A 56,452-nucleotide genomic window follows, 5' to 3' on the forward strand; every position below is an offset into this window, starting at 1 on the left:
CACCCCGACCTGCTGCCCACCTCCGACGACCTCGACGAGCCGCTGGACTTCGTGGCCCGTCAGGGGGCGGACGACGAGCTCCGTGCCCTGACCGCGGACGACGCCCAGGACCGGGACGAGCGCCGCGACGACCCCGAGGGCGGCGCCCAGAGCTGAGCGCGACCGCGCTCAGTCCACCGGGTCGTCCCCGGACGGTGGGCTCGCTCCGTCGCCGTGCCCGACCTCGACGCCCTCGAGGAACCCGCGGGCGCGCTCGGCGCGGGGGTAGCGGGCCACGAGCGCCCAGAAGCGCGCGTCGTGGCTGGGCTCGATCAGGTGCGCCAGTTCGTGCACCAGCACGTAGTCGACGACGTACTCGGGCATCCTCCGCAGCCGGCTCGACAGCCGGATGGTGCGGTCGGCCGGGGTGCAGGAACCCCAGCGGCGCTGCTGGTTGTCGACCCAGCGGACGCTCGCGGGCTGTGGCACGCCGTCGAAGTGCGCCTCCGACAGCGCCCGGGCGCGGGCCATCAGCTCGTCGTCCCCGCCCAGGGACCGCCGGCGCCGCTCCTCCCGCGTCTGCAGCTTGGCGACCATCTGGGCCACCCACCGGCGTTCCTCCGCGGGGCTGAAGGCCGCCGGGATGAGGACCACGGTGCGCCCGGACTCGCGGTAGGCGGTCACCGTCCGGCGTCGACGGGCGCTGCGCCGGACCTCCACGTCCTCCGGCAGCACGGTCGCCGACCCGCCGCGGTCCGGCCCCCGCGCGGGGACGGCGCGGGCAGCCCGGGACCCCTCGCGCGGGGCGGCGGCGGGGACGGGGCTGTGCGGGGCGTCGGGGGTCGTTCCGGGCACGGGGGAACCGTAGTTGCCCGGGCCGCCGGTCCGCGCCCACCCCCACACCCGCCCGGTGGTTTGTCGCACGGACGGTGGACACGACGGCGCCCGTACCGGGGACGCGCCCGATCCGCCGCCGTCCACAGCCCCCAGGTTGGTGTTCGCGCAGGTCGGCGTGGACTCCGGTCCGCGCACCGGCGGCCGGCGGCGGCGCCCGTCCCCGGCCTGCGCACAGCGACACGCCCCGGCGTCCCCACGTGCTCCACAGGTCTGTCCACAGGCTGTGGGCCGACGGTGGGGTCGCGTCTCCCCGTCGGCCGGGGGCCGCGCCCGCCGCCGGGTAGCGTTCCGGGGAACGGTGCCCGAGACGGGCGCCGAGAGGTCCGGACGACGAGGAGGCACCGTGGCGGAGAGCTACAACGGCTACTGCGTGAAGTGCAAGGAGAAGCGCGACTTCGACGGCGAGGTCAAGGTCAGCGAGTCCGGCCGCCGCATGGCGCAGGGCACCTGCCCCGTGTGCGGCACCAAGATGAACCGGATCCTCGGCAAGGCCTGAACGCCCCGGCCCCGGACGGCGGCGTCGCGCACTGCGGGCGCCGCCGTCGTCGTCCCCGGCCTGTGGACGACGCCAGCGGGCCGGCCGCCCCGCTGGCACCCTGCCGGCGTGAGTGAGACCGCGCACCCGCTGCTGCCCCCGTCCGTCCCCCTGTTGCGGTCGGCCACCCCCGGCGGCGAGGTCGCGGTCCAGGTCGGCGGGGTCGACACGGCCGACGGCCTGCTCGTCACACCCGGGACCGGCCTCACCGCGCTGCTGCGCGGGCTCGACGGCCGCCGGGCCCAGCGCACCGTGGTGGCCGAGGCCGCCTCCGTCGGGCACGACCCGGCGGCGGTGACCGCCCTGCTCGACGGTCTGCGCGCCACCGGACTGCTGGTCGACCTCGACGCGGCCGACCTCCTCGCCGCCGATGCCGGGCCGGCCGCCACCGCGCGCACGCGTGCGGAACTACCCGCGGCGACCGGGTCGGACCGGACGCCGGCGGGGTCCTCCTGGCAGGCCCGCCGAGCGGCGTCGGTGGTCGTGGAGGGAGCCACCCGCGTGGGCGTGCCGCTCGCCGCCGTCCTGGCCGCCAGTGGCGTGGGACGGGTCAGCGTGCGCGACACCGGCCTGGTCACGGCCGGGGAGGCCGTCGTCGGCGGGTTCGACGCGGCCGATGAGGGCCGCCCCCGCGCCGTCGCGGCGGCCGACGCCGTCCGCCGGGTCAACCCGCTGACCGACCTGCGGGCACCGGCCGGCACGTCCCCCGACCTGGTCGTCCTCACCGCGCCGTGGGCCGCCTCCGACCCGGCCGTCGCCGACCTGCAGGCCCGCGGCGTGCCGCACCTGGTCGCCACGGTCCGCGGGGAGACCGGGGTGGTCGGGCCGCTGGTGGTCCCCGGGGCGAGCAGCTGCCTGCGGTGCGCCGAACTGCACCGCCGGGACCTCGACCCGCGGTGGCCGGTGCTGGCCGCGCAGCTCACCGCGGGCGGCGGAGTCCTGGGCGGCGCCACCGCCACCTGTCTGATGACGGCGGTGGTCACGGCCGTGCAGGTGCTCGCCCACCTCGACGGGCGGGCCGCGCCGGTCACCCTCGGCGCGACGCTGGAGCTGCGTCCGCCCGACCTCCTCCCCCGCACCCGTCACTGGCCGGCCCACCCGGAGTGCGGCTGTCTGCCCGGTGGCTCGCCTCCGGCGGGGGTGACGACGGCGCCCCCGGCAGGGTGACGACGGCGCCTCCGGCGGCGCTGAACCCGCCCCTCGGGGGACAATGGCGGCAGAGTGCGCCCGCGGCCCCACACCGGGGGCGACCGCGACCGCGGCCGAGCAGCGCCAGCGAGGAGGACACGTGACCGAGGGGGCGAGGTCACGCGAGCGCACGGCACCGCCGCTTCCGCGGCCGCCGAGCGCCAGCGAGGAGCCCGGCGGATCCGAGCGGGCGGGGTCCCGCGAGCGCACGGCACCGCCGCTGCCGCGACCGACGAGCGTCTCGGGGGAGGCCGCGTGAGCGAGACCGGCGAGAGCATGCCGAGGGGCTCGGTGGCGCGCACGGCCCGACTGGCCTCGCTGCCGCTCGGCGCGGCCGGCCGCGCGACCCTCGGCATCGGCAAGCGGCTCTCCGGCCGCCCCGCCGATGCCGTCAACGCCGAGCTGCAGCAGCGCACCGCCGAGCAGTTGTTCGCCGTCCTCGGCCAGCTCAAGGGCGGCGCGATGAAGCTGGGGCAGGCGCTCTCGGTCTTCGAGGCCGCCGTCCCCGACGAGGTCGCGGCGCCCTACCGTGAGGCGCTGGTGAAGCTGCAGGAGGAGGCGCCGCCGATGGCGGCGCGGACCGTCCACGCGGTGCTGTCGCAACAGCTCGGGGGCAGGTGGCGGGAGCGCTTCCGCCACTTCGACGACGCCCCCGCGGCCGCCGCCAGCATCGGGCAGGTGCACCGGGCGACCTGGCGGGACGGCCGCGACGTGGCGGTCAAGATCCAGTACCCCGGTGCGGCGACCGCCCTGATGGCCGACCTCAACCAGTTGGCCCGCTTCGCCCGCCTGTTCTCCGCCCTGTTCCCGGGCATGGACGTCAAACCGCTCATCGCCGAGCTCAAGGCCCGTGTGGTCGAGGAGCTCGACTACGGGCTGGAGGCCGACGCCCAGCGGGCCTTCGCCGCCGCGTACGTCGACGACCCGGAGATCGTCGTCCCCCGCGTGGTGGCCAGCGCGCCGAAGGTGATCGTCTCGGAGTGGCTGGAGGGGACGCCGCTGTCGCGGATCATCGTCTCCGGCACGCGGGAACAGCGCGACCGCGCCGGCCACCTCATGGCCGTGCTGCACTTCTCCGGACCGCAGCGGGCCGGCCTCCTGCACGCCGACCCGCACCCCGGCAACTTCCGGCTGCGGGCCGACGGCCGGCTCGGCGTCATCGACTTCGGTGCCACCGCGCGGCTGCCCGACGGGCACCCGGAACCGATCGGCCGGCTGGTGCGCTGGGCCCTCGAGGGCCGGGCGGAGGACGTCCTGGCCGACCTGCGGACCGAGGGCTTCATCCTGCCGGGCGTGGAGGTGGACGCCCAGGGCGTGCTGGACTACCTGCGCCCGCTCCTGGAGCCGGTGGAGTCCTCGCACTTCCACTTCACCCGCGCCTGGATGCAGGAGCAGGCCGCCCGCATCGCCGACCCGCGCAGCGAGGCCAACCGGCTGGGCCGGATGCTGAACCTCCCGCCGGCGTACCTGCTCATCCACCGGGTGACGATCGGGTCGATCGGGGTGCTGTGCCAGCTCGACTCGGCGGGGGACTACCGCGGCGTGGTCGAGGAGTGGCTGCCCGGCTTCACCGGCTGAGGGACGGCCCCCGCACTCACTCGGGACGCCGGGCAGAGGGCCACCTCAGGGGTCGAGACGCGCTTCGAGGTCCCGGACGCGCTCCCGGGCGCAGGAGGGGCACAACGCCGTCAGCGGTCCCGGCTCCCGCGCCGAGGTCGCCCCGGTCGGCCGGAGCGGGGTGCTCATCGCCCAGCCGGTGGCGACGTCGCGCGCACCACCGGTCCGGCCGCAGCCGGCGCAGACCAGGCGTCCGGGGTCCACGCCTCCAGCCTGCCCGGTGGAACGCGGCCTGCACAGAGCTGGCGGCCGGGCCGGACGCACCGGGAGCGTCCGGCCCGGCCGCGGTCGGGCGGAGGCGTCGCACCTCCGCGGCGGTGCCGCCGTCAGCGGACGGCGGCGCTGGCCCGCGCGGCGCGCCGCGTCGCGTACTCGGCGCGACGGGCCCAGCGGCGGGCGGCGCGCAACCGGCGGGCGCGCGCGGCGGTGTCGGCCTCGGCACGCAGTTCGCGCAACCGGTCGACGGCCAGGTCGTACTCGAAGCTGTGCACGGCAGGTCCTCGGATCTCTCGCTGTGACCCGCGGTGGGACGCGGGTCGATGGGTCCTCGTGATCGGATCGGTGCCGGTCGCGCCGCTCATGCGGCGGCGACCTTGCGCGGGCGTCCGCGCGGGCGCTTGCGTGGGATCACCACGCCCCGCTCGAAGATCTCGCCGCCCCAGACGCCCCACGGCTCGCCGCGGTCCAGCGCGCCGGCGAGGCACGCGTCGCGGACCGGGCACTCCGCGCAGAGCGTCTTGGCCTGTTCCAGCTGCGCCGGGCTCTCGGCGAACCACAGGTCCGGGTCGTCCCGGCACGGCAGCGGGCGCCGCACCGGAGCCGGCGCCGCGGGGGCGGCGGGCCGCCGGGGAAGGGAGCCACCGGTCCAGGGGAGCCCGGGTCGGCGGTGGGACGTCGGTCGGGCGATCGTCTGCGGCACTGCCGCTCCTCCTCGTACTCGTCGTCTGCAGCCGGCGGGGGCCCGCCGACCGGAGTCGGGGCCGGGGTGCCGCGGATGAGATGACAGAGGCCGCGGATCCCGGGGGTTTCGGGTTCCGCGGCCTCGAGGAGGACCGGTCGAGCGCTAGCTCAGCGGTCTCCCCGGGGAGTGGATCCCGAGGGTGGTGTCGTCGTCGGTGCGCTCGTCCTGCAGGTAGACGCCGGTGGGGGCCGGGAAGTCATCGGCCCCGCGGGCGGCGTCGCCGCCACGGCCCGTGGGCACGAGGTCGACCTGCGACGCGCCGGGCACAGCGGTGCCCTGGAACGGAGCTCCAGGCGCAGCGATGCGGACGGCGGCGGACAGCGGGAGGGCGCGCAGGCGTGAGGCCGCGGGCAGGCACACCCACGTGGCCGGACGCGCGACGAGGCCGCCCGAGCCGGAGACCCCGGCGGGGGCGCTGAACCACATGGTGCTGATCATCGTGTCCCCTCCTCCCGGGGTCGGAGCCCAGCCTCGCGGCCGGCCTCTGGCTTGGTGCGGCTCGGGGCGGTACCCCGAGCGCGAGAAGGACAGTAGGAGACCGTCGCAGAGACGGTCAACGCAATTGATCCGGCGGTGTCGGCGTGACCCAGGACACCCGTCGGCCGTTGCGCGCGGTGAGGGCTCAGGCGCTGACGGTCGCGAGCACGTCCTCGCCGTAGAGCTCCAGCTTGCGGGCACCGACGCCGGGCAGGGCGGCCAGCTCGCGCAGGGTGGTCGGCCGGCTCTCGGCGATCGCCTGCAGGGTCGCGTCGGTGAAGACGACGTAGGCGGGGACCGACGCGGAGGCCGCTGCCTCGCTGCGCCATGTCCGCAGCCGCTCGAACAGCTCGCCCGCGGCTCCCTCGAGCACCACCTTGGCGCGCTTCTGCTTGCGTGGCGCCGGTGCGGCCGTGGGCGCCGACTCCGGCACCAGACCGGTGAGGAAGCGGCTGCGCGGTCGGGAGCGGCGACCGCCGGGGTTGCGGGTCAGCGACCACGACAGCGTCAGCTGCTCCCGGGCGCGGGTGACCGCCACGTAGAGCAGCCGCCGCTCCTCCTCCACCGCCTCGGGGCGGGACAGCGACTGGGCGATGGGCAGGACGCCGTCGACCAGCCCGACGACGAAGACCACGTCCCACTCCAGGCCCTTCGCGGCGTGCATCGACGCCAGCGTGACGCCCTGCACCGTCGGGGCGTGCTGGGCATCGGCCCGGGCGGCGAGGTGGGCCACGAAGCCGGCGAGGTCGAGCGTGGGGGTCTCGGCCACCAGGTCGACGGCGAGGTCGACGAGTGCGGCCAGTGACTGCCACCGGTCGCGCGCGGCGCCACCGGGCGGCGGGCGGTGCTCGACCCAGCCGGTGGAGGCCAGCACATCGCGCACCGTGGGCACCAGCGCTCCGGGCTCCGAGCCGCCGGCGGCGGCACCGCGCAGCAGCAGCACCGCCTCGCGCACCTCGGGCCGCTCGAAGAACCGCTCACCGCCCTTGAGCACGTACGGGACGCCCGCGTCGGTGAGCGCGTTCTCGTAGACCTCCGACTGGGCGTTGATGCGGAACAGCACCGCGATCTCCGCGGCCGGCGTGCCCGCCTCGATGAACGCCCGGCACGCCTGGGCGACCGCGGCGGCCTCGGTGGGCTCGTCGGCGTGCTCGAAGAACCGTGGCGCCGGACCCTCGGCGCGCTGGCCGAGCAGCCGCAGGCCGGGCAGCCCCTTGCGCCGCGGCGCCTGACCGATCAGCTTGTTGGCCAGCGCCACGACCTGCGGCGTCGACCGGTAGTCGCGCTCGAGCTTGACCACCTCGGCGTCGGGATAGCGGTCGGCGAAGCCCAGCAGGTAGTCGGGGTCGGCGCCGGTGAAGGAGTAGATCGTCTGGTTCGGGTCGCCCACGACGCAGACGCTGGCGCGCCCGCCGAGCCACGCGTCCAGCAGCCGCTGCTGCAGCGGGTTGACGTCCTGGTACTCGTCGACGACGAAGTGCCGGTACTGCGCCCGGACCTCACGGGCGACCTCGCGGTGCTCCTCCAGCGCATAGGCGGTGACGAGCAGGAGGTCCTCGAAGTCGAGCACGCCGTCGCGCTGCTTGGCCGACTCGTACCCCGCGTACACCTGCGCGACGGCGGCCGGCTCGAACGGCGGCTCCCGGCCAGCGGCCTGGGCGCGGACCGGGTAGTCGTCGGGCGTGGCCAGCGTCGTCTTGGCCCACTCGATCTCGCTGGCGAGGTCGCGCAGGCTGGTGCGGTCGGTGGACAGCCGGGAGCGGGAGGCGGCCGAGGCGACCAGCCGCAGCTTGTTCTCGACCAGCCCGGGCATCGGCCCGCCGAGCACCCGGGGCGCGAAGTAGCGCAGCTGCCGCATCGCGGCGGCGTGGAAGGTGCGCGCCTGCACGCCGCCCACCCCGAGCCCGGCCAGGCGGGCCCGCAGCTCCCCCGCCGCCCGGGCGGTGAAGGTCACCGCCAGGACCTGCTCGGGCACGAAGACCCCGGTGTGGACGCCGTAGGCGATGCGGTGCGTGATGGTGCGCGTCTTGCCGGTGCCGGCACCGGCGAGGATGCAGACCGGCCCGGTCACCGCCTGTGCGGCCGCGCGCTGCTCGTCGTCCAGCTGCGCGAGCACGGCCTCGGCACCCTGGACGACGTCGGGCGCTCCGGCGAGCTGCGACATCCGGACTCCTCCCTCGATCCGCCTTCCTCGACGGCGCCCCATCCTCCCAGCCGGCGCCGACGCTGCGGGGAAGCATCCCCAGGGGCGCGGCGTTGGGCCCACTGGTGGCGCGGACCCCGAGCCACGGACCCGATCGACCAGGAGGACCCCTTCGATGAGCGCAGCTCCGGCCGCCGTGACCATGTACACCACCCCGTGGTGCGGCTACTGCGTGCGGCTGAAGAAGATGATGCAGCTCGAGGGGATCGAGTACGCCGAGGTCGACATCGAGCGCGACCCCGCTGCCGCGGAGATCGTCATGAAGGCCAACGGCGGCAACCAGACCGTGCCGACGCTCGTCTTCGCCGACGGCACCGCGCTGACCAACCCCAGCATCGACCAGGTGAAGTCGCAGCTGGCGGAGGTCACCAGCGCCTGACGGCGAGTGATCCCCCCGTGGCGTTGCGCCAGCGGGCATCATCGTCGCCTGAGGGTCGCAACCGTGGCCCTGGACGTCCCGGCCGACCGGCCGGGCCACGCCCCTGGGAGGACGCCGTCGTGAGTTCGAGCGTCGAGCACGCTGCCGCCGCGGCCGCCTGCCCGGACGACGCACTCCCGGCGGAGGAGCTGGCGGTCATGGTCGTCCGCACCGGGCGTGGCTGGTCCGTGCTCTCCCCCGGTCGCGCCGAGGACGTCGCCGACCTCGTCGAGGGCATGTCCCTCGCCGACCTGGTGGCCGAGGAACTGGGCGGGCTCGCGGAGCCCGACCGCACCACCCGGCGGGCCGCGCGTGGCACGACCACGGACGTCGCGGCCGACGCCGATCCGCGCGACGCCCGCCTCGCGGTGCTGGAGCGCACGGTGGCCCAGCTGGAGCACGCCCTGGCTGCCCGGGTGTCCACCGAGCGGGCCATCGGGGTGCTGGCCGAGCGGCACGGCTCGACGCCGCGGCAGGCCTTCGAACTGCTGCGGGGCGACGCCCGCGCCCAGGGGCGACCGGTGGCGGAGCTCGCCCGCGAGGTGCTCGACGCGCTGGCGCCCGCCACCGGCGAGCCCTCCCGGACCCGCCCCGCGGACGGCGGCCGGCTGCCGGCGGAGGGCCGGTCCTGACCCGTCCGGAACCGCTCACCCCGGCAGCGCTGGGCGACCGGCTGGCCGCCCTGCTGGCCGACCTCGACCCGGAGCCCGGCGCCGCCGCGCTGCGGGTGGCCGTGGACGGTCCCGACGTCGCGGCACCGGACGAGCTCGCCCGGGCGGTGGCCGGGCGCCTGCCGGCCCTGGGCCGGCCCGCCGTCGTCGTCCCCGCGGGCGGCTTCCTGCGACCGGCGTCGCTGCGGCTGGAGCACGGCCGGACCGACCCGGATGCCCGGTACACCGACTGGCTGGACGCGGCGGCACTGGCCCGGGAGGTCCTGGGCCCGGTCGGCCCCGGGGGCGACGGTTCCTACCTGCCCGTGCTGTGGGACGTGGAGCGGGACCGCGCCGCCCGGGCCCGCCCCGAGCCGATGCCGCCCGGTGGTGTGCTGCTCGTCCCCGGAGCGCTGCTGCAGGGCCTCGGGCTGGCCTTCGACGTCGTCGTCCACCTGCGGGTGGCGCCGGCCGCCCGGCGGCGGCGCACCCCGGCGGAGCGGGCCTGGGAGCTGCCCGCCTTCGACCGCTACGACGACGAGGTGGACCCGGTCGCCCTCGCCGACGCCGTCGTGCTGGCCGACTCCCCCGACCACCCCGCGCTGGTGCTGCAGGGCCGCTTCAGCTGAGCTCGCCGTCGACCCACCGGTCGATGATGTGCCGGGCGATGGAGACCGCCGGCGGGAGCGCCTGCGGGCCCTCGCCCGAGCGCAGTTCGTCCCGCGTGAACCAGCGGGCCTCCTCGATCTCGGTGGGGTCCAGCCGCAGCGTGGGGTCGCCGACGACGCGGGCGGTGAACCCGAGCATCAGCGACTGCGGGAACGGCCACGGCTGGCTGCCCACGTAACGGATGTCGGTCACCGCGACGCCGACCTCCTCCGCCACCTCGCGGGCCACGGCGCCCTCGGCGGACTCCCCCGGCTCGACGAACCCGGCGAGGATGGAGAACCGGCCGGGCGGCCAGACCGCCTGCCGGCCGAGGATGCACCGGTCGCCACCGTCGTGGACCAGCATGATCACGGCGGGATCGGTGCGCGGGAAGATCTCCGCGCCGGTCTGCGGGTCCCGCTGCACCCAGCCGGCCCGCTCGATCGTCGTCGCGGCGCCCGACAGCGGGCTGAACCGGTTGCGCTCGTGCCACTCCAGGATGCCGATGGCCTCGGCGAGCAGTCCGGCGTCGAGGTCCCCGAGGTCGGCGCCCACCTCGCGCAGGCCGGCCCAGGTGTCGACCGGGCGGCCGCCGACGGTCAGCCGCCGCTCCGCCCGCACCGCGGCGTAGGGCACCCCGTCGGCCTCGCCGAGGTACACCGCCCCCGCGGGCAGCTCGGGCTGCTCTTCCCACAGCAGCCGGGGCCCACCCTCGGCCTCCTGCACGGGCACGGCCCGGCGCTCGTCGACCACCAGCACCCGGACAGAGCGACCGCCGGTGGGGTCGGGCAGCGACCGCGCCAGGTGGCTGCGGTCGTGCGCCGATCGGGACAGCACCGGCACCGGGCCGGCCGGGGACGGCGTGCTCTCCGGCCACGCGACGGCCGCCCGGTCGGCGGGCGGCTCCCCCGCGGGCCGCTCACCCGGCGCCGGGTTGTCGGCAGGTGTGCTGCCGCCGGCAGGGACGCTCACGGGGTCTCCTCGCTGTCACCTGTCGGCCGGCGGCGCGATGCGGCCGTCGTCCGGGTCGGCTCCGTCACGCCCCGGGCTCCGGGACCGCCGCGGCGCTGGCACTGACGTCCACCGGGCCGAGGGTCCGCAGCGGGGTGGCCACCCGCTCGGCGTCGCCCACCACGACCGCGGTCAGCCCCGCCGGCTGGAGGTACCGGTGGGCGGCGGCCTGCACGTCGTCGACGGTGACCTCCGCCAGCGCACGCCCGTGCTCGGTCAGCCAGTTGGGGGGCAGGCCGGCGCCGACGAGCGCCGAGACCGTGCTGGCCAGCCCGGCATGCGTGGCCGTGGACAGCGCCATGGTGCCCAGCACGTAGCGCCGGGCGTCGTCGAGCTCGTCGGCACCGACGGGGGTCAGCGCCATCCGGCCGAGCTCGTACCCGATCTCCAGCATGGCCGGGCCGGTCACCTCGGTGGCGACGTCGGCCTCCACGAGGAACGAGGAGGCGCCGGCCAGGTGGTCGACCGCGCTGCGCGGGCTGTAGCTGTACCCCCGCCGCTCGCGGATGTTCTCGACCAGCCGGGACGAGAAGTACCCGCCGTAGACCATGTTGGCCAGCCGGACGGCGGGCAGGTCGGGGTCGGTGCGGCTGGGCGCGGGACCGCCCAGCCGGATGTTGGACTGCACCGCGCCGGGCCGGTCGACCACCTCGAGGTGACCGGGCGCCAGCTGCGGGGCGGGCGGGGCGGTGACCGCCGTCCCCTCGCCGTTCCAGCCGGCCAGCGCCTCCCCGGCGGCGTCGACGGCCGCGGCGGGGTCCAGGTCACCGACGAGGACCAGCGTGCTGCCGGCGGGCAGCACCCGCTCGCGGTGCAGCTTGCGCAGGGCGGGGCCGCGCACGGCCTCGACCAGTTCGGGGGTCGGCAGCTGCTCGGCGTAGGGGTGGGTGCCGTAGCGGCGGGCGGCCAGCGCGGTGCGTGCGATGACCCCGGGCTGCGAGCGTGCGATGGAGATGCGCTCGGCGACGCGGGCGCGCTCGGCCTCCACCAGCTCGCCGGGGTAGGTCGCGCTGGTGAGCACCTCGGCCAGCACGTCCAGGACGGGGGCCAGGCCCTCCGCCAGCAGGGTGGTGGAGAACAGCAGCCGATCGGGGTCGGTGGAGACCGACAGCTCGCCGCCGTGGGCCTGCATCAGCTGGGCGATGCCGGTCGCGTCGTGGTCGGTGGTGCCGAGCAGGACGGCGCCGGAGAGGACCGCCGTCCGGGCGCCGTGCACGGCTGCGGTCCGGGCCGTCGCGGCGGCGAACGGCACCCGCAGCCGCAGCTCGACCAGCGGGACACCCGGGCGTGGCACGACGACCAGCCGCAGCCCGCTGGGCAGGGTCGTCTCGGTGACGGCCAGCTCCGGCTGGGGCCGGGGCTCGCCCAGCGGGGGCACGAGGCCGAGGTCAGGGGCGCTGGTCACCGTCGTCCTCCTGTCGCGCGCAGCTCGAGGACCGCGGCGGTGCCGGGGTCCAACCCGAGGGCGGCGGACCGCACCTGCTCGGGGGTGACCGCCGACAGCCGGGCGGCAAGCTCCCCGGCCAGCTCGGCGCGGCCGTGGATGAGCTCGGCGGAGGCGAAGGCCAGCGTGCGACCGAGCACCGAGTCGGCCTGGCGCAGCAGCTGGGCCTCCGCGCGGGCCTGCACCCGGGCGAGCTCGTCGGCACCGACGCCGTCGGTGGCGATCCGACCGATCTCCTCGTGCACCGCGGTGAGCACCTTCTCGACGGTGACCGACGCCGGGTGGTGGACCTGCGTGGTGAGCAGGGTGGCGTCGCGGACGTCGAACGGGTCGCCGAACATGCCGACGTAGCTGCTCTGCGCCACGGCCAGCTGGTCGTCGTGCACCAGCCGGCGCTCGAGCCGCGAGGCGTCGCTCTCACTGAGCAGCTCGGCCAGCAGCACCGTGCCGAGGTAGGTGTCGAGGTCGCCGACCGGGTCGGGGACCCGCCAGCCGATCGCGACGGCGGGAGCGGGGGCCAGGCGGTCCTCGACGACGCCGGAGCGCACGGTGGTCGGCGACGGCTCCCCGGTGTTCGGCGTCGACGGCACCTCGCGGGCCTCGATGGGACCGAACCACCGGCGGACCAGGCGCTCGGTCTCCTCGACGTCGAGGTCACCGCCCAGGCACAGGACGGCATTGCCCGGGGCGTAGTAGCGGTGGAAGAAGTCCGTCGCGTCCTCGACGGTGGAGGACTCGAGGTCGACGAAGGAGCCGTAGCCGTCGTGGGTGTTGGCGAAGCTCTCGAACGCGATCTGCGGCAGTTGCAGCCAGGGGAAGGCGCCGTAGGGCCGGTTGAGCACGTTGACCCGGATCTCCTCCTTCACCACGTCGATCTGGTTGCGGAGGTTCTCCTCGGTGATGGCCGGCGCCGCCATGCGGTCGGCCTCGAGGAACAGCGCGCGCTCCAGCGCCTCGGCGGGCAGCGCCTCGTAGTAGTTGGTGTAGTCCTGGTGGGTCGAGCCGTTGAAGGAACCCCCGGCGGCCTGGACCAGGCGGGCGTGTTCCATCTTCGGCACGTTGGCCGAACCCTGGAACATCAGGTGCTCGAAGAGGTGGGCGAATCCGGTGCGGCCCTGGGGCTCGTTGCGCATCCCGACGTCGTAGAAGACGGTCACGGCGACCACCGGCACGCTGCGGTCGGGTGCGAGCACGACCCGCAGCCCGTTCTCCAGTCGGAAACGCTCCACCGGGTGCCGGAGGGTGAGGTCGGCCCCAGCTGCTGTCACGTCCCGACACTAACCGGGATGGGCGACGGGCCGCCGCGCGGTGGACCACCGGGGCGCGAGTCCGGCTCCGCTACGACGCGCCGACCGCCGGAGTCGTCGGCCCGCGGGCCCTCGACGAAGAGGCGCGCCGCCGTCGCAGGTCGCGGAGACCGCGAGGACGCCGAGCCCGACGGCGGCTGCAGAGGCGGTCCAGAGGATGCGGGGTGCGAGAGTCGTGTCATGGCGCAGACCGTCTCGCCGCGCCGGTCGAGCCCACCCCGGAGCACCACCACGGACTGGTGCAGATCCCGGCGGAGCGGTCTCAGAGCACCTCGACGGCGCCGACGAGCCGGTCGATGACGCCGTACAGCTCCGCGTGGGTGTTGGGGATGGAGACGTAGAGCAGTGCCGGTGCGGGGCGTCCGACGTCGACGAGCAGCAGCGCCGCCCGCTCCCCCGTCGCGTCGTAGCCCTCGACGTCCCACTTCAGGTCGAACTCGATGAGGTGGGCCGCCGCGCCGTCGACGGTGCGCGCCTCGTCGCGGAGGATGCGCCGCTCGTTGGGTGCCGGGTAGTAGTTGCCGCGCACGCTGTCGGCGACCTGGGCGACGGTGCCCTGCAGGCTGCCGGGGCCGGCGTAGCCGAACTCCGGTGCCAGCGGCCCGGAGGTGCACTGGGCGATGAACGTGCCGCCGTCGGGCGTGAGGTCCTGGGTCGTGAAGAACTGGCCGGCGACCGACGTGGTCTCCACGACGACGCCGAGGTCGTACTCGTACCAGCCGCCGCCGAGGAACGGGTAGGCGATGCCGGCGGCCTCGTCCACGATCCGCACGGTGCCGGGCGGGAAGGTGGGGCCGGCCGCGACCGGCGGGCCGGAGGTGGCGCCGTCGTCGTCGGAGAGGTCCGACGGGCGACCCACCAGGAACCCGATCAGGACGACCAGCACCACCCCGAGCACCGACAGCCCGACCGCCCAGGCCGCGCGTCCGCCGCCGCGTCCCGGTGACGGGGTGGGCGGCGGGACGACGGAGGGCGCCGGCGCCGGGGCCTGACCCGGGGCTGCCTGGACCTGCACGCCGGGGCCGGCGGGCGTGGTCACGTCCGACCATGCCGCGCCGTTCCACCAGCGCGCCATCCCGGGGGCGCCGTCGGGATCGGGGTACCAGCCCGGGGGCGCGCTCCCCTGCCCTGTTGCCGTCACGGCGCCACCCTAGGTTCCGGCCGCCCCGTCATCGGGGAGGGAACGCCATCGCCGCCAGCTCACGCCAGAGGTGGGCGGCGGCCTCGGCACCGCGGTACAGCATCGGCAGCAGCACCCGCTCGTTCGGCGAGTGGATGCGGTCGGTGGGCAGCCCCGCGCCGAGGAACAGCAGCGGTGCGCCCAGCACGTCGACCAGGTCGGCCTCCGGCCCACTGCCGCCCTCGCGGGTGAACAGCACGTCGGCGGGGTCGCGGTCGAACGCCCGCCCGATCGCGGCGAGCAGGGCGGCCATCGCCGGGGAGTCCAGGTCGCTCGCGCACGGGGAGACGCCGCCGGGCGGGGTGTGCACCTCGGCTTCGATGCCCTCGGGCAGGCGCGCCTCGACCCAGGTGCGCAGCATCGGGCCGACGTCCTCGGGGCGCTGGTCGGCGACCAGCCGGAAGGTCAGCTTGGCGTGCGCCTCGGCCGGGATGATCGTCTTGTGGCCGGGGCCGGTGTAGCCGCCCCACATGCCGTTGACCTCGGCGGTGGGCCGGGCGCCGATCCGCTCGAGGGTGGTGAAACCGGCCTCGCCCGTGGCCGCTCGCGAAGCCGCCGGCCCCGCCAGCCAGGCCTGCTCGTCGAACGGCACCCGGGCCATGAGGTCGCGTTCGCGGTCGGTGAGCGGCCGCACCGCCTCGTAGAAGTCGGGCAGGGTGACCCGGCCCTGCTCGTCGTGCAGGGCGGCGAGCAGCGTGGCCATGGCGTGCAGCGGGTTGGGGACACCACCGCCGAAGGAGCCCGAGTGCAGGTCGACGGCGGGCCCGCGCAGGGTGATCTCGGCGTCGGCCAGCCCGCGCATCGCCACGACGGCGCTGGGGACGTCGGGTGCGGCCATCCCGGTGTCGCTGACCACGACGACGTCGCAGCGCAACCGGTCGGCGTGCTCGCGCAGCAGGTCGGCGAAGTGCGGTGACCCGGACTCCTCCTCGCCCTCGACGAGCAGCTTGACGGTGACCGCGGGGGTGTCGCGGCCGGTCGCGGCCAGGTGGGCGCGCACACCGAGCAGGTGGAAGGCGACGTTGCCCTTGTCGTCGATGGCGCCGCGGGCGTGCAGCTCGGGGCCGTCCGGCGTCTCGACCCGGGTCGGCTCGAACGGGGGATGTACCCACAACCCGACCGGGTCGACCGGCTGGACGTCGTGGTGGCCGTAGACCAGGGCCACCGGGGCGCCCGGGTCGGCGCAGGGCCACTCCGCGAAGACGGCCGGGGCGCCGGGGGTCGGCCAGATCTCCACGGTCGGGAAGCCGGTGCGCCGCAGGGCGTCGGCGAGCCACCCGGCGCTGGCCGCGACGTCGGCGGCGTGCGCGGGGTCCGCGGAGATCGAGGGGATGCGCAGCCAGGCGTCGAGGTCGGCGTGCAGGTCGTCGAGGTGCGCGGTGACGAAGTCGCGTTCGGGGCTGCTCACGGCTCCGAACGCTAACGCCGGGCGCGCCGCGGCTCGTCCCCGGCTAGCGTCGGTGGCATGCCTGGACAGCTGCTGCGGGTGGACGTCGGCGATCTCACCTTCGACGTCCGGGCCGACGGTCCGGACGACGGGCGGCCGGTGCTCCTGCTGCACGGCTTCCCGGAGACGTCGGCGTCCTGGGCGGCGGTCACCCCGCGGCTGACCGAGGCGGGGCTGCGCACCTTCGCCGTCGACCAGCTCGGGTACTCCCCCGGCGCCCGCCCGGCCGAGGTCGGCGCCTACGCGCTGCCGAACCTCGCGCAGGTGACCGCGGACCTGATGACGGCGATCGACGTCCCGCGCGCCGACGTCGTCGGGCACGACTGGGGCGCGAACGTGGCGTGGGCGCTGGCCGCGTGGCACCCCGACCGGGTGCGGTCGCTGACCGCCGTGTCGGTGCCGCACCCGACGGCGTTCACCACGGCCTGGCGGTCGGACCCCGAGCAGCAGGAGCGTTCGGGTTACATCCGGCTGTTCTGGCAGGAGGGCAAGGCCGAGGAGGTGCTGCTGGCCGACGGCGCCCGGCGGCTGCGCCGCATGTTCGGCGACGCCGTCCCCGCCGAGGCGGTCGACGAGTACGTCTCGGTGCTGTCCGCGCCGGGGGCGCTGACCGCCGCGCTCAACTGGTACCGGGCCATGAACTCGAGCACCCCGGTCGACCCGGTGGACGTGCCGACGACGTACGTGTGGAGCGACGGCGACGTGGCCATCGGCCGGACCGCCGCCGACGGCTGCACCGACTGCGTGCGCGGCGACTACCGGTTCGTCGAGCTGGCCGGGGTCAGCCACTGGATCCCCGAGCAGGCCCCGGAGGCGCTGGCGGCCGCGGTCCTGGACCGGGTCGCGTCGAGCTGAGCAGGCTCCTCGGCGTTGATCATGGGGTTGTTGCCGGTGGACACGCCGGCCGCGGCGCGTCCCGCGACCACGTGCCCATGATCGACGACCGGTCGGCCCCGGTCAGCCGGTCACCAGCGCCAGCAGGCCGGGCTCGTCGAGCAGGTCGACCGGGCGGACGGTCACCCCGGCGGCGACGTGGTGGAAGCCCGCGCTGACCCGCTCCACCGGGACGCCGGTCAGCCGGGACCAGCCCAGCCGGTAGGCCGCCAGCTGCACGCCGGCCGCGGCGAGCTCCCCGCCGGAGGGCGGTGGGCCGGTCTTCCAGTCGATGACCTCGAAACCGCCCGCACCGTCGGCGAAGACGGCGTCGATCCGCCCGCGCAGCGTGAGCGGCCCCAGCGGCGTCTCGAACGGCACCTCGACCTCGACCGGCTGCCGGTCGGCCCACTCGCTGGCCAGGAACGCCGCCTGGAGGTCGGCCAGGGCGCTGTCGGGGACGGCGAACTCGTCGCCGGAGCCGGGCAGCTCGTCGAGGTCGAGCAGCCGGGCGGCGCCGAAGCGCTCCTCCAGCCAGGCGTGGAACGCGGTGCCGCGGCGGGCCAGGGGCGCGGGGGCGGCCGGCATCGGCCGGCGCAGCCGGCGGGCGAGCTCACCCGGGTCCCGGCGCAGGGTGACCAGCGCCGACACCGACAGGTGGGACGGCAGCGGGACGTCGACGGTGGGGCGGGACCAGGCCGCGCGCTCGCGCAGCAGGAGGTCGGCGTCGCGCACCCACTGGTCGACCACGGGGTCGGACCGGCCCAGCCGCAGGTCGGGGTCGAGCGGGTGCGCCGCGGACCCGGTGACCAGCTCCGCGGCCGCGGTCAGCGCACGCCGCCGTCCGGGCGAGAGCGGATCGGCCGGCCACACCCCGATCGGCCACTCCGCCAGCGCCGGGTTCTCCGCGCCGTCCTCCGGAGCGGGCGCCCAGGAGACGACGGTGCCCGCACCCTCCTCGCATGCCTCGCGCACGGCGTGCAGCAGGGACGACGGCCCGCAGGGGTTCACCCCGTCGCGCCACCAGCTGCCCGAGCACAGCAGCAGGTGCCGGGCGCGGGTGACCGCGACGTAGCCCAGCCGGATCTCCTCGCCGGTGCCGAACGCCTTCCAGTCCTCGACGTACTGCTCGAGGGCCTGCTTCACGACCGCCTGGTCGCCGGAACCCGGTACGGGCAGCCGCAGCCGGGGCAGCTCGTCCCGGTCGACGGTGCGCAGGTCGACCGGGACCGCGCCGGGGTCCTTGATCCAGGAGTCGCTGGCGCCGGGCTTGGCGGGGAACTGGTCGACGGTCATGCCCGGCACGGCGACGACGTCCCACTCCAGGCCCTTGGCCGAGTGACCGGTGAGCAGCTGCACCGCCTCCGGGTTGACCGCCACCTCCCCCGGTTCCAGGCCACGCTCCCGCTCCTCGGCGTCACGCAGGTACCCGAGGAAGGCCGGCAGCGACGGCAGCTCGGCGAGCTCGGTGAACTCGGCGGCGACACCGTGCAGGGCGTCGAGGTGCGCGCGGGCACCGGCCGGGCTGACCTCCGGGGCGCTGGCCAGCTCGGTCTCCAGGCCCAGGGTGCGGGCCACCTCGTCGACCAGGTCGGGCAGCGACTCCCCCAGCCGGCCGCGCAGGGAGGCCAGCTCGGCGCCGAGCCGCCGCAGCCGGCGGTACCCCTCGGCCGAGTAGGCGTCGGCGTCGCCGAGGTCGTCGAGGGCCTCCACGATGCTGCCGCGCTCCTGCGGCGCCTCGGCCGCGCCCTCCGCACCCTCGCGCGCCGGGCGGCGGGAGTGCACGAGAGCGCGGGCACGGGCCTCCAGGGCGGCGAGGTCGCGGGGGCCGATCCGCCACCGGGCACCGGCCAGCAGCCGCCCCAGGGCGTCACCGGCGGTCGGGTCGACGAGCACGGTCAGGGTGGCGACGACGTCGGAGACCTCGGGCACCTCCAGCAGGCCACCCAGGCCGACGACCTCCACCGGCAGGCCGCGCTCGCGCAGCGCGGCGGCGATGCCGGGCAGCTGCTTGCGGGTTCGGACCAGCACGGCGACGGTCGGCCGCCGGTCGCCGGTGCCGCGGGGACCGACCGGGTCGGTGCCGTGCCAGCAGGCGGCCAGCCGGTCGGCCAGGGCGGCGGTCTCGTCGGCGACGGTCGCGTACAGGCCGACGGTGACCGCGCCGCGGCCGGCGGTGGGTGCCGGCGCGAGGTCGGGCAGCGGGACGTCGGGCGGCGGCAGCATCGCCGAGACCGCATTGGCGACGGCGAGGACCGCCTCGTCGTTGCGCCAGCTGGTCGCGAGCGTGAGCCGCTGCGCCGGCCGGTCGCGGACGCCGGGGAAGGTGCGGGCGAACCGCTCGATGGTGCCCGCTGAGGCACCCCGCCAGCCGTAGATGGACTGGCGGGGGTCGCCGACGGCCAGCACCGGGTGCCCGGTCGCCCGGCCGAACAGCGCCTCCAGCATGCGCAGCTGCCCGACGCTGGTGTCCTGGTACTCGTCGAGCAGCACGACCCGCCAGCGCGCCCGCTCGCGACGGCCGACCTCGGCCGAGGTGACCGCGATGCGGGCGGCGTGGGCGACCTGGTCGGCGTAGTCGATCGAGCCCATCGCCCGCTTGCGCGCCTCGAACGCCTCGACCAGGGGCAGCAGCGCCACGCGGGCCCGCTGGCGGGCCAGCAGCTCCAGGACCGGCGCGTAGGGCCCCTTCTTGCGGGGCGCGTCCGGGTAACCGGCGATCTGCGTCTCCAGCCGGGTGGTCCAGGCCCGCAGCGCGGCGGGGATGACGTCGTGCTCGCCCATCTCCGCGGCGAGGGCGAGGACGTCCTCGATCGTCGTGAGCAACGACAGCGGGACGTCGTCCATGTCGCCGGTGTAGGCGGCCACCACCTGGGCGGCCTGCCCCCAGCACATGGCCGGCCCGAGCACGCCGGCGCCGGGCTCGACGCCGATCCGCAGCCCGTGCTCGGCGACCAGCGCGGCCGCGTACCCGTGGTAGGTGGAGACCGTGGGCTGGGCGATGTCCAGCCGCTCGCGCAGCTCCGGCTCGGTCTCCGGGTGGCGGGCCAGGGCGCCCAGCCGCAGCCGGATCCGCTCGTTCAGCTCGCTGGCCGCCTTGCGCGTGAAGGTCAGCCCGAGCACGGCGTCGGGCTCCACGACCCGGTTGGCCACCAGCCAGGAGACGCGGGCCGCCATGGTCTCGGTCTTGCCCGAGCCCGCTCCGGCGACGACGACCAGTGGCCGGTCGGCCGGGGCGGCCACCACCCGGGCCTGCTCCTCCGACGGCGCGTAGGACAGCCCGCAGCGGGCGGCCACCTCGGCCGGGGTCAGCACCCGCCGGGGTGCGGGCGCGGCCGCCTGCTCCTCGCCGAACAGGTCGTCGAGGCTGAGCTGCTCGGTCACGCGACCTCCTCGCCGACACTCGTCGGTCGCGCTCCCGGCGGTGCTGTGCCCATCGGTGAGCTCGCGAGCTCGCTCACGCGGTCACCTGCCGGCCGCGCTCGTGCAGCGGGCAGGTGCGGCGGGCCGGGCAGCGCTGGCAGTGGGTGCCGGTGCGCACCTCGAAGGCGCCGGCCCCCATGCCCTCCCCCACCGCGGAGATCAGTTCCCCGGCGGCGGTCTGCTCGAGGGGGACGTCGGCGGGCAGCGGCTCCTGGTGCTGCTCCTTGGCCTTCGCGCCGGTGCCCACCTGCAGCAGGGCCGCGCCACCGGGGACGGTGCCGTGCGCGGCGAAGGCCCCGGCGGCGACGGCCACCTGGTAGGCGGCCAGCTGTCCGTGCTCCTCGACGTTCCTCGCCGCCGTCCTGCCGGTCTTGAGGTCGACGACGACCAGCCGCCCCTCGGCGTCGCGCTCCAGCCGGTCGACCTGCCCGCGCAGGCGGGCCCGGCCCACGACGACGTCGAAGTCCTCCTCCGCGGCGACGAGCTCCCGGCGGTTGGCGGCGTGCCAGCGCAGGAACCGCTCCAACATCTGCTGGGCCGTGGCGCGCTGCCGCTGGTCGGACCAGCCGGGCCCGAGGTCGAGCTGGTCCAGTTCGACGGCCAGTGCGTCGGGCGCCTCGGCGGGGGGCAGTCCGTCGGCGACGCGCTGCGCGACGGCGTGCACGGCGGAGCCGACGGTGCGGGTGGCGTCGGGCGAGGCCTCCGCGCCCACCGCGCCGAGCACCCATCGCAACGGGCAGCGCTGGAAGGTCTCGATGGCCGAGGGCCGCACCCGCACGGGGGCCTCCGGCGGCACCAGCGGCGCGTCGTCGGACAGCGGGGCCAGGCCCCACCAGTGCGCCGGGGCGGCTCCCGGCACACCCTCCTCGGCCAGCCGTCGCAGCACCGCCGCCGCCGCCGACCGCCGGCCGGCCGGGGTGTGCGGGTCGGCGACCGCGCGGCGCAGGTCGGCGACGAGCGCGGGAAGGGTCAGCGAGCGCGGGAGTTCGGTGAGCGGCCGCCCCTCGTCGGGCGGCGGGGCGACCAGGTCGAGGAACCGGGAGGCGGTCGCACCGGCGTCGGCGCCGTCGACGGCGCCCTGCACCGCGGTGACCACCAGCCGCCGCCGGGCGCGGGTGCAGGCGACGTAGAACAGCCGCCGCTCCTCGGCCAGGGTGAGGGCGCGCCGGTCGACCGCGGCGCCGTCGATGCCGGCCGCGCGCTCGACCAGGACCTCGGTGCCAAGGAGGGAGCCGCGCTCGCGGAGGTCCGGCCACACGCCCTCCTGCACACCGGCCACGCACACGACGTCCCACTCCAGGCCCTTGGCGGCGTGGGCGGTGAGCAGCCGGACGGTCTCGTCGGTGGCCGCGCGGGCCGCGCCGGTGTCGCCGGGCAGCTCCTGGGCCGCGAGGTGTTCGACGAACGCCCGGACGTCGGCCGACGGCAGCCGGTCGACGAAGCCGGCGGCGGCGTCGAAGAGGGCGACGACGGCGTCGAGGTCACGGTCGGCGACGGCGCCGGTGGCACCGCCCGCGGCGCTGGCCCGCGCCCACCGCCCGGCCAGCCCGCTGCGCTGCCACATGGCCCACAGCACGTCCTCCGCGGAGCCGTCGGCGGCCAGGGCGACCCTCCCGGCGGCCAGGACGCCGGCGACCCGGTGGGCCGGCCGGGCGATGTGCTCCGGAAGCATCTCGAGCAGCAGCTCGTCGAGCAGGGCCATCGCGAGCGGGGTGCCGCGTTCGGCGGCGTCGATGCCCTGCTGGGCCAGCGCGATGCGGACCGCCCGCCGCAACCGGCGCAGGTCGAGCACCGTGGCGCCGCCCAGCGGGGAGGACAGCAGCGCCTCGGCCGCCGGCTCGTCGAGGCCGGCCGGGGTGCCGTCGTCGCCCGGGAGCAGGGCGTCGAGTGCGGAGAGGAAGGGGGCGACCGCCGGCTGGGCGGCCAGCGGCAGGTCGTCGGCGGAGATGGCCGCCGGGACACCGGCGGAGGTCAGCGCGCGGCGCAGCGGCCCGAGCGCGCTCGCCGTCCGGACGACGACGGCCATCTGTGACCACGGCACCCGGTCGAGCAGGTGCGCTCGGCGCAGCACGTCGGCGACGTGAGCGGCCTCCACGGCGGCCGACCCGAAGACGTGTACCTCCGCGGTGCCCTCGTCGACGCCCTCCACCGGCTCGAGGCGGCGGTGCTCCCAGGGCCCCGGCAGGCCGTCGGCGACCCGGCGGCTGACCCGCAGCAGCTCCGCGCCCGACCGGCGGCACACGCCCAGGGAGAGCCGGTCGGCGCGGCGGCCGTCGACGTGCCGGAAGCGCTCGGGGAACTCGACGATGCCGCGCGGCTCGGCGCCGCGGAAGGCGTAGATCGCCTGGTCGGGGTCGCCGACGGCCACGAGGTCCCCGCCGCCGCCGGCGAGCAGCTCCAGCAGCTCCACCTGGGCGGGGTCGGTGTCCTGGTACTCGTCGACGAACAGCCAGCGGGCACGTTCGCGTTCCTGACGCAGCAGCTCGGGGTCGCTGGCGAGCTCCGCGATGGCCTCACGGACCAGCTCGGCGGGGTCGAAGCCGGAGGCGTCACCACGACCGGCGGTGGCGAAGGCGGTGACGGCCTCGTACTGGGCCTGGAACGCGGCGGCGTGCACCCACTCCTCGTGGCCGAGCTCGCGCCCCCAGGCGGCGAGCTGCTCGGGACCCACGCCGCGTTCGGTGGCACGCAGCAGCAGCTCCCGCAGCTCGGAGCGGAACCCGGCGGTGGCCAGCGCGGGGGACAGCGACTCCGGCCAGCGGACCGCGCCCTCTTCCTCGACGTCGCCGCGCAGCAGCTGGGCGACGACGGCATCCTGCTCGGCGGCGGTGAGCAGCCGGGGCGGGGTCTCCCCGCGCAGCAGCGCGGCCCGGCGCAGGACGCCGTAGGCGTAGGAGTGGAAGGTGCGGGCCAGCGGCTCGCGGATGGTGCGGGCCACCCGGGTGGTGATGCGGGTGCGCAGCTCCGCGGCGGCCTTGCGGCTGAAGGTCAGGACGAGGATCTGCTCGGGGTCGACCCCGCGGTCGATCCGAGCGGCGACCGCCTCGACGATCGTGGTCGTCTTGCCGGTGCCGGGGCCGGCGAGCACCAGCAGCGGGCCGCCGGGGTGGTCGACCACCGCCTGCTGCGTCGGGTCCAGCCGGGGCCGTGCCACCGGCACCGGGTCACCCTGCACCAGCCGGTAGACCGGCGCGCCCTCCATCCCCCGTTGTGCCACCCCTCGATGACACCATGCCGCAACGACACGACCGGGTCCGGCCGGCCGACGGGACGTCAGGGCCAGCCGACGGCGGCGAGGTCCACCCGGCCGTCGCGCATCGGGACGCCCTCGGCGGCCAGCAGCTCCAGCTGGCGCACGCGCACCGGCTCCGCGACCGTGCCGTCGGCCCGGACCACGCGGTACCAGGGGACGGCGCCCCCGCCCTGGGACAGGGCCCGCGCCACCCGCCGCGGCCCGACGCCGACCATCCGGCCGATCGCGCCGTAGGTGCTCACCCGACCGGGCGGGATCGCCTCGACGGCGTCGAACACGGCCTCGTCGACGTCGTGCGCGGACGCGCGGCCGCCCGGGGACGACGGTCCTCCGGGCGGCCCCGACACCACGGTCAGCCCTGGTAGGTGCTGTTCTTCTGCCACCAGTCGGTGAGCGCGGCCAGCTCCTCCTGCGTGCTGCCCGGGGCGTACACGACGCCCTCGACACCGTGCTCGTTGTCGGTCCAGGCGATGATGAGGTTGGTGTCGGTGATGGCACAGGCGACCTGACCACCCACGACACCGCCGACGTCCCAGTCCTGGACGCCCTGGGAGGTCAGGCAGGTCTCCTCCTCGGGTAGCGGGGCGAGCCCCAGCCCGGCGACGTCCTGTTCGAAGACCTGGTCGAGCGCGGCGACGTCCTCGTAGGCGTAGAACTCCGCCTGCGCTCCCGGCAGCGAGCTGATGGAGGGGCAGGCAGCCGCCGCGATGTCGCCGTCGCCGGCCAGCGGTGCCTCCTCGCAGCCGGTGAAGTCCGGCGGCAGGATCGCGAGCAGGTCGTTGCCGTTCCCGGACTGCGGCGCGCTCGACGACGGTGCGCTGCTGCTGGTCGAGGGCCGCGAGGAGGAGCTCGACGAGGCGCTGGTGCTCTGGGCGGCCGGCGTCGGCTCGTCGTCGTCCCCGCCGAGGGTGAGGAAGAGGGTGGCGGCGAGGCCCACGACCACGACCACCGCCGCCACGATGCCGATCACCAGGCCGCGCTTGTCCTTGCGCGGCGCCGGCTGGCCCGGCTGCCCGTAGGGGCCGGGCTGGCCGAACTGCCCGGGCTGACCATAGGGGGGCTGGCCGGGCTGCCCGTAGGGGCCGGGCTGCCCGTACGGGCCCGGCTGCCCCGGCTGCCCGTACGGCGGCTGCCCCGGCTGGCCGTACGGCGGCTGGCCCGGCTGCCCCGGCTGGCCGTACGGCGGCTGACCGGGCTGGCCGTACGGCCCCGGCTGACCGGGCTGGCCGGGTTGCGGGCCCTGGGGAGCGCCACCCGGGCCACCCTGGGGCGGCCCCCAGCCGCCGCCCTGACCCTGCGGCTGGCCCCACCCACCCTGACCGGGTGGCTCGGAGCCGGGCGGGCCGTAGGGACCCTGGCCCGAAGGGGGCTGACTCATGTGCGGTACCTCCAGGTGATCGTCTCCGACGCAGCCTAGAGGCGGTTCCGCACGACGTATCCGCGCGACCCGGTGTCGCCGCTCAGCCGCGCCGGCCGTACCGCGCCAGCAGCCGGCTCTGCGGATCGGCGGTGGCCGCGACGTCCAGCGGCGGGTCGATCAGCCCCGGCACGCCGTCCTCCGGGAGCCGGTCGGCGACCACGAGGCCGGCGGTGACCAGCACCGGGTCGAGCTCGGTGTCCCCGCCGGTGGCCCGCGCGAGATCCCAGGAGTGGACCGTCAGGTCGGCGGTCATCTCCTCGATGTAGTGCGCCGCGAGCAGGGGGCCGCGCGCGAGGTGCACCGTGCGCAGGAGCGCGTGGTCCTCGGCGAACGCGGCCAGGGCCGCGTCGGCCGCGCTCTCCCAGCCGGTGAGCGGGTCGGCGCCGAGCAGGTCCTCCGTCGCGTCGGGGAACCGTCCGTCAACGAGGTCGAACGGCTCGCCGGCGAGCAGCGGAGGCGCCCACAGCGCCTCGTCCACCAGGTGGGCCACGAGATCGGCGACCGTCCACCCCGGCAGCGCCGGGTCCTCCCACTGGTCGGGCTTCACCGCGTCGACCCGGTCGGTGAACGACGCCTGCGCCCGCTGGAAGAGCTCGAGCAGTTCGGCGGGAGAGAATTCGGACACGTCGTCAGTAGACGCCACGAGGGCCCGGACCGCCCCCACGGGGAGCGATCCGGGCCCTCATGACGCACTGGAACGGCCCCCGTCCGGGGCCCCGCCCCGAGCTCGCGGAGGCGGGAGGACGGGGTGCCCTCAGTAGGTGGGCAGCGCCTTGTCGATGCGCGTGGCCCACGCCGTCACGCCACCCTGCACGTGGACGGCGTCGGCGAAGCCGGCGTTCTTGATGGCGGCGAGCACCTCGGCCGAGCGGACGCCGGTCTTGCAGTGCAGCACGATCGGCTTGTCCTGCGGCAGCTGCGACAGCGCCCGGCCGGAGAGGATCTCGTCCTTGGGGATCAGCTTCGCGCCCGGGATCGAGACGATCTCGTACTCGTTGGGCTCACGGACGTCGATCAGTTCGAAGTCCTTGCCGGCGTCCATCATGTCCTTGAGCTCGTCGACGGTGATGGTCGAGCCGGCGGCCGCCTCCTGGGCCTCGACGGAGACGACACCGCAGAAGGTCTCGTAGTCGATGAGGCCGGTGATCGGCTCGCCCTCCGGGTCCTTGCGCACCTTGATGGTGCGGAAGGTCATCTCCAGGGCGTCGTAGACCATGAGCCGGCCGAGCAGCGTCTCGCCGATCCCGGTGATGAGCTTGACCGCCTCGGTGGCCTGGATGGCGCCGATGGTCGCGCACAGCACGCCGAGCACGCCGCCCTCGGCGCAGCTGGGGACCATGCCGGGCGGCGGCGGCACCGGGTAGAGGTCGCGGTAGTTCGGGCCGTGCTCGTTCCAGAAGACCGAGACCTGGCCGTCGAAGCGGTAGATCGAGCCCCACACGTACGGCTTGCCCAGCAGCACGCAGGCGTCGTTGACCAGGTAGCGCGTGGCGAAGTTGTCGGTGCCGTCGACGATGAGGTCGTACTGGCTGAAGATCTCCATCACGTTGTCGCTGTCCAGCCGCGTCTCGTGCAGCCGGACGTCGATCAGCGGGTTGATCTCCTTGATGGAGTCCCGGGCGCTCTCGGCCTTGGAGCGGCCCACGTCGGACTGCCCGTGGATGATCTGCCGCTGCAGGTTGGACTCGTCGACGACGTCGAACTCGACGATGCCCAGGGTGCCGACACCGGCCGCGGCCAGGTACATCAGCACGGGCGAGCCGAGGCCACCGGCGCCGACGGCCAGCACCTTGGCGTTCTTCAGCCGCTTCTGTCCGTCCATGCCGACGTCCGGGATGATCAGGTGCCGGCTGTACCGGCGGACCTCGTCGATCGACAGGTCGGCGGCGGGCTCCACCAGGGGTGGCAGGGACACGGGTTGCTCCTCAGTCACTCGACAGCGGCCCCGCGGGGGCCGGCGTTCGTCGGGACAACAGCCTGACACGCGCTGCTAATCCCACCCGGGGGCGCGGTCCGGCGCACCGCGGTGTCAGGGGTGGGGCCAGGCGTTCTTGGTGCAGCCGTCCAGGCCGAGGGTCTGCTGCTGCATGACCGGCGCGGGCCGGCCGGGTCCTGTGCACTGCTGGTGCCCGTTGCCGAGGGCGTGGCCGACCTCGTGGTTGACGACGTACAGCCGGTAGGTGGCCACGTCACCCTGGTAGTCCGGGACGGCGGTCTCCCAGCGGGCGAGGTTGATGACCGCGCGGTCGCCGTAGCGGCAGGAGGTGTAGCCACCGGTGCCCACCCCGGGGCAGTAGGCCTCCATGTTCCCGGGGCTGATGAGGGTCACCTTGAAGTCGAAGGCGCCGGCGGCGGCCTCTCCCGGCCCGACCCGCTGGAAGGACATCCGCCCACCGTTGCCCCACGAACGCGGGTCACCGAGCGTGCTCTCGACGGCGGCCGCGAACTCGGCGCCGTCGATCCCGATGCCGTCCTCCACCTCGACGACGAACCGCTGCAGCGGTCCGGTGCCGTACACCGGGGAGGTCCCGTCGACGACGGTGACCGTGCCCGCGCCCTGCTGGACGAAGCCGGCCGACTCCGGCGGCGCCGACGCGGTCTCGGTGGGGTCGGCGTCGCCCTGGGCCGGCGCCGGCGGCGCGGTGGACTCCGGGCCGCCGGTCGGCCCGGGCGCGGCCGTGGCCGGGGTGTCCGACGCCGCGGTCCCGGCGTCGGTGCGCGCGGTCGTCGTCCCGCCGAGGAACAGGTCGGCCAGCGTGATGACGGTGGCGACGGCGAGGATCGGGATGGCGTAGGCCCGCCAGCCCCAGCGGGTCACGAAGCGGCGCACCCGCCCGTGGGGGTGGCGCGCCGGCGGCCGATCCCCCAGGTCCCGTCCAGGCGGCAGCGGGCGGGCGATCCGGGGCCCGGGGGCGTCGCGGAGCGTCCGGGCCTCCTCGCCCCCACGGGACGACCCGGCATGCTCGGCGCCGCGGGGCGACCGGGGGACGGCGCTCGGGGCGGCGCGCAGGGTGCTGGGCGGCACCCGGGGCAGGCCGCGGTGCGCGGCATCGGTCCCGGGAGGGCGACGCCGGGCCCCGGAGACCGGCGGGTGCGGTCGTGGGCGCCCGCCCGGCCCGCGGCCGGGAGGTGCGTCCGCGGGGCTCACCCGGCCAGGTTCTCACGGCCCGTGGGTACCGCGGCAGACCTCGCCGGGGACGGCGTGTGCCGGACCGACGCGCGCCCGGGACGTCCCGTCAGTCCGCCAGCGGCTCTCGGGCGGAGGTGGCCGCGACGTCCTCCGCCAGGGCAAGGACCGCCCGCGCCGTCGGCTCCGGGGCCTCCATCATCGCCACGTGCCCGACGCCCTCCAGGAGCAGCAGCCGACCGTCGGGGACGGCCGCGGTCAGCCGCGGTGCGAGCGCCGGGTCGACGAGGCGGTCACGGTCGCCCCAGACGACGAGCGTCGGCGGGCGCAGGGAGTGGGCGGCGCGCCACGCGTTGGCCGGGCCCACCCGCAGGTAGGAGGTGATCAGCCCGCGCATGCTGCGGGTCAGCGCGCGCACCGCCCACGGCTGACCGGCGCGTTCCCGCATCTCCTCCAGCGCCTGCTGCAGCCGCGCCCGCGGGATCCGGCGCGGGTCGCCGAAGCACATCTGCACCATGCCCCGCACCTGCTGCTCCGGCGGAACGGCGGCCATCCGGCGGTCGGCGATCGTCGGGACCCCCGGGAGCAGCAGGAGCATCAGGGTCCGGCTGAACGCCGGCGGCACCCGGTAGACCGGCATCGCCGGGGAGATCAGCGTGAGGGAGGCGACCAGGTCGGGCCGGCGGGCGCTGACGACCAGCGCCGCGAGGCCGCCGAGCGAGTTGCCCACGAGGTGCACCGGCCGTCCGGCCGCCTCGCCCGGCTCGGCGACGATCCGCTCGAGCACGTCGACGACGGCGGCCACGTGCCCGCGCATGGAGTAGGAGCCCCGGGCCCGGGGGTGGGACCGGCCGAAGCCGGGGAGGTCGAGCGCCCACCCGTCGAACCGGACGGCGAGCAGCGCGGCCAGGTCCGTCCAGTTGGTCGACGCGCCACCGAGGCCGTGGACGTAGAGGGCCCGTTCCCGCGCCGCGCCGTCCCCGGCGCCGTCGGCCGGGCCGGTCCACGGCGTGCGGCGCACGAAGACCTCACCGCCGCGCACGAGCACCGGCCCCCCGGGCCACGGCGGCGGCACGTCGGCGACGGAGGGCAGCGGTGCGCTGGACATCCGGGCGGTGCGGACGCCGACCGCTGCGGTGGTGGTGTCGGGCGCCTGGGTCACCCGCCGACGGTAGGTCAGCCTGGTCCACGGCGCGCGAGCCGGTGACCCGCCGGTAACATCCGGACGCCATGTCACTGCCCCGGCCTGCCGCCTCGACCGCCCGCCGCTCGTCCCGGCTCCCCCGCGGAGCGCGACGACTGCAGCTGCTGCAGGCCGCGCAGGAGGTGTTCGTCGCCCAGGGTTTCCACGCCGCGGCGATGGACGACATCGCCGACCGGGCCGGCGTCAGCAAGCCCGTGCTCTACCAGCACTTCCCCGGCAAGCGGGAGCTGTACCTGGCCCTGCTCGAGCAGCAGGTCACGGCGCTCACCGAGCGCGTGCGGCAGGCGATGTCCGGCACCGACGACAACCGCACCCGGGTCGACGGCGCGGTCGGCGCCTACTTCGACTTCATCAACGACGAGGGCGCCGCCTTCCGGTTGGTGTTCGAGTCCGACCTGCGCAACGACGACGAGGTCCGGGAGCTGGCCGACCGCGGCCACCACGCCTGCGTCGAGGCGATCGCCGAGGTGATCGAGGCCGACACCGGGCTGGACCGGGAGCGCTCGCTGCTGCTGGCATCGGGGATGACCGGGCTGGCCGAGACCAGCGCCCGGTGGTGGCTGGACCGCAAGGGGACCGTGTCCCGCGACGAGGCGGTGGCGTTGATGACGGCGCTGTCGTGGCGCGGCATCTCCCGCTTCCCGCGGCTCGAGGGCGGGGAGGCACCCGCGCACTGAGTGCGCCGCGTTCGCTGTCGGCGCACCTGCGCCGCAGGTCGGCGGTTCGTCGGCTGCACTAGCGTGGTGGACAGCCCGCAACTCGAGGAGGCATCCCCCCGTGGAAGTCAAGATCGGTGTCCAACACTCCCCCCGGGAGCTGGTCATCGACAGCCCCCAGACCCCCGACGAGATCGCTGCCGAGGTGGCCAGGGCCATGTCCGGCGCCACGAAGGACGGCCTGCTGACGCTGGTCGACGACCGTGGCCGCAGGGTGCTCGTGCCCGTCGACCGCATCGCCTACGTGGAGATCGCCCAGGCCGACCAGCGCCGGGTGGGCTTCATCGCCGGCAGCTGAACCGGCGTTCCCCCAGCGCGTCCGACGGGGCGTCTCCGCACCGCGGAGGCGCCCTGTCGGCATCAGGGGTTCAGCCCGAGGGTCTTCATCCGCTCGGTGTGGGCGGCGGTGATCCGGTCGATGAGCCGGCCCAGCCCGGCGAGGTCCCCGGTGCCCGCCAGGATCAGCCGGGCGAGGTCGTCGCGTTCGGCGATGACCGCCTGGGACTGCGTGATCGCCTCACCCACGAGGCGCCGTCCCCACAGCGCCAGCCGGCCGGCGACGGTGCGGTGCGCGGCGATCGCCGCGCGGACCTCGCGGACGGCGAAGTCGGCGTGACCGGTGTCGGCGAGCACGTCGAGGATGAGCGCCCGGTCCGGATCGGGCAGGAACGTCGCGATCTCGCGGTAGAAGTCCGCGGCCAGCCCGTCCCCGACGTAGGCCTTCACCAGTCCCTCCAGCCAGGTCCGCGGACGGGTGCTCTCGTGGAAGGCGTCCAGCGCCGCGACGAACGGCGTCATCGCCGTGGTCGGGTCGGCCCCCAGCTCGGTGAGACGGGCGGTGAGCCGCCTGTGGTGGCCGATCTCTGCGGCGGCCATCTGCGCGAGCGCGGCCCGGCCGGCGAGGGTGGGCGCCAGCCGGGCGTCCTCGGCCAGCCGGTCGAACGCCGTCAGCTCCGCGTAGGCGAGCACGCCCAGCAGGTCCACGACGGCGCGCTTGTCGACCGACGTCACGGGCAGCTCCAGGGTTCGACGGCACGGGACGCGCCTGCCCCGGACGGGGTACCCGGGGACTCCCGGCAGCGCGGCGCGGAGAGGCTAACCGGTGCGCACGCTAGGATGGGAATCGGCGAGCCATCTGGTTCGCTTGTGTATCTGTGCGCTGACGACCGCTGGACGACGCCCTCTGGGGCTGTCTCCCGGGCCGATCCGTCGCCCGGTCTGCTGGCCGCGTCGGCGCTGGAACTGATCCCGCGACAACCGACCGGGACAGGTGTGGCGCGACGGGTCCCCGCCGCCGGAGCCGGTCCCCGAGCAGACCAGAGGCGAGAGCACTGACCTCCATCGACAACACCACCCCCATCGCAGCCCCGGAGCTGGAGCGCGCCGAGACGGGCGCGCCCGACCCGGAGCAGCTCGAGCAGGCCGCCGAGGAGCTCGGCGGCGCCCCCGTCGCCGAGGACGCCCCGCTGTTCAGCGACTTCGACGTCCACCCCGACGTCGTCGCGGCGCTGGCCGAGGTCGGCATCACCCGCACGTTCGCCATCCAGGAGCTGACCCTCCCGCTCGCGCTGGCGGGCAACGACCTCATCGGTCAGGCGCGCACCGGCACCGGCAAGACCCTCGGCTTCGGCGTCCCGATGCTGCAGCGCGTCGTCCCGGCGGCCGAGGGCGGCGACGGCGTCCCGCAGGCGCTGGTCGTCGTCCCCACCCGTGAGCTGTGCGTGCAGGTCGCACGCGACCTCGGCACCGCCGGCGCCAAGCGTGGCATCCGCGTGCAGGCCATCTACGGCGGGCGCGCCTACGAGCCCCAGGTCCAGGCGCTGCAGGCCGGCGTCGAGGTCGTCGTCGGCACCCCCGGCCGGCTGCTGGACCTCGCGCAGCAGGGCCACCTGATCCTCGGCAAGGTCCGCGTCCTGGTCCTGGACGAGGCCGACGAGATGCTCGACCTCGGCTTCCTGCCCGACATCGAGCGGATCCTCGGGATGGTCCCGGACAAGCGGCAGACGATGCTGTTCTCCGCGACGATGCCCGGCCCGATCGTGAACCTGGCCCGCCAGTTCATGACCCAGCCGACGCACATCCGCGCCCACGGCAACGACGAGGGCTCGACCGTCCCGCAGACGACCCAGTTCATCTACCGGGCGCACAACCTCGACAAGCCCGAGCTGCTGGCCCGCGTGCTGCAGGCCCGCGGCCGCGGTCTGGTCATGGTCTTCTGCCGGACCAAGCGCACCGCGCAGAAGGTCGCCGACGAGCTGGTGGAGCGCGGCTTCGCCGCCGCGGCCGTGCACGGCGACCTCGGCCAGGGCGCCCGCGAGCAGGCCCTGCGGGCCTTCCGGAGCGGCAAGGTCGACGTCCTCGTCGCCACCGACGTCGCCGCGCGCGGCATCGACGTGACCGGCGTCAGCCACGTCGTGAACTACCAGTGCCCCGAGGACGAGAAGACCTACGTGCACCGGATCGGCCGCACCGGCCGCGCCGGCCAGACCGGTGTCGCCGTCACGCTCGTCGACTGGGACGACATCCCGCGCTGGCAGTTGATCAACAAGGCGCTGGACCTCGACTTCACCGACCCGCCGGAGACCTACTCCACGTCCCCGTGGGTCTACACCGACCTCGACGTGCCCGAGGGTTCCTCGGGCCGGCTGCCCCGGGCGCAGCGGACCCGCGAGGGCCTGGGTGCCGAGACCCTCGAGGACCTCGGCGAGACCGGCAAGCGCACCCGCTCCGGCGGCTCCGGGCCGGCGCGCGCGGACGAGCCGAGGCCGGCCGCGACCCGCTCGGGCCGTCCGCGCCGCCGCACCCGCAGTGGCGGTGCCGCCACCGTTGGGGGCGAGACGCCCGCGGCGACCGACGCCCCGGCCGGTGAGGCCGGCGCCTCCGACGCAGCGGCCGCGCCGCGCCGTCGCCGGCGTCGCCGTGGCGGCGCCAACCGCGGCTCCGCCGAGCCCGCCGCCTGAGAGAGGACCCCCTTGCCCCCCACCGCTCGCAGGCTCGCGGCGGGACCCTGCAAGGGGGCCGGCCGGCGTCCGCCGTTGCGGGTGTGGCTGTGGACGGCGGCCACGCTGGCGCTCGTCGTCGTGGCCGCCCTGCTGTGGCGGGGTTCCGACGCGGCGGCCACCGAGAGCACCACGGCTGGACCGGCCGGCGTCCCCCCGGGGACGCCGGCCGGCGCCGTCTCCGCCGCCTGGACCTCCGCGACGACGACCGCGGACGGCGCCGCGCGGGTGTCCGTGCACGGCGGCCGGGTGGTGGTCGGCGACGAGCACGGGGTGCGGGCGCTCGACGCCGGCACCGGCGAGGAGGCCTGGCGCTACCACCGCGCCAACGCCGTCCTGTGCGACTGGACGCTCGCCAGCGGCCGGGTGGTCGCCGCCTTCCGCACCGAGGACCGCTGCGACGAGGCGGTGGCCCTGGTCGCGGACACCGGGGTGCGCGCCTGGACTCGCAACGTGGACCTGCGTGCGGACATGACCCTGCACGGCACCGACGGGATCGTGCTGGCCTCGAGCCCCACCGGCGTCGTCACCCTCGACCCGGTCGGCGACAACACCCGCTGGCGGCAGGCCCCGACCGAGGACTGCCGGCTGCTCGACGCCGACGTCGGAGCGGCCGGGGTCGTCGTCGTGCAGCGGTGCGCGGACGCACTGCAGCTGCGCCTGTTCGACGGGTACGCGGGCAGCGCCACGTGGACCCGTGACCTGGCCGGGGAGACCGCAACGCTGGCCGGGGTGGACCGGGCGGTCGTCGTCGCGGAGGACGACGGCGTGCACCTGTACGCCGCTGCCGACGGCACCCCGCTTGGCGCGCCGGTGCGCGACGCGGCCGAGGGGACGGTGCTGGCCCAGGGGGTCGGGGACGCCGTCCTCGTGCTGGCCGGCGGCACGCTCACCGCCCTCGACCAGGAGACCGGCGAGCCGCGCTGGGAGACTCCGGCGACCGGGCTGCCGACGGGGGCGGCCGCGCCCGGGACCGCGGTGCCCGTCGCGGATCACGGCGCCGTCGTCGTCCGCGATCTGGCCACCGGCACGGAGCTGGGCCGCTCGGACGTGGCCGGGCTGCGAGGGGGAGGGCTGACCACCGTGATCGGGCCCGTGGTGGTCCTGCAGCTGCCGGACCGTGTGATCGCCTTCCGCTGACCCAGGGCGACACGCCGGTCCGGGCCGGGGTTGACTGGGGCCATGGTCATGCCCGGCGGCCCCGACTCCAGCGCCCCCTTCGCCATCGCCCCCGACGACCTGCGGCAGCTGGCCGAGCACGACGCGCGGCACCGCACCTTCACCGGCGGAGCCGGGCCGCTCACCGCCCTCGACACCGGAGGGGACGGCGAGCGCGGGACCGTCCTCATGGTCGCCGGCTACACGGGCAGCAAGGAGGACTTCGCGCCGCTGCTGCGGCCGCTGTGCGCCGCCGGCCACCGGGTCGTCGCGCTGGACCAGCGGGGTCAGTTCGAGTCGCCCGGGCCGGACGACCCCGCCCGCTACACCGTCGCGGAGCTCGCGGCCGACCTGGTCGCCGTCGGGCGGGAGCTGCGTATCGGGAGCGACCGCCCGGTGCACCTGCTGGGGCACAGCTTCGGCGGGCTGGTCAGCCGGGCGGCCGTCCTCGCCGACCGGACGGTCTTCGCCTCCCTGACCCTGCTCGGCTCCGGACCGTCGCGGCTGGTGGGGCCGCGCGCCGAGCTGCTCGACCACCTCTCCCCGCTGCTGGACGCCGGTGGGGTGCCGCTGGTGCAGCAGACGCTGGAGCATCTGGCGATGACCGATCCGAAGGCGCAGGAGGTGCCGGCACCCACCCGCGCGTTCCTCGACCGCCGGTTCCTGGCCAACAGCGCCGCGGGTCTGCGGGGCATGGCCGACGCGATGACCACCGAACCGGACCGGGTCGCCGAGCTCGCCGGCAGCGGTGTCCCGGTCCTGGTCGCGCACGGCGTCGCCGACGATGCGTGGACCCCGGCCGCGCAGGCGGACATGGCGCGGCGGCTGGGTGCCCGGTACGAGGTGATCCCCGGGTCGATCCACTCCCCCGCCATCGAGAACCCCGCGCGGACGCTGGAGGTGCTGCAGGAGTTCTGGGCCGCGGTCGCCGCCCGCGCCGACGGGAGCCGAGGGGCCTCGGTGTCGTTGTGACCGCCTCCGTGCGCGACTGGACGCCCGAGGAGGACCTGCTCGGGTTCTTCGGCCCCGACAGCGTCACCTGGCGGGTGCACGCCGACCCCGTCTTCTCCGTCGGTGGCCTGCGCGCCCTGCTGCTGCAGGCCCTGCACCCCGTCGCGATGGACGGCGTCGCCACCTTCTCGGAGGGGTTCCGCAGCGACCCGTGGCCGCGGCTGGTGCGCACCGCCGCCTACGTCGACACCCTGACCTTCGGGACGCGCCGGGAGGCGGTGCGCGCCGTGCGGCGGGTGCGTGGCCTCCACCGGCGACTGGCCGGCGTGGAGCCGACCAGCGGTCGCGCCTACCGCGTGGACGACCCGGACCTGCTGTTGTGGGTGCACTGCTGCGAGGTCGACTCGCTGCTCGACGTCGGCCTGCGCGGCGGGGTGGTGCGGATCGCCGACGCCGACCGCTACGTCGCCGAGCAGGTGACCGCGGCCGTCCTCGTCGGGTGTTCCGAGGCCGACGTCCCGCGGACCGTCGCGGAGCTGCGCCACTACCTCGACGGCGTGCGCCCGTCGCTGGCGCTGACGCCGGCGGCCCGCGACGCGCTGCGGCTGGTGGTGACGCCGCCGATGCCGGCGTGGGTGCGGTGGCTGACCCCGGCACGACCGGCGTGGGGCACGCTGGCGACGCTGGCGGTTGCCACGCTGCCGCAGTGGGCCCGGAGGATGTACTCGCTGCCGGGGTTCGGGGTGACCGATGCGGCGGCGACGGCGGGACTGCGCGCGTACCGGCAGGCGATGCTGCGGCTGCCGCAACGGGCCCGGCGCTCCCCGATCGTGTGGGCCGGCATGGCGCGGGTCGGGCAGGCGGTCCCCGTCTCCGCCTGAGCCTCGCGGGCGCGGGCCGTCAGGGTGCGGGCGCGTCGTCCTCGGGGAGGAAGCTCCACGTCTCCCGCGGCGGGGTCGCCGCCTGGCCGGTGGGGCAGCTGGGCCGGAAGTCGCACCAGCTGCACTGCCGCCCGGGCACCGCCGGGAAGGCGACGTCCGGGTCCTCCCCGGCGTCGACCGCGGCGGTGGCCGTGGCGATGTCGGCGGCGATGTCCTCGGCGCGGCGGACGTGGTTGGCCAGCGACCGGTCGGTGTGCTCGAAGGCGGCCACCGTCCCGCTGGGCAGGTGGTGCAGCTCCACGCGGTTGCAGGGCCGGCGCAGCGTGCGCCGCACCCCGAGCACGTAGGCGGCCAGGGCGGGTGACCCGCGGGCCTCGTCGTCGGTACAGACCGCCCGGCCCGTCTTGTAGTCCACGACCACCAGTTCGTCGCCGCGCTGGTCGATGCGGTCCACCCGGCCCGACAGGGCCAGGCGCTCGGTGGTGGCGGCCACCTGGCGCTCGGTGCCGACCGGCTCGTCGGTGGGGTCGAGCCCGGCCACGTAGTCGGTGAGCCAGCCGGCCGCGCGGGCCCGCCACCGGTCGGCCTGCTCGGCGTCGCGGAAGCCGGCCGACGACCAGACCGAGTAGAGCAGTTGCCGGGCCGCCGCGGGCGTCCGCTTGGGCACCGGCAGCTCCCACCAGGAACGCAGCGCGGCGTGCACCCCCGACCCGACGCTGTTGTGCGCCCACGCCGGCCCCTTGGGCGGGGTCGGCCGGTCGACGTACCCGTGCCGGTACCGGCGCGGGCAGTCGGCGAACGCGGCCAGCTTGCTCGGCGTGGCCGGGAACAGCCGCCGCGGCATGCCGGGCATCTCCAGCTGCGCGCTCCCCATGTCCGCCACGCTAACCGCGCGGACCGACGGTCCCGCGTCAGTCGCGGTACGGCGCGGCGCCCGTGCCGGCGGCGAGGAGTGCCTCCCACTGGTCGGGCGCGGTGGTGCAGGCCGCGATCGGCGTCGCCTTGTTGGCGCCGTGGTAGTCGCTGGAACCGGTCACCAGCAGGCCGAGGTCGTCGGCCAGCCCGCGCAGGTGCGCTCGCTCCTCCGGGTCGTGGTCGGGGTGGTCGACCTCCAGGCCGAGCAGTCCGGCGGCGACCATCGCCGCGATCGCCTCGTCACCGACCACCCGGCCGCGCTTGGTGGCCAGGCCGTGCGCGAAGACCGGCACACCGCCGGCGGCCCGGATCAGCGCGATGCCGTCCAGCACGTCGGTGTCGGCCTTGGCGACGTAGTAGGGGCTGCGGTGGTGCAACAGGCTGGCGAAGGCGTGGTCGACGGACTCGACCACGCCCGCCTCGACGAGGGCCCGCGCGACGTGCGGCCGGCCGACCACGCCGCCGGCCGACCGCTCCACGATCTCCGCCCACGCCACCGGGTAGCCGGCCTCGGCGAGGGCGGTCACGATGCGCTCTCCCCGGCCGAGCCGCTCCGTGCGCAGCCGCGCGCGCTCCTCGGCCAGCCCCGGGTGCGCGGGGTCGAACAGGTAGGCCAGCAGGTGCACGCTGATCGGCGGCGCGCCGGCCGGGAACCAGCGGCAGGACAGCTCCATGCCCGGGACGACGGTCAGCCCCCCGGGTCGCGCCGCCTCCGCCTCCGCCCACCCGCCGGTGGTGTCGTGGTCGGTGAGCGCGACGACGTCGAGGCCGGCGGCGGAGGCCGTGGCGAGCAGCTCAGCGGGGGTCTGGGTGCCATCGGAGACCGACGAGTGGGTGTGGAGGTCGATCCGCATCACCGGCCAGCCTGCCGTACCGGGGCCGTTCCCGCCGGGAGGCCCCGCGCTCAGCGTCGGCGTCCGGCCACCCGTGGGGCCCGCGGACGCCGCTGGATCGGCTGGGTGTCCCGTCGTCCGCCCGCGGACCCCGGACGCAGCCGGGAGCGCCGACGTGGCTCGGCGTTGCCCTCGTCGTCCCCGGAGTCCGCGCCGTTGCTACCGAACAGCAGGTCGCTGACCTTGCGGTAGAGGAGGTCGGCGCGAGGCAGGTAGGTGATCTCCGACAGCGCCTGTTGCTGGCCGGCGGACTCGAATCGGAAGGTGCCGTACCCGAGCAGCTGGCCGAACAGCGTCTCCTTGTACGTCAGGTCGGTGATGCGGCGCAGCGGCAGCAGGGCGACCGTGCGCACGACCAGGCCGCTGGTCAGCAGCACGCGACGGTTGGTGACGATGAAGTGCCGCTTCCACCACTCCCCGATCCGCAGGCCCAGGTACACCACGACACCCACGAGCACGAGGAAGCCGGCAGTCGTGGAGACCCGGTTGTCCCGGTCGAGCAGCAGGAGCCACAGGCCCAGGGCGAGGAACGGGAGGGACTTCAGCCCCGGTCCGATCAGCACCGCCCAGTGCCGGCGGGTGGCGATGACCGGCGGCTGCTCGAGCGGCAGCAGGTACTTCTCGGCGTCCTTGCTCCACCGTGGCCGCCGGCCGTCGGACGGTGGCCGGGGACCTGCCGGGCCGGACACGGCGCGCGGCTAGACCAGCGACCCGACGAAGGCCGCGAAGGACGACGCCGCGTCGCCGAGAGCCTCTCCGACCGTCCGGACGATCTCGGCGGAGCTCTCCGGCGCCTGGATGATGTAGAAGATCACGAAGGCGACGACCAGCCAGGTGAGGACCTTCTTCAGGGTCACCACCACCTCCGCGAGTGCGTGTCGGGCCGAGGGGACAGGGGTCCCCACGGCGAGCACCATGGGTAACACAGGTCCCAGGGGTCCCTCCCGGGACACGCCGCCGGGGTTGCAGGCCGATCCGGTCCGTTCCGTCACGTCCCCGGCAGGAGGTGCTCGCTCGGTGGTCCCAGGGGCAGGTCCGGGTAGAGCCGCTCCCGGAGGTCGAGCAGGGTGAGCTGCTCGGCGAGCAGCCAGGCCGCCGACATCGGCCACATGACCAGCCACAACCACACGCCGTACGCCTCCCCCACGAAGGCGGCACGGTCGTCGGAGGTCGGCACCGCCCACAGCGGCGCCCGCTGCCCGGCGGCCTCGACGTCGGCGGAGGACGGCCCGGAGATGACGTCGCCCGGGTCGAGGCCGGGCAGCCCGGCATAGCCGCAACCCACCCCGGTGCCCGGCTCCTCGGCCACGAGCACCAGCTCCGCCGACCCGCCCAGCGGCGCCGGCCCGGCGCAGTCGACGACGATCGCGCGGGCCCCCGGTTCCCCACCCCAGGCCAGGCCGGTGACCGACCAGCCCGTCGGCATGGGGTCCGGCACCCACGCCGGCACGCGGGCGTCGGCGGTGACGGCCGAGATCGCGTCGTGCGCGATCAGCAGCGTGTGGTGCAGCGGCGTCACCGCACCGTGCACGTGGCACCAGGCCTGACCGGAGTTCCCCGGGCGGACGACCAGGCGTTCGCCGCAGCGGGGACAGACCGTGGTGGCAGTCATCGGGCATCACCGTCCTGTGACCGGAGGGGTTCGTCAAGCGCAGCGCCCGGCTGCCGGCTCTGAGCTGCGTACCGTGCCGGGCATGCCGCCCGACCCCGCCGCCCGGCCGACGACACCGGTGGTCGCCTGCGTAGGCGCGGTGGTGCACGACCCGCGGGGCCGGTTGCTGCTGATCCGCCGCGGTCACGAGCCCGGCCGCGGCCTGTGGTCGGTGCCCGGCGGACGGGTCGAGCCCGGCGAGTCCCTCGAGGCCGCGGTGCAGCGGGAGGTCCTCGAGGAGACCGGCCTGCGGGTGCGGGCCGGGGCTCCGGTCGGCCGGATCGAGGTCCCGGGGCCCGGCGTCGTCTACGACGTCGTCGACCTCGCCTGCACCCTGCTGGACCCGGACGCCGTCCCCGTGGCCGGGGACGACGCGGACGCGGTGGCCTTCGTCACCGCGGCCGACCTGGAGCGCCTGGCCTGCACCCCGCGCCTGCTCGAGACCCTGCGCGGCTGGGGCGTGCTCCCGGCCTGAGCGCAGCGACCCGTGGTCAGCGGGGCAGCGGTCCGGGGCGACCGGGCTGCTCGCCGCCCCGGGCCTCGCCGTAGGACCGCTTGGGCACCATGACCTTGCGCCGGAAGACACAGACCACGGTGCCGTCCTGCTTGTACCCGATGGTCTCGACGTGCACGACGCCACGGTCGTCCTTCGACTTCGACTCGGTCTTGTCCAGCACCGTCGTCTCGCCGTAGATCGTGTCGCCGTGGAAGGTCGGCGCCACGTGCCGCAGCGACTCGACCTCGAGGTTGGCGATCGCCTTGCCCGAGACGTCCGGGACGCTCATACCCAGCAGCAATGAGTAGATGTAGTTGCCGACGACGACGTTCCTGCCGAAGTCGGTGGTCTCCGCCGCGTAATGGGAGTCCAGGTGCAGCGGGTGGTGGTTCATCGTGAGGAGGCAGAACAGGTGGTCGTCGTACTCGGTGACGGTCTTGCCGGGCCAGTGCTTGTAGACGGCCCCGACCTCGAACTCCTCGTAGTACCGACCGAACTGCATCTGCTGGCTCCCGGTGTCGACGCTGACGGCGGGGCGCGGACGACCGGCGGGCGAGCCCACACGACCCGGCGGGCCAGTTGCCCACCACGCGGCGTCGGTGCCCCATCTGGACGGGCGCCGATCCTACGATGCCCCGGTGCCACCGGTTCTCCCCGTTCGTGAACCCGGGGAGGCCGGCGTCGCGCACCTCTCCCCCACCGGCCGGGCCGCCCGGCTGGCCGCTACGGCCGTCGTCCTGGCGGTGCTGCTCGGCGGCACCCTGTGGGGCACCGACTCGGACTTCCCGTTCGGCCCGTTCCGCATGTACTCGACGCGGGCCGACCCCGACCGCCCGGTGGTCTCCACCCGCGTGGTCGGTCTGACCGCCGACGGCGCGGAGGTCCGCCTCTCCGGCGGGGAGGTCGGCCTGCGCCGCGCGGAGTTCGAGGGGCAACTGCCCCGCCTGGTGGACCAGCCGGAGCTGCTGACCCTGCTCGCCGAGACCTACGCCGACCACCACCCCGCCGCCGAACCGCTCGTGGAGGTGCAGGTCGTGCAGCGCCGGTACGAGCTCGTGGACGGCCGGCAGACCGGTGAGGCCACCGACAGCGTCCTCGTGGCCCAGGAGCTGGAGGGCGCTCCGTGAGCCGCACGCCGTCGACCGGAGCCCGGCCCGAGCGGACCCGCTCCTCGACCGGCGAGGCACCCGGACGGGCCTCCGGCTGGTGGTTCCGGCCGGTCCCGCTGGCCCGGATCGCGGTCTTCCGGACCATCGCCTACCTGTTCGTCCCGGTCGACGTCTTCCTGACCACGGCGTGGGTACGGGCGCACGCCGGCGTCCCGACCGAGTACTACCAGCCCCTCACCATCGGCCGGCTCCTGCCGCTGCCCACACCGACGTCCACCGTGGTGCACGTCGTCCAGTGGGCCCTGGTGGTGGCGGCGCTGCTGGCGGCCACCGGCCGGGCGCCCCGCCTCCTCGGCACCGCGGTGTTCCTCCTCTACTCCGAGTGGATGGTCATCGCCATGAGCTACGGGAAGGTGGATCACGACCGGATCGCCTACCTCGTCGCGCTGGCCGTGCTGCCCACCATCGGACGGGTGCGGTGGCGGGACCGGCGCACCTCCGAGGCCGCCGGCTGGGCCATGGCGGCGGTGTTCGTCACCGTCATGCTCACCTACTTCCTCGCCGCCTGGGCCAAGATGCGCTTCGGCGGCTGGGACTGGGCCACCGGGTCGACGCTGGCCCGGGCCATCGTGCGCCGGGGCACGGTGCTGTCGGACTGGACCCTCGAGGTCCCCGGTCTGCTAGTGGCCGCCCAGTGGGCGATGCTCGTGCTCGAGTTCGCCGCACCGCTGATGCTGCTCGTGTGGTCCAACCGCGCCCGGGTCGCACTGGTGGTGTTCCTGCTCGGCTTCCACCTGGCGGTCTTCGCCAGCGTGGGGATCATCTTCCTGCCGCACTGCGTGGCGATCCTGTCGATCCTGCCCTGGGAGCGGGTGCCCGACGCGGTCCGGCAGCTGCGCGAGCGGACCGCCCGTGGTCGCCCGGCGCTGGCGCAGCAGTCGGCCGGCGCCGCGCCACCGGGCTGAGCACTCCCCCGTCGGGGCCTCCTCACAGCAGCGCGCTGATCCGGGCCGCCATGTCCGCCTCGTGCTGCTGGTAGGAAGCCGCCACACCGTCGAGCAGGGTGCCCATGCCGGTGAGCGCGTCACTCACCCCCTGGGCGCTGAGCCGCCACTGCTCGTAGAGCTCGGTGAACCGCACCGCCGCCTGGCTGTCGGTCCACCCCTCCAGCACCGACGCGTTGACGCTGCTGGACAGGGTGACGTGCCGTGTGGCGGTGTCGGACGCCTCGGCCCGGCACTGCCCGGCCATCGACTGCAGGGTGGCGATGTCGACCTTCACGGTCCCTCCTCGGTCCGGGCCTCTCCCGGTCGCTGCGCACGCTAGGAGGGAGCGGGGGCCACGACGGCCCGGGCGTCCACAGGCGCTCGCGCCGTCCACAGATCCCGGCAGCGGCCGCCGCGGCGGGCGACGGCACCGCACGGTGGTGGCGTGCCCGCCCCCTCCCCTGCCGCACCGCGTACCGCCCGGTGCTGGACCGTCGTCACCCCCGGCGGTCCGGTCGACGTGGAGGTCATGGCTGCCGACGACGAACACCTGGATGCGGTGGCGCCCCGGCTGGTCCGCGCGCTGCGCCTGCCGCCCGCGGGCCTGTGGTCGGGGTCGACCCGCCTGCCGGAGGGGCTGCCGCTGACCGATCCCGCGTTGGCCCACGGCGCGGTACTCGGCCTCGGGCGCCCCGGTCCCCGTCCCGCGGACGGCGAGCGGTCCAGCGCGCTGGAACTCCACGTCGTCGGTGGACCGGAGGCGGGCAGCGCCCTCCCCCTCCCCCGCGGACGGCACGTGGTGGGACGAGGTGCGGCCGCCGACGTCGACCTGGCCGATCCGGACGTCTCCCGCCGGCACCTGCTCGTCGAGGTCGGCGCCGGCGAGCTGACCGTGTGCGACCTGGGCTCGACGAACGGCAGCCGGCTCGACGACGACCCGCTGGACGAGCGACCCCGTACCTGGCCGGCCGGCTCCGTCCTGCATGTGGGCGCCAGCACGCTGGCCACGGCCGGGCCTGCGGACCCCCGCGCATCCGTGCAGCCGGCTCCCGGCGGCCGCGTCCGCCTCCGTCCCCCACCGCGCATGGAGCCACTCCGCCCGGAGGTCGACGTGACCTTCCCCGCCGCACCCACCGCGGTTCCGCGGCGCAGGCTGGCGTGGGTCGCCGTGGTCCTGCCCGCCCTCGGCGGGGTGGTCCTCGCCTGGGTGCTGGGAGTTCCGCACTTCCTCTTCTTCGCCCTGCTCAGCCCGGTCGTCGCCGTGGGCACCTGGCTCTCCGACCGGTGGACGGGCCGCCGCAGCGGTCGCCGCACGGCGGCAGCCCACGCCGCGGAGGTGGCGACGGCCCAGGCCCGTCTGCAGGAGGCCCTGCGCGCCGACGTCCAGGCGGCACGGGCCGCGCATCCCGACCTGGCCCGTCTGGCCGGGGCCGCGCGGCGTCGTTCCGCCGTCCTCTGGCAGCGCCAGCAGGGAGACGGCGACGCGCTGACGGTGCGCCTCGGCAGCGGCCCGGGCCGGTCCGCCGTCACGTGCGTGCAGGTCGACGGCACACGCGAACGGCAGACCGCGACACGCCTGCCGGTCGTCGTGGCGCTGGGGGTCACCGGCGGGCTCGCCGTCACCGGTCCGCGCTCCCATGTCGTCGGCGTGCTGTCCGGCGTCGTCGCGCAGCTGGTCGCGCTGCACGCGCCCGGCGAGGTCGAGCTGGTCCTGCTCACCGACAACGAGCGCCTCCCCGACTGGTCCTGGCTCCGCTGGCTCCCGCACGTCGGCCCCGGTTCCGTGCACAGCGCCCCCGCCGGCGGGGACGACGGCGGTGACGCCGCGCTGGCCGCCTGGGTGACCACGACGGCCGCACGCCGGCGAGCCGGAGCGCACGAGGGCGGGTCCTCGGGGCCGAGCGGGGCGACCGGCGCGGGGCCGGGGTGGCTCGTCGCCCTCGTCGACCGTCCGGCCGGTCCGCGCCTGTCGGCCGCACTGCGTGCCGCCCGCGACGCCGGCGTCGTGACCCTCACCTGCGGTTCGTCGCTGCCGCGCCTGCCCGCCGCGCCCGACGCGGTCCTGGAGTTGGCCGGGGAGACGGGGGACGCCGCCACCTTGCACCGCGCGGGAACGGTCGAGCAGGCAGGGATCACCGTCGACCGCCTGCCGGCACGGGTGGCCGAGGCGCTCGCTCGCGACCTCGCCCCGCTTGCTCCCCCGATTCCCGCGCGCGTGGTCCCCCGCCGGGTCCGGCTCCTCGACCACCCGGGCCACGGTCTGCGGATCGACGCCGACGGTACGGCGACCGGCACGTGGCCCCGCTCCCGCGACCGGCTCGTCACCGCCCTCGGACGCACGGCGGAGGGTGAGATCGTCATCGACCTCTGCCGCCAGGGGCCGCATGTCCTCGTCGCGGGGACGACCGGCTCCGGCAAGTCCGAACTGCTGCAGACGCTGATCGCCGGCCTGGCGCTCGGGCACCCGCCGGATCGCTGCTCGTTCCTGCTGGTCGACTACAAGGGGGGCGCCGCCTTCGCCGAGGCCGCCGCGCTGCCCCACACCGTGGGCCTCCTCACCGACCTCGACGGCACCACGACGGCCCGGGCCCTGCGCTCGCTCGGCGCCGAGCTGACTCGGCGCGAGGCGCTGCTGGCGGCGCGCGGGGCCCGGGACATCGCGGCGCTGCCGGATGACGAGGACCTGGCGCGCCTGGTCATCGTCGTGGACGAGTTCGCCGGCCTGGCCGAGGAGCTGCCCACCTTCGTGACCGGCCTGGTCGGGATCGCCCAGCGCGGGCGCTCCCTGGGCGTGCACCTGGTCCTGGCCACCCAGCGACCGGGCGGGGTCGTGTCACCGGAGATCCGGGCCAACTGCACGCTGCGGATCTGCTTGCGCACCACCGACGAGGGCGACTCCCGAGACGTGCTCGGCAGCCCGTCGGCGGCACACCTGCCCACCGACGTCCCGGGTCGCGCCTACCTGCGGGTGGGTGGCAGCACACCGCTCCTGTTCCAGGCGGCACGCGTCGCCGGGGCACCGCCGTCCCTGGACGAGGACGGTGCACGGGTCCGCCCCTGGAACTGGCCGCTGACCACGCCGGGGGCCGAGGACGCCCCGCCGGCCGGGAGGACCGACCTCGCCCGGCTGACGCAGGCGCTGGACCGGCACGCGTCGGCGTCGGGGATCCGCCGGCCGCACCGCCCGTGGTGCCCGCCGCTGCCCGACGTGATCCGCGCCGAGGACCTGCCGCCGGACTCACCCGGTCCGCCCGCCGGCGCAGGCGCTGGCGCAGCAGGAGCCGGACGCCGCCGGCTGCGGATCGGGCTGCTCGACCGGCCCGACACCCAGTCGCAGCAGCCGCTCTGCCTCGACCTCGAGCGGGGCGGCGGGTGGCTCGCGGTGGGCGGCGCACGCAGCGGCCGGACGACCTTCCTGCGCACCGTGCTCGCCGAGGCGGTCGCCGCCCTGTCCCCCGGCGAACTGCACGTCCACGTGCTCGACCACGGCGGCGGAGCGCTGGCCAGAGCCGCGGCGCACCTGCCGCACACCGGCACGGCGGTGGGCCGCGGCGACCTCCTGCGCACCGTGCGACTGCTCGACCGCCTCGCCCAGGAGGTGTCCGTCCGGCGCGCCGAGTCGCCGCCGGGCGCGACACCGCACCTGCTCCTGTTGGTGGACGGGGTGGAGGAGCTGAGCAGCCTGCTCGACGAGGTGGATCCCACCAGCGGGTCAGCAGGCCTGCTCCGCCTCGTGCGGGACGGGGCGGCGGCCGGGCTCACCTGCGTGCTGACGGCCGAACGCGCCGTTCCCGGGGGCCGACTGGCCGGTGCCGTCACCACCCGGCTGGTACTGCCGCTCCCAGACCGGGCCGACTACGCCATCGCGGGCGTCCCCGCCCGATCCGTCCCGGAGCACCGGCCGGCAGGACGGGCGCTGCTGGGTGAGGACGGCGTCGCGTGTCAGCTGGCGCTACCGCGTCAGGTGCTCTCCCCTGCGATGTGGCGGCCCACCGCACCCGGAGGCCGCCCCCTCACCATCCCGGAGCTGCCGGCCGACCCCCTGCTGCCCCTGCCCGGGGGCACCGCCGGCTCCGAGGCGCTGCGGCTGCCGGTGGGTCCGGGCGGTGACGAGGGCGCGGTGCAGGAGGTCGACCTGGTCGATGCCGGCGGGCTCCTGGTCGTCGGGTCGCCGGGGAGCGGGCGCAGCACCGCCCTCGACGCCTTCACCGCTCATCTGGTGGCCGGCGGGGTGCCGGTCGTGCGTGTCGGCCGTGGAGCCGTCCGCGCGTCGGCGGGGGGCCGGCTGACGTGGCTGGACTGCACCGACGTGGAGGGGTGGCGGTCCTGGCTGGGGTCCCTGCAGAGCACCGAGGGGGCGGTCGTCGTCGACGACCTCGGCACGGTCGCCGAGTCCCCCGTCGTGACCGCACTCGGTAGCGCTGAGCCCACCGACCGGGTGGTCCTCGTGGCAGCGGGATCGGCTCAGGAGCTGGCCGCCGTGTACCGGGGCCCGGTCACCGCGCTGCGGCGGCGCCGGAGCGGGCTGCTGCTGTGCCCGGCCCCCGGCGACGCCGATCTGCTGGGCATCCGGCTCCCGCGCACAGCGGTGCCCCGCCGTCCCGGTTCCGGGTGGCTGGTCACGGCCGGGACCCCGCAACGCGTGCAGGTCGCCCGACGCCGGCCCGCCGGCCCGGCCGTCCCCTCCGCCCACGAGCGGGCGACGGCGAACCGGTGAACCTGGTGCGCGGCCTCGGGTCAGAGCAGTTCGAGCACCGTGCCGATCTCCTGGCTGGCGTACCAGGCCAGCTCGTGGCCCTCGGCCTGGTCGACGACGAACTGCGCGTCCTCGCTGCCCAGGTCCGCCTCGAGCACGACGTTGACCGCGGCCCGCACGTCCTCCTCCGCGTCGGCGCCATCGATGTGCGCGCTGGCGACATCACGCAGGGCGATGTCCGCGGTGACCCGCACCGCGCCGTGCTCGGTGTCGGCGTCGTCGATCTCGGAGACCTCGGAGTCCGAGACGTCGGCGGCGAGCACCACACGCCGGCGCACCGCGGTCGGGTCGATGTCGAGCAGTCGCAGGCTGGCCCGGCCCGCGCCGAGCAGGGCCGCGTACTCCAGCTCCTCGACGTCGGCCTCCGCGTCGCTCACCGCGTAGAACTCGCGCAGCCGCGGGGTCACCGCGAAGGCGGTGTGCGGGCCGGCCAGGCGACCGTCGTCCACGAGGGTCCGCAGGACGCTCGTCGTCGCAGGCAGATACACACGCACCGGGGAGGCTCCTTGTCGCTGGTGGTCAGCGCGACGGTATCCCGGCGGCCGGTGACGCCCCCCGCGCGCGGCTCAGCCGGCGGTCTCGACCAGCGTCCCGAGCTCCTGCTCGAGCAGGTCGGCCAGCACGTCCACGTCCCCCACGCTGTCGCGGTCGGCATTCAACCCGAAGAAGATGCGGCCGTCGTAGCTGGTGATGCCCACCGAGAGCCCCTGCCCCGGCGCCAGCGGCACCACCGGGAAGACCTCCAGCATCCGGCTGCCGGCCGCGTACAGCGGGAGCTGCGGGCCGGGCACGTTGGTGATCACCAGGTTCGACATGCGACGGGACAGCCCACGCGCCGCCCGGGCGCCGAGCGCGTGCAGGGTGGGGGGCGCGAAGCCGGTCAACGCGATGAGTGTCTCGGCACCGACCGACCGGCCGTGCTGGTCGACCCCGCGCATGGCATAGCTGATCCGCGCCAGCCGCATCCGGGGGTTGGCTTCCCCGACCGGGAGGTCGACGAGGTAGCTGGAGACCCGCGTGCCGGGCGCCTCCTCCTCCTCGCCCTGGACGGACACGGGGACCATCGCACGGATCGAGGTGGACCCGAGCACGGCCTGCCCGCGCGACAGCAACCAGTCGCGGAGCGCTCCGGCGACCACGGCCAGCAGGACGTCGTTGACGGTCCCGCCGTGGGCCTTGCGCACCTTCTTCACGTCGTCGAGGTCGGCGCGTGCCACCGCGACCCGCCGCTGGCTGCCGTTCGTCGCGTTCAGCGGGCTGTGCGGCGCTGCCCACAGCGCCGACCGGGTGGCGCGGACCATGCCGCCGACGGCACTGCCCAGCCGGGCGCCCGTGGCACGCAGGTCGGCGACCGCCTGCCGGGCGGTGTCCACGACCGCCGTGGGGCGAGCGACGTACTCGCCCACGGCCTCGAGGGCCAGCTGCAGGGCGGTCGGCAGCCGGTGCGGACGCCACGGCTCCGGCGCCGGGAGGGGGGCGTCCGGGGACGGGTCGAGCAGCACCTGCCCGATGTCCACGGCGCCGAGCCCGTCGATGAGGGCCGGGTGGGTCTTGGTGACGACAGCGACCCGGTCGTCGGCCAGGCCCTCCACGAGGTAGAGCTCCCACAGCGGGCGGCTGCGGTCCAGCGGTCGCGCGGTCACCCGGGAGACCAGGTCGAGCAACTGCGCCTCGGTGCCCGGGCGCGGCACGGCCGACCGCCGCACGTGGTAGTCGGCGTCGAAGTCGGGGTCGTCGGCCCACACCGGGTCGGCCAGGTGCCCGGGCACCTCCAGCACCCGTTGCCGGTAACGCGGCACCAGCGGCAACCGGGCCTCGACGAGCGCCGCGATGGCCTCCAGCCCACCCGGTGGCGGCTCGAGCACCAGCACTCCGGCCACGTGCATCGGGCTGTCCGGCCTCTCCAGGTAGAGGAAGGACGCATCCAGGGTCGTCAGGCGCTCCACGGTCGGTCTCCTCCCCATCGAGGGCTCACGCTACGTCGCGGCCGGACCGGCCGGCACCCGCGGCGCAGCCGGAGCCTGCCCGTCCGGGAGCCGGGCACACGGCTGTCCGAGTCGGCGTCGCCGCCGCCCCCGGCGGTCCGGGTCCCGACCGCCACCGGCGCACCTCAGCCGGCCCGCCGGCGTGCCCCGACCCGCCGACGGCCGGTGTCCGGTCGCGGGACGCCCGCCACCACCGCGGCGAGTTCCCGCAGCTGGGTCCGCAGCGGTGAGGACGGAGCCACCTCGGCGAGGGTGCGGCCGTCCGCGAGCGCGGCGTCGGTCGCGCGCCGGTCCGCGGGCAAGAACGCGGCCACGTCGTGTCCGGCGAACCGCTCCAGGGCCTCCGCGATCTCCCGCCTCGGGTCGCCGGGCACCGGTCCGCGCCGCACCTGGTTGACCACGACCACCGGTTCGACGCCCGGGACGGTGTCCCGCAGCTCGCCCAGTGCGCGGATGGTGCGCTGCAGCGCCACCGGGTCGGCGCCGCTGACGCAGAGGACCGTGTCGGCCGCCTCCAGGACGGTCAGGGTCACCCCGTTGCGCCGGGGCGCCGCGGTGTCGAAGGACAGTTCCTCGTCCTCCTCCAGGTTGAACGAGCAGTCGACCACGATCAGGTCGGCGGCCCGCCGGGCCTCCTCGAGCACCGCTGCGACCCCGTGCGGTCTCAGCTCCGGCCAGCGGTCGGCACGGGCCAGTCCGGTGAGCACACCCAGCCGGGGCCGCACCGCCCACGCCAGCCGCGCCAGGGCCGCCTCGTCGAGCGTGCCGGCCGCCGCCTGGCGGGCCGCGCCGGCGAGGCCGGGCGACTCGTCCAGCAGACCGAGGACCTGCGCGACCACGCCGCCGTACACGTCGGCGTCGATCAGCAGGGTCCCGACGTCGAGCCGGGCCGCCTCGTCCGCGAGGCCCACCGAGACCGTCGTCCGCCCGGGCGCGCCGGTCGGCCCCCACACCGCGACCACCCGGCCTGCGCCGGGCTGCCGCTCCACCGGCACCGCGGCCGGCACCGGATCCGGCAGGGCCGCCCGCGGATCAGCGATGCCCCGGCCGGCCGGCGGCCGACCGGCGACCGCGTCCCGCAGGGTGCGGGCGATGCCGTCGGGCTCGGTGTCGGCGGGCAACACGTGGACGACGCCCAGCGCGCGGAGCCGGTCCGCCGCCTGGTGGTCGCCAGGGTCCACGAGCCCGACCACGGCGACACCGGCGGCCGCCAGGCGGGCGACAGCGTCGGTGTCCAGCCGCCGCAGGTCCGCGGAGAGCAGCGCGGCCTGGCCGGTCCCGGTCGCGGCAGCCGCCAGCAGTTCGGAGACATCGACGCAGCGCCGGACGACCGTGACCCCGTGGTCGGTGCGATCCAGCGCCCCGACCAGGGCCGACTCCCAACCGGCTCCGGTGACCGCCGTGAAGACCTGCACGGCCATCAGGGCGTCGACTCCGCCCCGGCGCCGGACACCGCGCCCACCGGAGAGCCCGGGCCCGCCGGCTCCGCAGCCACCTCTCCGGCGTCGGCCCCGGTGGCGGCACCGGTCCCGGCCGCCGCACCCGCCGGCTCCGGCGCGTCGTCCCCGGCACCTGCCCCCGACCGCGCCGCCGGCCCGGACGGCGCGGTCCCCGACGTCCCCGCTGCGGGGACCCGCGCCGTGCCGGTGTCCCGGCTCCCGCCGGAGCCGGCAGCGGCGTCGGCCGAACCGGCCGCAGGCGCCGCCTCCACCGCCTCGTGGACGACGACCACCAGCGGTCGGCCGGCGATCGCTCCCAGCACCGCGGGGGCGCGGTCGACCGGCACCGAGACCACCACCTGCACCGTCGTCGTGGCCGTGGACAGGACGCCCTCGGCCCGGCCCGAGATCGCCTGGACCGGGGCCGCGCCGACGACGAGTGACACGTCGGAGGGGCCGCCGGCGCCGACCGTCGGGTCGGCCACCGCGTAGACGTCCACGACCTGACCGCGGACCAGGCCCGGCGGGACGTACCCGGCCTGCACCGGCAGCGCCAGCTGCACGAGCTCGGCCGGCTCCTCGAGCGACGCGCGGGGCACCAGCTCCCCGGCGCGCACGGCCCGCGCGAGCGTGCGCCCCTCCGGCTTCGTGCCGGCCGCCAGATACGCGCCCGCCGTGCCGTCGAGCCGGACGTCGACGGAGACGAGGTCCGCCGCGGTGAGGACGGTCCCGGCGGCGAGGTCCCCGGCGGCGGACCAGACCGGGACGGTGGCGTCGGCGGCGGCGACCACCCGGGCACCGAGCAGCACCGAGCCGAGCACGAGGAGGACGCCGAGGACCAGGCGGAGGTCGAGCCAGCGCGGGGGTCGGACCCGCCGCGGCACCGGGCCCGCGACCGGATCGGCCGGGTGCGGTGAGGTGGGGGCGGCGCTCGGCGAGCTCACGGCCAGTGGTTCCTCCGGACTCGGATCGTCGTCGACGACCTCGTTGGGTGACGGTCGGACGCAGATGATGCGGCACGGACGCGTATCGCCGCAGTCGCCGTCCACACGTTCGGGTGTGGACGACGCGCATGCCACCCGGACGGGGCTGCCAGACTGTGCGGGACCGGACGGAGAGACCCGATGCCCACACCGCGCTTCCTGACCCTCGACGACGTCGCCGAGATCCTCAACGTGTCGTGGTCGCAGGCCTACGCGCTCGTCCGCCGCAAGGAGCTCATCGCCATCCAGATCGGCGGCCGCGGCCAGTGGCGCGTGGAGGTCGACGAGCTGGAGCGGTTCATCCAGCAGAAGTACGCCGAGGCGCGCGCCGGCACCGTCCCCGAGCGGCCCGCCGTCCCCGACGGGTCCGGCGAGCACCCGGAGCAGGACGTCGCGAGCACGCCGTCGGCCACGGGCGGTCGCCGCCGGCGCTGAGCACGGTCAGTCCAGGCCCGGGGTCAGGGTCCGCACCACCGCGACCGCCGGGAGCACCACCGCCCGTACGCCCCGCACCGCGCCGGCACGTCGTGGCTGGTCCACGTCGTGCTCCGCCAGTTCCACGTAGTCCGCTCCCACCCCGTCGACGGTGCCGCCGTACACGGAGCCGTCGTCGAGGACCACCTGGACGACGGCCCGGTCGCGGGCCAGCCCGCGCAGCGCCCGCCGCAGGTCGAGCCGGCCGCGCACCGCCCTCTCCGGCTCCGGCAGCGCCGTGGCCCGTCCCAGTCCGGCGACCGAGCGCACCGCCGCGAGCGCCACGAGCACCTCCCGCCGGCCGTCGTCGACCAGCAGGAGCCAGTCGCTGCCGACGTCCGCGAGCGTCCCTGCCACGTCCCCGGCACCGCGGCAGCGCACCGCGATGCGCATGCCCGCCGATCCGGCCACGCGCTCTGCGAATCGGACCGCGCCGAGCTCCGCGCGACGGCGGGATCCGTCCTCGGCCCGTTCGGCCGCCGTCTCCGCCGCCTCGAACTCGGCCGCCAGGTCGGCGAACAACTGCTGCCAGCGCATCCCCGCACCTCCTTCGCTCAGGGTAGATCGATGTTGACCCTTGCGTTTGCTTGCGTTTGCTTGCTTTAGTCTCGCTCTAGTTCGCGTTGACGAGGAGGAGACATGTCGATCCGGCGCCTGCTGGGAACGGCCGTGGCGATGGCTGCCGTCGCGGTCGCGCTGGGCGCGGTCACGCCCGACCTCGGCGCGATCGCCGCGTACGGCCTCGATCTGCAGCGGGACATCGACGTCCGGGGGGCGGAGACGCTCCTGCTCGCCGGCGTCGCCGCGGTCGCCTGGGGCGTCTGGGCGTGGGGGGTCCTGGGCCTGCTGCTCACCGCCGCATCCGCGGCGCCAGGCGTGGCCGGCTCCGTCGCCCGCGCGGTCACCCGCCGCCTGCTCCCCGCCGGCGCTCGACGCGCCGCCGCCGTGGCGCTCGGCGTCGGGCTGGTCGCCGGGGCGCCGCTGCTGACCGCATGCGGCCCGGGCGCCGCACACGCCGGCCCGGCCGCAGCCACGCCTGCGGCGGTCGACCGGCCGACGCTCCCCCCGACCGCCGCGGACTGGCCCAGCCAGGTCGCCGACTGGCCCACGGCGCCGGCATCCACACCCGCACCCACAGCCGGAGCACCGGCGGCGACGCCGCCCCCCACAGCGCTCCCAACCACAGCGCTCCCAACCACAGCGCCGCCGACCACAGCGCCCCCGACCGCGGCACCGCCGTCGTCACCGGACGTCGCCGCCCTGACCGCACCCGGGGCCGTCCCCGACTGGCCGATGCCGGCACCCGGTTCCCGCGTGGTCCTCCGCGGCGAGTGCCTCTGGGACATCGCGACCGCCGACCTGCGGCAGCGCACCGGGCGCAGCCCGATCGGCAGCGAGGTCGCGGCGGCCGTCCACGCCTGGTGGCAGGCGAACGCCGCGGTCATCGGTCCGGACCCCGACGTCCTGCTGCCCGGTCAGGTCCTGCGGCCGCCCGCGGCGCCGTGACCGCCCCCTGCATCCCCGACCGCACCCCGAGCACCGGAGCCACGATGACCGCGTCCCTGTCCCCCACCACGTCGCCCGACGCCGAGCCCCGGCCCCTGACGGCCGCCACGCTGCGCCTGGTCGTCGTCCCGACCCCGCAGCCGCCACTGGACGACGAACCGGTCCGCCGGCTGGTCCGGCCGGGTGTGGCGGGGCCGCGCCCGACGCACCGCCCCGGTCCGCGCCCTCGCCCGGAGAGCCGTCCGGCCGGGTACCCGGCCGGCTTCGGGCCCGCGTGGTCCGCGCGCGCCGAGCTGCCCGATCCGCACGTGGCCGGACGGCGACTGCTCGTGCTCACCTTGGAGGCGCTGGCCGGGCGTCGTCCGCTCACGCAGGTCCAGCCGCTGACGTCGGTCGGGGTGTTCGCCGCGTTGAGCAGCGGGCGTCGTCCCCGGTGGTGCTCCGGCGGCACCGCCCCGGTGCTGCTGGGCCGGGTGCACGTGTGCGAGCCGGTCGACGGAGTCGCCGAGGTCACCGCCGTGGCACGTCGCTCCGGCCGCGCGCACGCCGTGGCCGCCCGGCTGGAGGGCATCGACGGCCGGTGGCGCTGCACGGCGCTGCAGATCGGCTGAGGGCGGGACCCGCCGGAGCCGAACACGACGACGCCCCCACCGGGAGGACCGGCGGGGGCGTCGTGGCCCCGTCCAGGGCACCACCACCGCGAGCCTGCGAGCGGCGGGGACGACGGGGTCCTTCCTCAGGCGCGGGAGGGCGCCCCGTGGCAGGCCTTGTACTTCTTGCCCGACCCGCACGGGCACGGCGCGTTGCGCGCCGGCTCCTTGGTGCCGGTCACCGTCGCCGTCTTGGCGGCCTTGGCCGGGCCGCTCTCCTTGGGCGAGGCGTCCAGGCTGGGCGCGGAGTAGCTCAGGTTCTCCGTGGACCGGCGCGGCTCGTCCAGGCCCTTGACCGCCAGCTGCGGCCCGGTACCCGACGACGCCGGCCCTTCCACGGCCGGGGCGGCTCCGGACGCGGGCCCCGCCTCTGCGGCAGCCGGCTGCGCCTTCGCGGGCGACGACCGGCGAGCCGCGGGCATCGGCGCCGCAGCCGGAGCCGGTGCGGGGGCGGCCGCCGGCGCGGGGGCCGCGACCGGGCCGGCTGTGGCCGCCGCCGCGGCGCCGCCGTTGCCGTCGGCGGTGGCCGGTGCCTGCGCCGCCCGGGCGGCCGCGGCCTGGCGGGCCAGCACCCGCGCCGTCCCCTGCTGGGCGGCGGCGAGCGCCTTCGCCTCGGCCTCCGCCTGCTTGGCCGCGGCCTCCGCCGCCTGCTGCTCCTTGGTCTTGACCTCCAGGTTGAACAGGAAGCCGACCGACTCCTCCTTGATGCCGTCTAGCATCTGGTTGAACATGTCGTAGCCCTCGCGCTGGTACTCCACGACGGGGTCGCGGTTGGCCATCGCGCGCAGGTGGATGCCGGCCCGCAGGTAGTCCATCTCGTACAGGTGCTCGCGCCACTTGCGGTCCAGTACCGACAGCAGCACCCGCCGCTCGAGCTCGCGCATGACCTCCGAGCCGAGCGTGGTCTCCCGCTCCTCGTAGGCGCGGTGGACGTCGTCCAGCAGCTCCCGCTTCAGGACGTCGGCGGTCAGCGCGGCCTGGTCGCCGTCGGCCACGCGGTCGATCAGGTCGTCGCGGTCCAGGCCCACCGGGTAGAGGGCCTTGAGGCCGGTCCACAGCTGCTCGAGGTCCCAGTCCTCGGCGTACCCGGTCTCGGTCGCGCCGTCGACGTAGGCACTCACGACGTCGTCGACCATCGCCTGCACCTGCTCGTGCAGGTCCTGGCCGTCGAGGACCTTGCGCCGCTCGTCGTAGATGACGGTGCGCTGGCGGTTGAGCACCTCGTCGTACTTGAGGACGTCCTTGCGGATCTCGAAGTTCTGCTGCTCCACCTGCGTCTGCGCCGAGCGGATCGCCCGGGTGACCATCTTCGACTCGATCGGCTGGTCGTCGGGGACCCGCAACGTGGTCATCATCGACTCGAGCATCGGGCCGTTGAACCGGCGCATGAGGTCGTCGCCCAGGGACAGGTAGAACCGCGACTCACCCGGGTCGCCCTGCCGGCCGGAGCGGCCGCGCAGCTGGTTGTCGATGCGACGGCTCTCGTGCCGCTCGGTGCCCAGCACGTACAGCCCGCCGGCCTCGGTGACCTGCTCGTGCTCGGCCCTCACCTGCTCCTTGGCCTCGGCCAGCGCGTCGTCCCAGGCGGCCTCGTACTCCTCCGGCGTCTCCGACGGTGACAGGCCGCGGGCCCGCAGCGCCTCGTCGGCGATGAACTCGGGGTTGCCGCCGAGCTGGATGTCCGTACCACGGCCGGCCATGTTGGTCGCCACGGTGACAGCGCCCAGCCGCCCGGCCTGGGCGACGATGTGCGCCTCCCGCGCGTGGTTCTTCGCGTTCAGGACCTCGTGCGGGATGCCCTGGCGCAGCAGCAGCTTGGCGAGCACCTCGGACTTCTCCACGCTCGCCGTGCCCACCAGCACCGGCTGGCCCTTCTCGTGCCGGTCGGCGATGTCGTCGATGACGGAGTCGAACTTCGCCTGCTCGGTCTTGTAGATGACGTCGGAGCGGTCCTCGCGGATCATCGGCCGGTTCGTCGGGATGGGGACGACGCCCAGCTTGTAGGTCTGGGAGAGCTCGGCCGCCTCGGTCTGGGCGGTGCCGGTCATCCCGGAGAGCTTCTCGTAGAGCCGGAAGTAGTTCTGCAGCGTGATCGTGGCGAGGGTCTGGTTCTCGTCCTTGATCTGCACCTTCTCCTTGGCCTCGATGGCCTGGTGCATGCCCTCGTTGTACCGGCGCCCGGACAGGACACGGCCGGTGAACTCGTCGACGATGAGCACCTCGCCGTTGCTGACGATGTACTGCTGGTCGCGGTGGTAGAGCTCCTTGGCCTTCAGCGCGTTGTTGAGGTAGCTGATCAGCGGGGAGTTGACCGCCTCGTAGAGGTTGTCGATGCCCAGCTGGTCCTCGACGAACTCGACGCCCTCCTCGGTGACGGCGACGGTGCGCTTGGCCTCCTCCACCTCGTAGTGGGTGTCGCGCTTCATCAGTGGCACGATCCGCGCGAACTCGGTGTACCACTTGCCGGCGGACTCGGCCGGACCGCTGATGATCAGCGGGGTGCGCGCCTCGTCGATGAGGATCGAGTCGACCTCGTCGACGATCGCGTAGTGGTGCCCGCGCTGCACCAGGTCGGCCTTGCTCCAGGCCATGTTGTCGCGCAGGTAGTCGAAGCCGAACTCGTTGTTCGTGCCGTAGGTGAT

54 protein-coding genes (2 of these 54 only partly in view) are annotated in these 56,452 nt (G+C 75.9%); 21 read left to right on the top strand and 33 right to left on the bottom strand.

Going from position 1 to position 56,452, the window contains the following annotated elements:
* Positions 1–156, top strand: the 3' portion of a protein-coding gene (locus CRP39_RS20875; protein WP_097208305.1) for a zinc-dependent metalloprotease. Its footprint begins 1,218 nt before the window's first position; the window shows 156 of its 1,374 coding nt (coding positions 1,219–1,374); its start codon lies off the left edge, out of view; the stop codon is at positions 154–156.
* 12 nt (positions 157–168) lie between these two features.
* On the opposite strand, the gene CRP39_RS20880 is transcribed toward CRP39_RS20875, so the two are convergent.
* On the bottom strand, positions 169–834 hold the full coding sequence (locus CRP39_RS20880) for a M48 metallopeptidase family protein (protein ID WP_245854003.1): 666 nt from the start codon (positions 832–834) through the stop codon (positions 169–171).
* Between the two features lie 385 nt (positions 835–1,219).
* Here CRP39_RS20880 and CRP39_RS26990 point away from each other — a divergent pair, with 385 nt between their 5' ends.
* From CRP39_RS26990 to CRP39_RS20890, 3 genes are all read left to right on the top strand, one after another.
* A complete protein-coding gene (locus tag CRP39_RS26990; RefSeq protein WP_012950213.1) occupies positions 1,220–1,372 on the top strand; it encodes a DUF5679 domain-containing protein in 153 nt (50 codons plus the stop codon).
* Positions 1,373–1,480: 108 nt separating this feature from the next.
* Positions 1,481–2,578: a ThiF family adenylyltransferase gene (locus CRP39_RS20885; protein WP_097208306.1), complete on the top strand. Its 1,098-nt coding sequence runs from the start codon at positions 1,481–1,483 to the stop codon at positions 2,576–2,578.
* Between the two features lie 276 nt (positions 2,579–2,854).
* Positions 2,855–4,177 (top strand): ABC1 kinase family protein, encoded by a 1,323-nt coding sequence (locus tag CRP39_RS20890; RefSeq protein ID WP_245854004.1) that lies wholly within the window; start codon positions 2,855–2,857, stop codon positions 4,175–4,177.
* Positions 4,178–4,222: 45 nt separating this feature from the next.
* On the opposite strand, the gene CRP39_RS20895 is transcribed toward CRP39_RS20890, so the two are convergent.
* From CRP39_RS20895 to CRP39_RS20910, 5 genes are all read right to left on the bottom strand, one after another.
* On the bottom strand, positions 4,223–4,420 hold the full coding sequence (locus tag CRP39_RS20895) for a hypothetical protein (RefSeq protein WP_097208307.1): 198 nt from the start codon (positions 4,418–4,420) through the stop codon (positions 4,223–4,225).
* A gap of 122 nt (positions 4,421–4,542) precedes the next feature.
* Entirely contained in the window at positions 4,543–4,707 is a 165-nt protein-coding gene (locus tag CRP39_RS26995; RefSeq protein WP_172442543.1) for a hypothetical protein, read from the bottom strand.
* Positions 4,708–4,793: 86 nt separating this feature from the next.
* The gene (locus CRP39_RS20900; protein ID WP_172442544.1) at positions 4,794–5,135 is read right to left on the bottom strand and encodes a WhiB family transcriptional regulator; all 342 of its coding nucleotides are present in this window, start codon (positions 5,133–5,135) and stop codon (positions 4,794–4,796) included.
* Between the two features lie 144 nt (positions 5,136–5,279).
* Positions 5,280–5,615, bottom strand: a complete 336-nt coding sequence (locus CRP39_RS20905) for a hypothetical protein (RefSeq protein WP_097208308.1) — start codon at positions 5,613–5,615, stop codon at positions 5,280–5,282.
* A 184-nt stretch (positions 5,616–5,799) separates the two neighbouring features.
* On the bottom strand, positions 5,800–7,818 hold the full coding sequence (locus tag CRP39_RS20910) for an ATP-dependent helicase (protein ID WP_097208309.1): 2,019 nt from the start codon (positions 7,816–7,818) through the stop codon (positions 5,800–5,802).
* Positions 7,819–7,972: 154 nt separating this feature from the next.
* Between CRP39_RS20910 and CRP39_RS20915 the strand changes: the two genes are divergently transcribed.
* The 3 genes from CRP39_RS20915 to CRP39_RS20925 all read left to right on the top strand — a co-directional run bounded on the left by CRP39_RS20915 (position 7,973) and on the right by CRP39_RS20925 (position 9,554).
* Positions 7,973–8,236 (top strand): mycoredoxin, encoded by a 264-nt coding sequence (locus tag CRP39_RS20915; RefSeq protein ID WP_097208310.1) that lies wholly within the window; start codon positions 7,973–7,975, stop codon positions 8,234–8,236.
* 119 nt (positions 8,237–8,355) lie between these two features.
* On the top strand, positions 8,356–8,907 hold the full coding sequence (locus CRP39_RS20920) for an ANTAR domain-containing protein (RefSeq protein WP_245854005.1): 552 nt from the start codon (positions 8,356–8,358) through the stop codon (positions 8,905–8,907).
* A gap of 101 nt (positions 8,908–9,008) precedes the next feature.
* A complete protein-coding gene (locus CRP39_RS20925; protein WP_245854006.1) occupies positions 9,009–9,554 on the top strand; it encodes a nucleoside/nucleotide kinase family protein in 546 nt (181 codons plus the stop codon).
* On the opposite strand, the gene nudC is transcribed toward CRP39_RS20925, so the two are convergent.
* The 5 genes from nudC to CRP39_RS20950 all read right to left on the bottom strand — a co-directional run bounded on the left by nudC (position 9,547) and on the right by CRP39_RS20950 (position 15,923).
* On the bottom strand, positions 9,547–10,545 hold the full coding sequence (nudC, locus tag CRP39_RS20930) for an NAD(+) diphosphatase (protein WP_097208312.1): 999 nt from the start codon (positions 10,543–10,545) through the stop codon (positions 9,547–9,549). The genes CRP39_RS20925 and nudC overlap by 8 nt on opposite strands.
* 64 nt (positions 10,546–10,609) lie before the next feature.
* The gene (locus CRP39_RS20935) at positions 10,610–11,989 is read right to left on the bottom strand and encodes a M16 family metallopeptidase (protein WP_097208313.1); all 1,380 of its coding nucleotides are present in this window, start codon (positions 11,987–11,989) and stop codon (positions 10,610–10,612) included.
* Complete coding sequence (locus CRP39_RS20940; RefSeq protein ID WP_097208314.1) at positions 11,986–13,296, bottom strand: M16 family metallopeptidase; 1,311 nt, start codon at positions 13,294–13,296, stop codon at positions 11,986–11,988. The genes CRP39_RS20935 and CRP39_RS20940 overlap by 4 nt, the downstream gene beginning before the upstream one ends.
* A 301-nt stretch (positions 13,297–13,597) precedes the next feature.
* Positions 13,598–14,476 (bottom strand): DUF2510 domain-containing protein, encoded by an 879-nt coding sequence (locus CRP39_RS20945; protein ID WP_097208315.1) that lies wholly within the window; start codon positions 14,474–14,476, stop codon positions 13,598–13,600.
* Between the two features lie 28 nt (positions 14,477–14,504).
* Positions 14,505–15,923: a M20/M25/M40 family metallo-hydrolase gene (locus CRP39_RS20950; RefSeq protein ID WP_097208316.1), complete on the bottom strand. Its 1,419-nt coding sequence runs from the start codon at positions 15,921–15,923 to the stop codon at positions 14,505–14,507.
* A gap of 57 nt (positions 15,924–15,980) precedes the next feature.
* On the opposite strand from CRP39_RS20950, the gene CRP39_RS20955 reads away from it, so the two are divergent.
* Entirely contained in the window at positions 15,981–16,817 is an 837-nt protein-coding gene (locus CRP39_RS20955; protein WP_097208317.1) for an alpha/beta fold hydrolase, read from the top strand.
* 102 nt (positions 16,818–16,919) lie between these two features.
* Here CRP39_RS20955 and CRP39_RS20960 read toward each other — a convergent pair whose 3' ends face one another.
* The 8 genes from CRP39_RS20960 to CRP39_RS20995 form a co-directional block, all read right to left on the bottom strand.
* Positions 16,920–20,219: an ATP-dependent helicase gene (locus CRP39_RS20960; RefSeq protein WP_097208318.1), complete on the bottom strand. Its 3,300-nt coding sequence runs from the start codon at positions 20,217–20,219 to the stop codon at positions 16,920–16,922.
* Positions 20,220–20,292: 73 nt separating this feature from the next.
* The gene (locus CRP39_RS20965; RefSeq protein WP_216359845.1) at positions 20,293–23,475 is read right to left on the bottom strand and encodes an ATP-dependent helicase; all 3,183 of its coding nucleotides are present in this window, start codon (positions 23,473–23,475) and stop codon (positions 20,293–20,295) included.
* Positions 23,476–23,531: 56 nt separating this feature from the next.
* Positions 23,532–23,789: an MGMT family protein gene (locus tag CRP39_RS20970; RefSeq protein WP_097208415.1), complete on the bottom strand. Its 258-nt coding sequence runs from the start codon at positions 23,787–23,789 to the stop codon at positions 23,532–23,534.
* A 74-nt stretch (positions 23,790–23,863) separates the two neighbouring features.
* Positions 23,864–24,889: a hypothetical protein gene (locus tag CRP39_RS27275; protein WP_143426717.1), complete on the bottom strand. Its 1,026-nt coding sequence runs from the start codon at positions 24,887–24,889 to the stop codon at positions 23,864–23,866.
* A gap of 82 nt (positions 24,890–24,971) precedes the next feature.
* On the bottom strand, positions 24,972–25,556 hold the full coding sequence (locus CRP39_RS20980; RefSeq protein WP_097208321.1) for a TIGR03086 family metal-binding protein: 585 nt from the start codon (positions 25,554–25,556) through the stop codon (positions 24,972–24,974).
* 129 nt (positions 25,557–25,685) lie between these two features.
* Entirely contained in the window at positions 25,686–26,846 is a 1,161-nt protein-coding gene (gene moeZ, locus CRP39_RS20985) for an adenylyltransferase/sulfurtransferase MoeZ (RefSeq protein WP_097208322.1), read from the bottom strand.
* Positions 26,847–26,960: 114 nt separating this feature from the next.
* Positions 26,961–27,761 (bottom strand): DUF3152 domain-containing protein, encoded by an 801-nt coding sequence (locus tag CRP39_RS20990; protein ID WP_245854007.1) that lies wholly within the window; start codon positions 27,759–27,761, stop codon positions 26,961–26,963.
* A gap of 406 nt (positions 27,762–28,167) precedes the next feature.
* On the bottom strand, positions 28,168–29,220 hold the full coding sequence (locus tag CRP39_RS20995) for an alpha/beta fold hydrolase (protein ID WP_245854008.1): 1,053 nt from the start codon (positions 29,218–29,220) through the stop codon (positions 28,168–28,170).
* Between the two features lie 68 nt (positions 29,221–29,288).
* Here CRP39_RS20995 and CRP39_RS21000 point away from each other — a divergent pair, with 68 nt between their 5' ends.
* A complete protein-coding gene (locus tag CRP39_RS21000) occupies positions 29,289–29,939 on the top strand; it encodes a TetR/AcrR family transcriptional regulator (protein ID WP_097208324.1) in 651 nt (216 codons plus the stop codon).
* Between the two features lie 100 nt (positions 29,940–30,039).
* Positions 30,040–30,276 (top strand): DUF3107 domain-containing protein, encoded by a 237-nt coding sequence (locus CRP39_RS21005; RefSeq protein ID WP_097208325.1) that lies wholly within the window; start codon positions 30,040–30,042, stop codon positions 30,274–30,276.
* A 62-nt stretch (positions 30,277–30,338) separates the two neighbouring features.
* Here CRP39_RS21005 and CRP39_RS21010 read toward each other — a convergent pair whose 3' ends face one another.
* Positions 30,339–30,989: a ferritin-like fold-containing protein gene (locus CRP39_RS21010; protein ID WP_172442545.1), complete on the bottom strand. Its 651-nt coding sequence runs from the start codon at positions 30,987–30,989 to the stop codon at positions 30,339–30,341.
* 497 nt (positions 30,990–31,486) lie between these two features.
* Here CRP39_RS21010 and CRP39_RS21015 point away from each other — a divergent pair, with 497 nt between their 5' ends.
* The 4 genes from CRP39_RS21015 to CRP39_RS21030 all read left to right on the top strand — a co-directional run bounded on the left by CRP39_RS21015 (position 31,487) and on the right by CRP39_RS21030 (position 35,967).
* Positions 31,487–32,938, top strand: a complete 1,452-nt coding sequence (locus tag CRP39_RS21015) for a DEAD/DEAH box helicase (RefSeq protein WP_245854021.1) — start codon at positions 31,487–31,489, stop codon at positions 32,936–32,938.
* 81 nt (positions 32,939–33,019) lie between these two features.
* A complete protein-coding gene (locus CRP39_RS21020; protein ID WP_245854022.1) occupies positions 33,020–34,117 on the top strand; it encodes an outer membrane protein assembly factor BamB family protein in 1,098 nt (365 codons plus the stop codon).
* Between the two features lie 42 nt (positions 34,118–34,159).
* Positions 34,160–35,107, top strand: coding sequence for an alpha/beta fold hydrolase (locus CRP39_RS21025; RefSeq protein ID WP_097208329.1), 948 nt, complete (start codon positions 34,160–34,162; stop codon positions 35,105–35,107).
* Positions 35,104–35,967 (top strand): oxygenase MpaB family protein, encoded by an 864-nt coding sequence (locus tag CRP39_RS21030; RefSeq protein ID WP_097208330.1) that lies wholly within the window; start codon positions 35,104–35,106, stop codon positions 35,965–35,967. Before CRP39_RS21025 ends, CRP39_RS21030 begins: the two co-directional genes overlap by 4 nt.
* Positions 35,968–35,986: 19 nt before the next feature.
* Here the strand turns inward: CRP39_RS21030 and CRP39_RS21035 are convergent, their stop codons facing one another.
* From CRP39_RS21035 to CRP39_RS21055, 5 genes are all read right to left on the bottom strand, one after another.
* Entirely contained in the window at positions 35,987–36,841 is an 855-nt protein-coding gene (locus tag CRP39_RS21035; RefSeq protein WP_097208331.1) for a RecB family exonuclease, read from the bottom strand.
* A 37-nt stretch (positions 36,842–36,878) separates the two neighbouring features.
* Entirely contained in the window at positions 36,879–37,736 is an 858-nt protein-coding gene (locus CRP39_RS21040) for a PHP domain-containing protein (protein ID WP_097208417.1), read from the bottom strand.
* Between the two features lie 50 nt (positions 37,737–37,786).
* The gene (locus CRP39_RS21045; RefSeq protein WP_097208332.1) at positions 37,787–38,464 is read right to left on the bottom strand and encodes a PH domain-containing protein; all 678 of its coding nucleotides are present in this window, start codon (positions 38,462–38,464) and stop codon (positions 37,787–37,789) included.
* Between the two features lie 9 nt (positions 38,465–38,473).
* Positions 38,474–38,632: a hypothetical protein gene (locus tag CRP39_RS27005; RefSeq protein WP_172442546.1), complete on the bottom strand. Its 159-nt coding sequence runs from the start codon at positions 38,630–38,632 to the stop codon at positions 38,474–38,476.
* 131 nt (positions 38,633–38,763) lie between these two features.
* A complete protein-coding gene (locus CRP39_RS21055) occupies positions 38,764–39,387 on the bottom strand; it encodes a DUF6758 family protein (RefSeq protein WP_097208334.1) in 624 nt (207 codons plus the stop codon).
* Positions 39,388–39,469: 82 nt separating this feature from the next.
* On the opposite strand from CRP39_RS21055, the gene CRP39_RS21060 reads away from it, so the two are divergent.
* Positions 39,470–39,901, top strand: coding sequence for an NUDIX hydrolase (locus tag CRP39_RS21060; protein ID WP_172442547.1), 432 nt, complete (start codon positions 39,470–39,472; stop codon positions 39,899–39,901).
* 16 nt (positions 39,902–39,917) lie between these two features.
* On the opposite strand, the gene CRP39_RS21065 is transcribed toward CRP39_RS21060, so the two are convergent.
* On the bottom strand, positions 39,918–40,424 hold the full coding sequence (locus CRP39_RS21065; RefSeq protein WP_097208418.1) for a MaoC family dehydratase: 507 nt from the start codon (positions 40,422–40,424) through the stop codon (positions 39,918–39,920).
* Between the two features lie 136 nt (positions 40,425–40,560).
* Here CRP39_RS21065 and CRP39_RS21070 point away from each other — a divergent pair, with 136 nt between their 5' ends.
* Both CRP39_RS21070 and CRP39_RS21075 read left to right on the top strand, forming a co-directional pair.
* Positions 40,561–41,049 (top strand): hypothetical protein, encoded by a 489-nt coding sequence (locus CRP39_RS21070; protein WP_245854009.1) that lies wholly within the window; start codon positions 40,561–40,563, stop codon positions 41,047–41,049.
* Positions 41,046–41,996, top strand: a complete 951-nt coding sequence (locus tag CRP39_RS21075) for an MFS transporter permease (protein WP_245854010.1) — start codon at positions 41,046–41,048, stop codon at positions 41,994–41,996. The genes CRP39_RS21070 and CRP39_RS21075 overlap by 4 nt, the downstream gene beginning before the upstream one ends.
* A 22-nt stretch (positions 41,997–42,018) precedes the next feature.
* On the opposite strand, the gene CRP39_RS21080 is transcribed toward CRP39_RS21075, so the two are convergent.
* A complete protein-coding gene (locus tag CRP39_RS21080; protein ID WP_097208337.1) occupies positions 42,019–42,312 on the bottom strand; it encodes a WXG100 family type VII secretion target in 294 nt (97 codons plus the stop codon).
* A 150-nt stretch (positions 42,313–42,462) separates the two neighbouring features.
* Between CRP39_RS21080 and CRP39_RS21085 the strand changes: the two genes are divergently transcribed.
* Positions 42,463–46,734 carry a type VII secretion EssC family protein gene (locus CRP39_RS21085; RefSeq protein WP_097208338.1) on the top strand — a complete coding sequence of 1,424 codons (4,272 nt, stop codon included), beginning with the start codon at positions 42,463–42,465 and terminating at the stop codon, positions 46,732–46,734.
* A 20-nt stretch (positions 46,735–46,754) separates the two neighbouring features.
* Here CRP39_RS21085 and CRP39_RS21090 read toward each other — a convergent pair whose 3' ends face one another.
* The 4 genes from CRP39_RS21090 to CRP39_RS21105 all read right to left on the bottom strand — a co-directional run bounded on the left by CRP39_RS21090 (position 46,755) and on the right by CRP39_RS21105 (position 51,141).
* Entirely contained in the window at positions 46,755–47,261 is a 507-nt protein-coding gene (locus CRP39_RS21090; RefSeq protein WP_245854011.1) for a DUF6912 family protein, read from the bottom strand.
* 78 nt (positions 47,262–47,339) lie between these two features.
* Positions 47,340–48,719 carry a WS/DGAT/MGAT family O-acyltransferase gene (locus tag CRP39_RS21095; RefSeq protein ID WP_245854012.1) on the bottom strand — a complete coding sequence of 460 codons (1,380 nt, stop codon included), beginning with the start codon at positions 48,717–48,719 and terminating at the stop codon, positions 47,340–47,342.
* A gap of 164 nt (positions 48,720–48,883) precedes the next feature.
* Positions 48,884–50,179, bottom strand: a complete 1,296-nt coding sequence (locus CRP39_RS21100) for a CpaE/TadZ family protein (protein ID WP_097208341.1) — start codon at positions 50,177–50,179, stop codon at positions 48,884–48,886.
* Positions 50,179–51,141 carry an SAF domain-containing protein gene (locus CRP39_RS21105; protein ID WP_245854013.1) on the bottom strand — a complete coding sequence of 321 codons (963 nt, stop codon included), beginning with the start codon at positions 51,139–51,141 and terminating at the stop codon, positions 50,179–50,181. The genes CRP39_RS21100 and CRP39_RS21105 overlap by 1 nt, the downstream gene beginning before the upstream one ends.
* A gap of 180 nt (positions 51,142–51,321) precedes the next feature.
* On the opposite strand from CRP39_RS21105, the gene CRP39_RS21110 reads away from it, so the two are divergent.
* Positions 51,322–51,615, top strand: coding sequence for a helix-turn-helix domain-containing protein (locus tag CRP39_RS21110; RefSeq protein ID WP_097208342.1), 294 nt, complete (start codon positions 51,322–51,324; stop codon positions 51,613–51,615).
* Between the two features lie 6 nt (positions 51,616–51,621).
* Here CRP39_RS21110 and CRP39_RS21115 read toward each other — a convergent pair whose 3' ends face one another.
* Positions 51,622–52,191 (bottom strand): hypothetical protein, encoded by a 570-nt coding sequence (locus CRP39_RS21115; protein ID WP_097208343.1) that lies wholly within the window; start codon positions 52,189–52,191, stop codon positions 51,622–51,624.
* A 102-nt stretch (positions 52,192–52,293) separates the two neighbouring features.
* On the opposite strand from CRP39_RS21115, the gene CRP39_RS21120 reads away from it, so the two are divergent.
* Positions 52,294–53,160, top strand: coding sequence for a LysM peptidoglycan-binding domain-containing protein (locus CRP39_RS21120; RefSeq protein ID WP_097208344.1), 867 nt, complete (start codon positions 52,294–52,296; stop codon positions 53,158–53,160).
* A 44-nt stretch (positions 53,161–53,204) separates the two neighbouring features.
* Positions 53,205–53,771, top strand: coding sequence for an Rv3235 family protein (locus tag CRP39_RS21125; protein ID WP_097208420.1), 567 nt, complete (start codon positions 53,205–53,207; stop codon positions 53,769–53,771).
* A gap of 125 nt (positions 53,772–53,896) precedes the next feature.
* Here CRP39_RS21125 and secA read toward each other — a convergent pair whose 3' ends face one another.
* A protein-coding gene (gene secA, locus CRP39_RS21130; RefSeq protein WP_097208345.1) for a preprotein translocase subunit SecA crosses the window boundary here: on the bottom strand, positions 53,897–56,452 show its 3' portion. It continues 510 nt past the right edge of the window; 2,556 of the gene's 3,066 nt are visible here — the last part of the coding sequence; its start codon lies beyond the right edge, outside the window; it ends in the stop codon at positions 53,897–53,899.

Source organism: Geodermatophilus sabuli (assembly GCF_900215145.1).
Lineage (GTDB): Bacteria > Actinomycetota > Actinomycetes > Mycobacteriales > Geodermatophilaceae > Geodermatophilus > Geodermatophilus sabuli.

Excerpts from the sequence above, each read along its gene's own strand:
- CRP39_RS20905 (WP_097208308.1), bottom strand. The coding sequence starts at position 5,615 with ATGATCAGCACCATGTGGTTCAGCGCCCCCGCCGGGGTCTCCGGCTCG.
- CRP39_RS20910 (WP_097208309.1), bottom strand. The coding sequence starts at position 7,818 with ATGTCGCAGCTCGCCGGAGCGCCCGACGTCGTCCAGGGTGCCGAGGCC.
- CRP39_RS20915 (WP_097208310.1), top strand. The coding sequence starts at position 7,973 with ATGAGCGCAGCTCCGGCCGCCGTGACCATGTACACCACCCCGTGGTGC.
- CRP39_RS20955 (WP_097208317.1), top strand. The coding sequence starts at position 15,981 with ATGCCTGGACAGCTGCTGCGGGTGGACGTCGGCGATCTCACCTTCGAC.
- CRP39_RS27275 (WP_143426717.1), bottom strand. The coding sequence starts at position 24,889 with ATGAGTCAGCCCCCTTCGGGCCAGGGTCCCTACGGCCCGCCCGGCTCC.
- CRP39_RS21000 (WP_097208324.1), top strand. The coding sequence starts at position 29,289 with ATGTCACTGCCCCGGCCTGCCGCCTCGACCGCCCGCCGCTCGTCCCGG.
- CRP39_RS21025 (WP_097208329.1), top strand. The coding sequence starts at position 34,160 with ATGGTCATGCCCGGCGGCCCCGACTCCAGCGCCCCCTTCGCCATCGCC.
- CRP39_RS21035 (WP_097208331.1), bottom strand. The coding sequence starts at position 36,841 with ATGGGGAGCGCGCAGCTGGAGATGCCCGGCATGCCGCGGCGGCTGTTC.
- CRP39_RS21040 (WP_097208417.1), bottom strand. The coding sequence starts at position 37,736 with ATGCGGATCGACCTCCACACCCACTCGTCGGTCTCCGATGGCACCCAG.
- CRP39_RS21055 (WP_097208334.1), bottom strand. The coding sequence starts at position 39,387 with ATGACTGCCACCACGGTCTGTCCCCGCTGCGGCGAACGCCTGGTCGTC.
- CRP39_RS21060 (WP_172442547.1), top strand. The coding sequence starts at position 39,470 with ATGCCGCCCGACCCCGCCGCCCGGCCGACGACACCGGTGGTCGCCTGC.
- CRP39_RS21065 (WP_097208418.1), bottom strand. The coding sequence starts at position 40,424 with ATGCAGTTCGGTCGGTACTACGAGGAGTTCGAGGTCGGGGCCGTCTAC.
- CRP39_RS21100 (WP_097208341.1), bottom strand. The coding sequence starts at position 50,179 with ATGGCCGTGCAGGTCTTCACGGCGGTCACCGGAGCCGGTTGGGAGTCG.
- CRP39_RS21110 (WP_097208342.1), top strand. The coding sequence starts at position 51,322 with ATGCCCACACCGCGCTTCCTGACCCTCGACGACGTCGCCGAGATCCTC.
- CRP39_RS21115 (WP_097208343.1), bottom strand. The coding sequence starts at position 52,191 with ATGCGCTGGCAGCAGTTGTTCGCCGACCTGGCGGCCGAGTTCGAGGCG.
- CRP39_RS21120 (WP_097208344.1), top strand. The coding sequence starts at position 52,294 with ATGTCGATCCGGCGCCTGCTGGGAACGGCCGTGGCGATGGCTGCCGTC.
- CRP39_RS21125 (WP_097208420.1), top strand. The coding sequence starts at position 53,205 with ATGACCGCGTCCCTGTCCCCCACCACGTCGCCCGACGCCGAGCCCCGG.